Below are 56,371 nucleotides of genomic sequence, written 5' to 3'. Positions count from 1 at the left end.
TGGTCCGGCGTCTGAGCCGGCTCGTTACCTTTGCGCGCGAGAAACAGGTTCCCCTGACTGTGGACGCGGAGGAGATGGATCGCCTCGAACTCTCGCTCGAGATCTTCCGCACCGTCTACGAATCCGAAGCCGCCAAGGGCTGGGGTGAACTGGGTCTCGCGGTACAGGCCTACTCCAAGCCGGCACTGCCGGTGCTGTGCTGGATCGCGGCTCTGGCGCGCCGCCAGGGCGACCGTATTCCCGTGCGCCTGGTCAAGGGCGCCTACTGGGATACCGAGATCAAGCACGCCCAGATGATGGGCGTTGAGACCTATCCGGTCTACACGCGCAAGGAAGGCACGGATGTGTGCTACCTGGCCTGCGCCCGCTTCCTGCTCAGTGACTACGCCCAGGGGTATATCTTCCCGCAGTTCGCCAGCCACAACGCGCACACCGTGGCCTCGGTGCTGAACATGGCTGATGAGAACGGGGCGGAGTACGAATTCCAGCGGCTCCACGGGATGGGCGATGCCCTCTATTCCGTGGTGATGGGTGAGGTTCCCAGGGTGCCGGTGCGCATCTACGCGCCCGTAGGGGCCCACAAGGATCTGCTGCCTTACCTGGTGCGGCGGCTGCTGGAGAATGGCGCCAACTCTTCCTTCGTTCACCGGCTGGTGGACGCCGAGACGCCGATTGAGGATCTCATAGGGCACCCGGCGGACGCCCTGCGGGCCCACAACAGCCTGCCGGACCTGCGGATTCCCCGCCCGCCGGAGATCTACGGCAGCGAGCGGCGTAACTCCCGCGGCCACAACCTGGCGGTGCTGTCCGATCTCAGGCCCTTCCAGCAGGGACTTGAGCGTTGGGCTGAACACCAGTGGAAGGCCGCGCCAATTGTGAACGGCGAACGCTGCGACTCGAATTCCAGGACCCGGGTGACCAACCCCCACAACCGTGACCGGATCGCCGGTGAGATCGCCTGGAGCAGGCAGGACATTGTCGAGAAGGCCCTGAGTACGGCCCATCAGGCTTTTGAGTCCTGGAACCGCACGCCGGCGGAGGAGCGTGCGAAGTGCCTCGAGGCCTATGCGGATCTGCTGGAGGTCAACGAGTACGAGCTGATCGCCCTGTGCAGCCGTGAGGCGGGCAAATCCCTGCCCGATGGTATTGCCGAGGTGCGCGAGGCCGTGGATTTCTGCCGCTATTACGCCATGCAGGCACGGCGGCAGTTCGCGGAGCCCATGGAGATGCCGGGGCCGACGGGGGAGTCCAACGAATACTACCTGGAAGGCCGCGGAGTGTTCCTGTGCATCAGCCCCTGGAACTTCCCGGTGGCCATCTTCACCGGCCAGATCATGGCGGCACTGGCAGCGGGCAACACGGTACTGGCCAAGCCTGCGGAACAGACCAGCCTCATCGGTGGTCGCTGTGCGGAGCTGATGCTGGAAGCCGGCTTCCCGCCGGGCGTGCTCCAGTACCTGCCCGGTGACGGTGCCGGAATCGGTGGCCAGGTGCTCTCCGATCAGCGCCTCGCTGGTGTCACCTTCACCGGGTCTACCGGTGTTGCCCATCACATCAGCCGTACACTGGCTGCCAGAGAAGGGCCGATCATCCCGCTGATCGCGGAAACCGGCGGCCAGAACGCCATGATCGTGGACAGCAGCGCGCTGCCGGAACAGGTGGTCAAGGATGTGATCATGTCCGCCTTCGGCAGTGCCGGCCAGCGCTGCTCGGCGCTGCGGGTGCTGTATCTGCAGGAGGACGTTGCGGATGTGATCGAGGAGACCCTCGCCGGTGCCATGCGGGATCTGCGCATGGGCGATCCCATCCGCGTGGAGACCGACGTGGGGCCGGTGATCGATCAGGAAGCCTACGACGACCTGATGAAGCATGTTGCCGAACTGCGGGAGCGCAACCGCCTGGTTGGCGAAGCACCGCTGCCCGACAAGGCGGAGAAGGGCTATTTCGTGCCTCCGGTGGCCTATGAGATCAACAGCATGAAGGATCTCGGCCGGGAGTTCTTCGGGCCCATCCTTCACGTGGTGCGCTATGATGCCCGCGAGCTGGATTCCGTGATCGATGAGATCAACGGGGCGGGCTATGGCCTCACCCTGGGCATTCACAGTCGCAGTGAATCCGCTGCCGCCTATATCGAGCGGCGGGTGAAGGTCGGCAACACCTATATCAACCGCAACCAGGTTGGTGCTGTAGTCGGCGTCCAGCCCTTTGGTGGACGTGGACTTTCCGGGACCGGCCCCAAGGCCGGAGGCCCCAACTACCTGCCGCGTTTCGCCACGGAGCGCGTCAGGACCAACAACACCACGGCGGCAGGCGGTAATGCGACCCTCCTGTCGCTGGGTGTGGAGGAAATCGGATGAACAACTACAAACGGACATTCCCCTTTGGAGCCGGATCATGATTGAAAACACAGTTGCGGTCACCTGGACCTTTATTCTCTACCTTGCAGTAATGCTGGCGCTGGGTGTCATTGCCTATATGCGCACCCAGAACCTGTCGGACTACATCCTTGGCGGGCGGAACCTGGGGCCGATTCCTTCGGCTCTGAGTGCCGGTGCCTCGGATATGAGCGGCTGGTTGCTGCTGGGGCTGCCCGGGGCGGCCTTTGCCAATGGTGTTGGCGCGAGCTGGATCGCCATCGGGCTGCTGGTGGGGACCTACCTGAACTGGCTGTTTGTGGCCAGGCGCCTGCGGAACTATTCCCAGGCGGCCAAGGACTCGCTGACGATCCCGTCCTTCCTGGAGAACCGGTTCCGCGATGATACGCGGGCGCTGCGGGTTATCGCCGCCTTCTTTATTCTCTTGTTCTTCCTGTTCTACACCAGTTCCGGCCTGGTTGCCGGTGGTAAGCTCTTCGAGACCGTCTTTGGCCTGGAATACCAGTGGGCGGTGATCGTGGGCACACTTGCCGTGGTGTCCTACACGCTGTTCGGCGGCTTCCTGGCGGTGTCCTGGACGGACGTTGTACAGGGGCTGCTGATGTTGGCCGCCCTGATGCTGGTGCCGGTTCTGGCGATCAACAGTGCCGAGGTTGGAGGCTGGGCCGGTATGGAAGCGTCTCTGCTTGAGAAAGGTCAGGGCACGCTTTCACTGTTCTCGAATGCAAGTGGTGAATCGCTCGGGTTCATTGCGATCGTCTCGTCGCTGGCCTGGGGGCTGGGCTATTTCGGGCAGCCCCACGTACTTGCCCGCTTCAAGGCCATCAGTGATGAATCACTCGTGCCCTATGCGCGCCGTGTGGCGGTCTCCTGGACGGCCATCACGCTGATCGGCTCCGTGCTGGTGGGGCTGGCAGCCGTCGGTTACTTCGGGCCCGAGGGGCTGGAGGACCGTGAGACGGCCTTCATGATGCTGGTGGATGCGCTCTTCCATCCGGTGATCGCAGGCATCCTGCTGGCGGCCATCCTTGCCGCAATCATGAGTACGGCTGATTCCCAGCTGCTGGTGTCGTCGTCCGCGCTGGCCGAGGACTTCTACAAGGGCTTCTTCCGCCCCGAGGCTGATTCCGTGGAGCTGGTCCGTATCGGGCGGGTTGCCGTTATCGTGATTGCGGTGATCGCCGGTGTGGTCGCCCTGGATGACGACAGCATGGTTCTGGACCTGGTCTCCTATGCATGGGCCGGCTTTGGCGCCGCCTTTGGCCCGGTCATCCTGTTGTCACTGTACTGGCCCCGCATGAACAAGATGGGCGCCCTTGCGGGTGTGGTTGTCGGCGGCCTGACGGTCGTGGTCTGGAAGCAGCTCTCCGGCGGTCTGTTCGATATGTACGAGATCGTTCCCGGATTCCTGTTTGCTGCCATTGCCGTCGTGATCGGCTCCATGGCAACCGGCGAGCCGGACAAGGAGATTGCCGACGAGTTCCGCAAGGTTAACGGCTGACGTTCTGGGCCGCCCTTCGGGGCGGCCTTGCACCCCTGATCAACCGGGGTCTATGCTTGGCGCTTTTTAGTGGAGCGCTGCCATGGCCCAGGTTGATCTTTCCCCCATCCACGATTTTCTTCCCTGCGCAACACCACAGGCTTGGATTGACGCCGCACTGGCGAACCAGGAGCTGCTGCTCATTGATCACGCCCACTGTGAGAAGAAGGCTGCCTCAACGGCACTTGGCCTGATGTACCGCTATATGGAGGATCCGGACTTGTTGCACCGGATGTCGCGGCTGGCACGCGAGGAGCTGCGTCATTTCGAGCAGGTACTGTCCATACTCCAGAAGCGGGGGATTGAGTACCATTACCTGACGCCGGCGCGTTACGCCCAGGGCCTGCATCAGCATGCCCGCAAGGAGGAACCGGGGCGGCTGGTGGATACCCTGATCATCGGCGGCATCATAGAGGCCCGGTCCTGCGAGCGTTTCTCGGTAGTGGCACCGCTTCTGGATGAGGAGCTGGCGGAATTCTACGATTCGCTCCTCAAGTCCGAAGCCCGTCACTACCAGGATTACCTCAGGCTTGCCGAGAAAGCGGCGGGTGACCAGGTGAAGGAGCGGGTTGAGACACTGCTGACGGTGGAGGCGGAGCTGATCCAGTCACCGGATGACAGCTTCCGCTTTCACAGTGGGGTGCCGGACTGGTTGTGATCAGCCCGTCAGTTGATCGAAGGGAATGCTGAGCAGCTCAGGCGCCGTGCCCTCGCGGGCCTCGATGTACCAGGCCTTCTCGTGCCAGTCGCCGGTCACATAACGCCTGGCGGGAGCGCCGTTGGCTTCCAGCTCATGCACTGCCGGCCTGTGGGTGTGGCCGTGGATGAGCTGCTGCACGCCGTGGCGTTCCATGTCCGCCACCACCTCTTCCGGCGTGACGTCCATGATGGTCTGTTCCTTGCCTCGGTTCTTGGCCTGGCTGATCTCGCGCATCTGGCGCGCCACGGTCTGGCGGTCCGCCAGGGGACGCTGGAGAAACGCCTTCTGCCACTGCGGGTCGCGCATGGTTGCCCGGAATTTCTGGTACTCCTCATCCGCGGTACAGAGGGTGTCGCCGTGCACCAGGAGGGTGGGTTCACCGTGGAGGTTGATCACGGTGGGGTCATCCAGAAGGGTAGCCCCAACGCGATCACAGAAGTCCTGTCCGATGAGGAAATCCCGGTTACCGTGCATCAGGTACAGGGCCGTGCCCGTTGCGGTAATAGCCTGCAGTGCCTCGGCGACGGTTTCCTGCAATGGCGTATGCTCGTCGTCTCCGATCCAGGCCTCGAAGAAGTCCCCGAGAATATAGAGCGCGTCAATATTGTAGGCGTAGTCCGGGAGGAACCCCAGAAAGGCCTCTGTGATGTCCGGACGGCTTTCCTCCAGGTGCAGGTCGGCAATGAAACGCGTGGTCATGCGTCCTCTCCCTCGTCGGTGCGGTAGGCCCTGTGGATGATGACATCTTCCACCGGTACATCACGGTGGCCAGCGCGCGCCGTGGTGGGCTTCTCACGGATCCGGTCGACCACGCCCATGCCTTCCACCACCGCACCGAACACGCAGTAGCCCCAGCCGTCCTGGGTCTTGGCGGTATGATCCAGGAAGCCGTTGTCGTTCACATTGATGAAGAACTGGGAGGAAGCGGTGTGCGGACTCATGGTCCGGGCCATGGCGATGGTACCGCGCCGGTTGCTGAGCCCATTGTCCGCCTCGTTGGGGATCGGTTCGCCGGGTTTCCGGGGTTCCATGTCCGGGCCGAAGCCCCCGGTCTGGATCATGAAGTTGCTGATGACCCGGTGAAAAATGAGGCCGTCGTAGAAACCCGAATCGATGTAGGCGAGGAAGTTCCCGGTGGTGACGGGGGCGTTCTCCGCGTCGGTGGCCAGCAGGATGCGGCCTTCGCTGGTTTCCAGAACGACCATGAGATTATATCCTTTCGCGTCTAAATGGACCGTATTGTAAGGCATCGTTTTCCGCCATGCATGAGATCGTGGTGGTGAGCAGGTACAATGGCTTCCTTCAAATCAACCCGGTGGTGTCACAGCATCCATGAGTTCCGAATCCGCTCCGGCCAGCAACTTCATCCGAACCCTCATCCAGGACGACCTTGCCGAAGGCCGTCATGACCACGTGGTCACCCGGTTCCCACCTGAGCCGAATGGCTACCTGCACATCGGCCATGCCAAGTCGATCGTGGTCAATTTTGGCATGGCCGAGCAGTTCGGCGGCGACTGCACGCTGCGCTTTGACGACACCAACCCAGAGAAGGAAAGCCAGGAGTACATTGAGGCCATCAAGCGCGATGTGACGTGGCTGGGGTATGAATGGAAAGGACCGGTCCGCTACGCCTCGGACTATTTTGACCGCCTCTATGAATACGCCGAAGAACTGATCCGGGGCGGCCACGCCTATGTCTGCAGCCTGGACCCGGAAACCGCGGCCCAGTACCGCGGTACGCTGAAGGAAGCGGGCACGGACAGCCCTTATCGGGACCGCTCCGTTGAGGAAAACCTGGACCTGTTCCGGCGCATGCGTGCGGGGGAGTTCGCCGAGGGCGAGCACGTGCTGCGGGCGAAAATCGACATGGCGTCTCCGAACATGAACATGCGGGATCCGATCCTGTACCGCATCCGCTATCTGACGCATCACCAGACCGGGGACAAATGGTGCATCTACCCGATGTATGACTTCACCCACCCGTTGTCGGATGCGGAAGAGGGCGTGACCCACTCCCTGTGTACCCTGGAATTCGAGGACCATAGGCCGCTCTACGACTGGGTGCTGGAACACGTGACCCCCCCGTGCCGCCCGCGCCAGACGGAGTTCGCGCGCCTGAACGTGAATTACACCATCACGAGCAAGCGCAAGCTGATGCGGCTGGTGGACGAAGGCCACGTGGATGCCTGGAACGATCCGCGTATGCCAACGCTTTCCGGCATGCGCCGGCGCGGCTTTACCCCGGCCTCGCTCCGCCAGTTCTGCGACATGGTGGGCGTGAACAAGACCGGCGGTACGGTAGACCTCGGGATGCTCGAACACGCCATCCGGGACGACCTGAACCGCAACGCGCCCCGCGCCATGTGTGTGCTGCGGCCGGTGAAACTGGTACTGACCAACTACCCGGAAGGCCAGTCTGAGATCCTGAGCACGGCGGTTCACCCCCAGGATGAGTCCATGGGCACCCGGGAGGTCACCTGGACGCGCGAGATGTACATCGATGCCGAGGACTTCGTGGAAGTGCCGCCCAACAAGAAGTGGAAGCGGCTTTCCAAGGGCAACGCCGTGCGTCTGCGCGGCGGGTACGTGATCACCTGCAATGATTTCGTCACCGATGACGACGGCAATGTGACCGAGATCCATGCCGAATACGATCCGGCTACCCTGGGTGTGAATCCGGAGGGCTACAAGCCCAAGGGCGTCATTCACTGGGTTTCAGCGGAAACGGCCGTGGATCTGGAATTGCGCCTTTATGACCGGCTCTTCGGCGTGGAAAACCCGGGTGCCGACAAGAACCGGGATTTTGTCGAGGATCTCAACCCTGACAACCTGGTGGTGATGACCGGCTGCAAGGGGGAGGCGAACCTGGCCTCGCCGCGCACGGACATTCCCTACCAGTTCGAGCGCGAAGGCTATTTTTTCTACGATCCCGAGGCCAGCAGCGAGAACCGGATCGTGATGAACCGCACCGTCACCCTGCGTGACTCCTGGGCCAAGATCAGCGGCCAGTAAACCGAGACCGGAAAGGATGGAGACCCCGTGATCCAGCTCTACAGCACCCTCAGCCGCCGCAAGGAAACCTTCCAGCCCATCACCGAGGGTAAGGTCGGCATCTACGTCTGTGGTATGACGGTCTATGACTACTGTCACCTGGGGCACGCCCGGGTCCTGGTCGCGTTCGACGTGGTGACGCGCTACCTGCGCCATCGGGGTTACGACGTCCACTACGTGCGTAACATCACCGATATCGACGACAAGATCCTGGATCGGGCGCAGGAGAACGGCGAGGACTTTCGGGCCCTCACGGACCGCATGATCGCCGCCATGCACGAGGACGAGGGCGCGCTTGGCGTGCTCAGGCCGAGCGAGGAGCCCCGGGCAACAGAGACCATTGATGGGATGGTCGCCATGATCGGGACCCTGGTCGAGAAGGGCCATGCCTACCAGGGCGATAATGGCGACGTCTATTTTGCGGTGTCCTCCTTCGAGGATTACGGCAAGCTCAGCCGAAAGAAGCTCGAGGACCTGGTCGCCGGTGCCCGTGTGGAAGTGGCCGAGGCCAAGGCCAGTCCGGCGGATTTCGTGCTCTGGAAGGCCGCCAAGCCCGGCGAGGTGAGCTGGCCCTCACCCTGGGGCGATGGCCGGCCCGGTTGGCACATCGAGTGCTCGGCCATGTCCCGCTCGCACCTGGGGCGGACCTTTGACATCCACGGTGGCGGCCCGGACCTGATGTTCCCGCACCACGAGAACGAGATCGCCCAGTCCGAGTGCGCCCATGAGCAGCCGTTCGTTAACTACTGGATGCACGCCGGTGCGGTGCGCGTGAACCACGAAAAGATGTCAAAATCCCTGGGTAACTTCTTCACAATCCGGGATATTCTCCAGGAGCACGATCCGGAAGTGGTGCGCTATTTCCTGATCGCCAGCCATTACCGCAGCCAGATCGACTACACGCCGGACAGCCTCGCGGAGGCCAAGGGCGCGCTGATGAAGTTCTACCAGGCGCTGGATGGTGTGGAGCCGGAAGCGGACCCTGCCGAGACCGAGCATGATCGGCGATTCATCGAGGCGATGGACGACGACTTCAACACCGTCGAGGCCACCGTCGAACTGCATGCCCTGGCCGGCGAGCTGAATCGTGCGCGGCGCAACGGCGATGAGGCAGAGGCGGCGCGACTGGCCGGCGTGCTCAAGCGGCTGGGCGCTGTGCTCGGGGTCCTGGAACGGGCGCCTTCCGACTTCCTACAGGGTGGGACTGGCGATCTGACGCCGGAGCGCATCGAAGCGCTGATCGAGGCGCGGGCCGAGGCGAAGAAAGCGAGGGATTTCGCCGAGGCCGACCGCATCCGGGACGAGCTCCTTGAACAGGGCATAGTGTTGGAAGACAGCCGCGAAGGCACCACCTGGCGCCGGGAGTAGGGCGCCTGTCCTTTTGCGGTGGGTTTGGCTTAGAATACGCACACCCAGAATTCGTGGCCGCCGGGTCATGGCGTTTCAGGCCCGGCGATGCCGTACAAAAAACCGAATCAAAACAGCAATCTGAGGCACAAAGATGACAGAACGCGTGAATGCAGGTGGCCTGCAGGTCGCCCGAATCCTGTACGACTTTGTCAACAACGAAGCCATTCCGGGCACCGGTGTTGATGCCGACCATTTCTGGAATGAGTTCGGCCGTATTGTGGCGGACATGGCGCCGCGCAACCGCGAGCTCCTGAAGGTCCGGGATGAACTCCAGGAGAAGCTGGACAACTGGAACCGTGAACACAGGGAACAGTCCATCGACCTGGACGAGTACAAGACCTTCCTCAAGGACATCGGCTATCTCAAGCCCGAGGGCGACGATTTCACCGCGACCACAGAGAACGTGGACAAGGAGATCGCCCAGGTAGCGGGCCCGCAGCTGGTCGTGCCCATCTCCAACGCGCGTTTTGCCCTGAACGCCGCGAACGCGCGCTGGGGCAGCCTCTATGACGCCGTTTACGGCTCCGACATCATCTCCGAGGAAGGGGGCGCGACCAAGGGACCGGGCTACAATCCGGTGCGCGGTGAGAAGGTTATCGCCTACGCGCGCGCCATGCTGGATGAATCCGCGCCGCTGGAAAGCGCCAGCCACGCTGATGCCACCGGTTACCGGGTTGAGGGTGGTCAGCTGAAGGTCAGCCTGAGCAGTGGAAGCGAGGCCGGCCTGAAGGACCCGGCCCAGTTCGTGGGCTACAAGGGATCCGAGGGCGAGCCGGAAGGCATCCTGCTGGTGCGCAACGGCGTGCACTTCGAGATCCAGATTGACGCCAGCCACCCGATCGGCAAGGACGACGCGGCGCACGTCAAGGATGTGCTGATGGAATCCGCACTGACCACCATCATGGACTGCGAGGACTCCGTGGCGGCCGTGGACGCCGAGGATAAGACCGGCGTCTACCGCAACTGGCTCGGCCTGATGCAGGGGAACCTGGAAGAGAGCTTCGAGAAGGGTGGCAAGACCGTCACCCGGAGCATGAACCCGGATCGCGAGTACCAGGATTCCAAGGGCAAGCCGCTGAGCCTGCATGGCCGCAGCCTGATGCTGGTGCGCAACGTCGGTCACCTGATGACCAACGATGCGATCCTCGATGCCGATGGCAACGAGGTACCGGAAGGCCTCATGGACGGCATGATCACCTCCCTGATCGCCATCCATGACATCAAGGGCAACAACCGGGTGGGCAACAGCCGCACCGGCAGCGTCTACATCGTGAAGCCCAAGATGCACGGCCCGGATGAGGTGGCCTTCACCAACGAACTCTTCGGCCGTGTCGAGGATGCCATTGGCATGAAGCGCAACACCCTCAAAGTGGGCGTTATGGACGAGGAGCGCCGCACCACGGTCAACCTCAAGGAGTGCATCCGCCAGGCCAAGGACCGGATCATCTTCATCAACACAGGTTTCCTCGATCGCACCGGCGACGAGATTCACACCAGCATGGAGGCGGGCCCGGTGATCCGTAAGGGCGAAATGAAGCAGGCGCCCTGGATGACCAGTTACGAGGACTGGAACGTGGACATCGGCCTGGAGACCGGCCTCAAGGGCCGCGCCCAGATCGGCAAGGGTATGTGGCCCATGCCGGACAAGCTGGCGGCGATGATGGACGCCAAGATCAGCCACCCGAAGGCCGGAGCCAACACCGCCTGGGTCCCGTCACCGACGGCGGCCACCCTGCATGCAATCCATTATCACCAGGTGAACGTGATGGCGGTTCAGGAAGAGCTGGGCAAGCGCGAACGTGCCAGCCTGGACAACATCCTGACGGTGCCGCTGATGAAGGATCCGTCCGCGCTCAGCCAGGAAGAGATCAAGCAGGAGCTGGATAACAACGCCCAGGGCATCCTCGGCTACGTGGTGCGCTGGATCGAGCAGGGCGTTGGCTGCTCCAAGGTGCCGGACATCAACGATGTGGGCCTGATGGAGGACCGCGCCACACTGCGGATCGCCTCCCAGCTGCTGTGCAACTGGCTGTACCACGGCATCTGCACGGAAGAGCAGGTGATGGAGACCCTCAAGCGCATGGCGAAGGTTGTGGACCGCCAGAATGAAGGCGACCCGAGTTACATCCCAATGTCGGATGATTTTGAGGGCAACGTGGCCTTCCAGGCGGCATGCGATCTGATCTTCAAGGGCCGTGAGCAGCCGAGTGGCTACACCGAGCCGTTGCTGCACGCCTATCGCCGCAAGGCTAAGGCCAAGTACGGTCAGTGAGACGGAAGTTGAACTGACTGGACTAAAACCCCGCTTCGGCGGGGTTTTTTGTGTGCGGCGGAAGGGGGTGGGTAACCCAGCCCCTTCCTCAGGCGCTTTTCGGGGAGTCAGCCGTGGCGTTCCGCGGCTTCCAGGGTGTTCTGCAGCAGCATGGCGATGGTCATCGGCCCCACGCCACCGGGGACGGGGGTAATCCAGCCCGCGCGCTCGGACGCCGCGGCGAATTCCACGTCGCCGATCAGCTTGCCTTCCTCGTTGCGGTTGATGCCCACATCAATCACCGTGGCGCCTTCCTTGATCCACTCGCCATGGACCAGTCCGGGCTTGCCGGCGGCGGCGATGAGCAGGTCGGCGTCGGCCACGAAGCGGGGCAGGTCGCCGGTGAAGCGGTGGGTGACCGTGACCGTGGCCCCCTTGAGCAGCAACTCCATGGAAAGAGGGCGGCCGACAATGTTGGAGGCCCCCACGATGACCGCATGCTGGCCCTTGTAGGGCGTGCCGATGTGATCGAGGAGGTGGATGATGCCGGCCGGCGTGCAGGGGCGCAGCTCCGGGTGGCGCTGGGTCAGGCGGCCCAGGTTGTAGGGGTGGAAACCGTCCACGTCCTTGTCCGGGCGGATGCGCAGCAGGATCTCGTCCGGGTTCATGTGTTCCGGCAGAGGCAGCTGGACGAGGATACCGTCGATGTTCGGGTCCTCGTTCATCCGATCCACAAGCTGGTTCAGTTCGTCCTGGGTGGTTTCTGCCGGCAGGTGGTGATCCTCGGTATGCAGCCCAGCGGCCTCACAGGCTTCGCGCTTACGCTTCACGTAGAGGTTGGAGGCCGGATCGCTGCCCACCAGTACGACGCCCAGACCCGGCGGGCGCAGGCCCTGGCTGGTCCGCTGACTCACTTTTTCCGCTACGGAGTGGCGGAGATCCAGGGCGATGGCCTTGCCGTCAATGATCTGCGCTGTCATACAGGGGCCTTGTGAGGGTGGTTCGGAAAAGGCGGCATTGTCGCAGTTTTATGCTCAGCCGCCAATCATGTTGACGCTGTTCACAGCCCCCGGTATGATTCGCTCCAACTTCGCTAAGAGCCGGCGTGGGTGAGTTTTTCGGGGTATAGCGCAGTCTGGTAGCGCGCCTGCTTTGGGAGCAGGATGTCGGGAGTTCAAATCTCTCTACCCCGACCAGTTTCAGGCACTCACTGGGCGGGCCGTTGTGGGCGGATGGATGAACGTGCGCTCGTAGCTCAGTTGGATAGAGCAACGGCCTTCTAAGCCGTAGGTCGCAGGTTCAAGTCCTGCCGGGCGCGCCAACCTTCTGGCACGCGGCGTTTGGTGAAGTCCTGCAGGTGCGTTAGAATCGCGCCTCTCAGTGGTGGACGTAGCTCAGTTGGTAGAGCTCAGGATTGTGACTCCTGCGGTCGAGGGTTCGATCCCCTTCGTCCACCCCATTTTCTTCTATTTCCGGCCATCAGGGCTGACCTCTTTTTTATGGGCGAAAGTGGCGGAACTGGTAGACGCGCTGGATTTAGGTTCCAGTGGGGCAACCCGTGAGAGTTCGAGTCTCTCCTTTCGCACCACTTCTTTTCCTTTCCCGGATTTTCCCTCTCGGAGTGCGCGGTCAGAACGTGATAGAATCAGCGCCCCGAAAGCGGCGGCCTTGCCAAGTCGCGTTTACATTTCTATGATCCCCGGCTTTACATTGAATCGGAACGGCAATAACTGAGGATATTCCATGCAAGTCTCCCTTGAATCGACCTCCAACATCGAGCGTCGCATGACCATTGGCGTGCCCGCGGAGGAAGTTGAGCAGCAGGTGGATCAGCGCCTGCGCGAAGCCGCGAAACAGGTCCGCCTCAACGGTTTCCGTCCGGGCAAGGTTCCCATGAAGGTCGTACGCAAGCGTTTTGGCCAGGGCGTACGCCAGGAAGTTCTCGGCGAAGTGATGCGTAATGCCTGGATGGAGGCGATCCAGGAGCAGGACGTGCAGCCCGCGAGCCAGCCGCGGTTTGAGCCCCAGGCCGTGGAGGAAGGCAAGGACTTTGAGTTTGTTGCCGTTTTCGAGGTCATGCCCGAGATCCAGGTGGGCGACCTGAGCCAGATCAGCGTTGAGAAGCCCTGGTCCGAAGTACAGGACAAGGACATCAACAAGATGATCGATAACCTGCGCCGCCAGCAGGCGACCTACAAGGAGGTCAAGCGCAAGGCCAAGAAGAAGGACGTCATGACCATCGACTTCACCGGCACCATTGACGGTGAAGAATTTGAGGGCGGCAGCGGCGAGGACCAGCAGCTGACCCTGGGGGATGGCCAGATGATCCCGGACTTTGAGGACCAGCTGGTGGGTGCCAAGACCGGTGAGGAGCACACCCTTGATGTGACCTTCCCGGAGGATTACCAGAACGAGGAACTGGCGGGTAAGCAGGCGCAGTTCCAGGTAACCATCAAGAAGGTCGAAGAGCCGCAGCTGCCGGCCCTCGAGAAGGAATTTTTCGAACAGTTCGGTGTGGAAGCCGAGACCGAAGAGGAATTCCGCGAGGAAGTGCGCAAGAACATGGAGCGCGAGCTCAAAAACGGCATCCAGAACCGCATCAAGCAGCAGGTCATTGACGGCCTCCTGGAGGTTACCGAGCTGGAAGTGCCCCAGGGCATGGTCGATCAGGAGATCGAGCGCATGAAGCAGGAGGCGGTGCAGCAGTTCGGCGGTCAGATGGATCCGTCACAGCTGCCCTCCGAGCTGTTCCAGGATCAGGCCCAGCGTCGTATCAAGACCGGTCTGCTGTTCCAGCAGCTGGTGCAGGATGCCAACCTTGAGGTGGACAGTGAGCGGGTGGATGAAAAGATCCGCGACATCGCCTCCACCTATCAGGACCCCGATGAGGTTGTTGAGTATTACAACAACAACCAGCAGGAGAAGCAGCAGATTGAATCCTCAGTGCTTGAGGATCAGGTTGTGGATTACGTCCTTGAAAATGCCAAGGTGAAGCAGAAGAAATACAAGTACGAGGACGCTGTGAATCCGCCCCAGCAGGGTGCGTGATGATCCGGGGGTGAAAACCCGGCCAGCTCGTCTACAATTGGGGTTCTGAAACCCGCCATACAGGCAACAACCGGGAGACGACAATACCCATGACACAGCAGATATCCGACGGCGCGAGCGACGTCACCAATTCCGGTCTGATCCCGATGGTGATCGAGCAGACCGCCCGGGGTGAACGGTCCTTCGACATCTTCTCCCGGCTGCTCAAGGAGCGCGTGATCTTTCTGGTGGGCCCAGTGGATGACCATACGGCTAACCTGATTGTCGCGCAGCTGCTGTTCCTGGAGTCCGAGAATCCGGACAAGGACATCCACTTCTACATCAACTCGCCTGGTGGGGCAGTGACCGCTGGCATGGCGATCTATGACACCATGCAGTTCATCAAGTCCGACGTCTCCACGCTCTGCGTGGGCCAGGCGGCGTCCATGGGTGCTCTGCTGCTGGCAGCGGGCACGCAGGGCAAGCGCTACTGCCTGCCCAACTCCAAGGTGATGATCCACCAGCCGCTGGGCGGTTTCCAGGGTCAGGCCTCGGACATCGAGATCCACACCCGCGAGATCCTCAAGACCAAGGAGCGACTGAACAGCATCCTGGCCGAGCATACCGGTCAGAGCTATGAGCAGATCGCCCAGGACACGGACCGGGACAACTTCATGGACGCTGCGGAGTCAGCGGAGTATGGCCTTGTTGATGCCGTACTTGATAAACGCTCGGGGAATACATAATACTGGTATCAATCCCCATTTCTGTCGCTCGACCGTGGCACGCGGTCAACGCAAGGCGGCCGGAACCAGAACAGAGGTAATCCAATGGCAGAGAAAGGTAGCGGCAGGGGCGACGATAACGGCAAGCTGCTGTACTGTTCCTTCTGCGGCAAGAGCCAGCATGAGGTCCGCAAGCTGATCGCGGGCCCGTCGGTGTTCATCTGCGATGAATGCGTGGATCTGTGCAACGACATCATCCGCGAGGAAATTCAAGAGACCACCGAGGAAGAGCCGAGCGACCGTCTGCCCTCTCCCCACGAGATCAAGGAAACGCTGGACGAGTACGTGATCGGCCAGGACCGCGCCAAGGTGGTGCTGTCCGTTGCCGTGTACAACCACTACAAGCGTCTGCGTTTCGGTGAGAAGCGCCCGGAAGTCGAGCTCGGCAAGAGTAACATCCTGCTGATCGGCCCCACGGGCAGCGGCAAGACGCTGCTGGCTGAGACGCTGGCGCGCATGCTGAACGTTCCGTTCACCATTGCCGACGCCACCACGCTGACCGAAGCCGGCTACGTGGGGGAGGACGTCGAGAACATCATCCAGAAGCTGCTCCAGAAGTGCGACTACGACGTGGACAAGGCCCAGCGCGGCATTGTCTACATTGACGAGATCGACAAGGTCTCGCGCAAGTCGGACAACCCCTCCATCACCCGTGACGTCTCGGGTGAGGGTGTGCAGCAGGCGCTACTCAAGCTGATCGAGGGCACGGTTGCGTCAGTACCGCCCCAGGGTGGCCGCAAGCATCCGCAGCAGGAGTTTTTGCAGGTGGATACCGCCGGCATGCTGTTCATCTGTGGCGGTGCCTTCTCGGGCTTGGACAAGGTGATCCGGGAGCGTTCCGAGAAGACCAGTATCGGTTTCGCGGCCCAGGTGGTCGGTCAGTCTGACAGCAAGAGCACGTCCGAGATCCTGAAGCACATTGAGACCCAGGATCTGGTGAGCTACGGCCTGATTCCGGAATTCGTGGGCCGTCTTCCGGTTGTGGCCACGCTCACCGAGCTGGATGAGGATGCCCTGATCGAGATCCTGACCCAGCCCAAGAACGCGCTGACCAAGCAGTATCAGCAGCTGTTCGAGATCGAGGATGTGGAGCTGGATTTCCGGGAGGACGCGCTGCGTGCGGTGGCCCGCAAGGCCATGGAGCGCAATACCGGTGCCCGGGGGCTGCGCTCCATCATGGAGGGCATCCTGCTGGATACCATGTATGAGATCCCCTCCGAGCCGGACGTGTGCAAGGTTGTGATTGATGAAGGTGTGGTGAACGGGGAATCCGACCCGATTAAGATCTACGCCAACAATGAAACCGCCCGCGCGGTTCCGGAGGACTGACTCCGGTATCCTTGTTTTCAGCCCGTCTGTCAGCATCCGGCTGGCAGGCGGGTTGAAGCCGCCCCTCTTAATCCCCATTCTCTAGATAGTCAGCAGCGAAACGGGCCTGTGCCCACTCTCAGGATCCCGGCGTCGCCCACTTCCCCAGTCAGAGGTCAGATCATGACAGAGCAGCCCCAGGGCCATACCCCTTTTGAACTCCCCATGTTGCCCCTGCGTGATGTGGTGGTGTTTCCGCACATGGTGGTTCCGCTCTTTGTCGGGCGGGAGAAGTCCATCAATGCTCTTGAAGCCGCCATGGAGAACGACAAGCAGATCCTGCTCGTCGCCCAGAGGGACGCGGAGACGGATGATCCCGGCCGTAATGACCTCTATGGCATTGGCACCATCGCCACGGTGCTGCAGATGCTTAGGCTGCCCGATGGCACCGTCAAGGTCCTGGTCGAGGGCCATGCGCGGGCGTCCGTGGACGAGCTCGGTGGTGATGACCAGTATGTGACCACCAGCTGCCGGCAGCTTCCCGAGACTGGCGTTGAGGCGCGCGAGGAAGAGGTGTTCGTTCGGACCCTGATGGAGGAGTTCGAGAAATTCGCGCGCATGTCCAAGAAGGTGCCCAACGAAGTCAGCAACTCCCTGCAGGGCATCGAGGAACTGGACCGCCTGGCGGATACCATGGCCTCCCATCTGGAGCTCAAGGTGGCCGAGAAGCAGGAGCTGCTCGAGACCCTGGATCTGCGCCAGCGCATTGAACAACTGCTGGGCAAGCTCGACAGCGAGATTGACCTGATCGAGGTGGAAAAGCGCATCCGCGGCCGCGTCAAGAAACAGATGGAGCGCAGCCAGCGTGAGTACTACCTGAACGAACAGATGAAGGCCATCCAGAAGGAGATGGGGCAGCTCGGCGACGGCAGTGGCCAGGATTTTGAGGAGCTCGAGCAGAAGATCGAGTCTTCCGGCATGCCCAAGGAGGCCCGGGAGAAAGCCGAGCAGGAGCTCAACAAGCTCAAGATGATGTCGCCCATGTCCGCGGAAGCGACCGTCATCAGGGGCTTCATTGACTGGATGCTGGCGATTCCGTGGAAGAAGCGCAGCCGTGTGCGTCACGACATCGACCGTGCCCGTCGCATCCTGGACGAGGACCACTACGGTCTGGAGGAGGTCAAGGAGCGCATTCTCGAGTACCTGGCGGTCCAGAGCCGGGTGCGCAAGGTGAAGGGGCCGGTACTGTGCCTGGTCGGGCCCCCCGGCGTGGGCAAGACCTCACTGGGGCAGTCCATCGCGCGCGCCACCAATCGCAAGTACACCCGCATGGCGCTCGGCGGTGTGCGGGACGAGGCCGAGATCCGTGGTCATCGGCGCACCTACATTGGAGCGCTGCCGGGCAAGATCATCCAGCGCCTGTCCAAGGTGGGCGTGAAGAATCCGCTCTTCCTGCTGGACGAGGTGGACAAGATGGGTATGGATCACCGCGGGGATCCGTCCTCGGCGCTACTGGAGGTCCTCGACCCGGAACAGAACCATACCTTCAGCGACCATTACCTGGAGCTCGAATACGACCTCTCGGACATCATGTTCGTGTGCACGTCGAACTCCATGAACATCCCGGATGCGCTGCTGGACCGGATGGAGATCATCCGTATTCCCGGCTACACCGAGGATGAGAAGGTCAATATCGCCCGTCGCTACCTGTTGCCCAAGCAGCTCAAGGCCAACGGCCTGAAGGAAGAGGAACTGACCCTGCCCGACGAGACGCTGCAGGCCATCATCCGGTATTACACCCGGGAGGCGGGTGTGCGGAACCTCGAACGCGAGATCGCCAAGATCTGCCGCAAGGTGGTGCGTGAGCACGTGGAAGCCGGCGAACGCCATGCGGTGGAGGTCACGCCCGAGACACTGGAGCATTATGCCGGGGTGCGGCGCCACAAATACGGACTGGCCGAGGAAGAGAACCAGATCGGCCAGGTTACCGGTCTGGCCTGGACCCAGGTGGGCGGTGAGCTGCTCACGCTTGAGTGTGCTGTGACGCCGGGCAAGGGCAAGGTGGTCAAGACCGGCTCGCTGGGCGATGTCATGCAGGAATCCATACAGGCGGCCCTGACGGTGGTCCGGAGTCGTGCCCCCGGACTGGGGCTGTCCTCGGATTTCCAGGAGAAGCAGGACCTGCATATCCATGTGCCGGAAGGCGCGACCCCTAAGGATGGACCGAGTGCGGGCATTGGCATGTGCACCTCGCTGATTTCCGCGCTGACCCGAATTCCGGTGCGCGCGGATGTGGCGATGACCGGTGAGATCACGCTCCGTGGCCGCGTTCTGATGATTGGCGGCCTCAAGGAGAAGCTGCTGGCGGCGCACCGGGGCGGTATCAAGACAGTGGTGATTCCTGAAGAGAACGTCCGCGATCTGAAGGAAATTCCGGACAACATTAAGGAATCGCTTGATATCCGGCCGGTGGAATGGATCGACCAGGTGCTTGATATCGCGCTGACCCGTCAGCCTGAACCGCTGCCCGCGGATGCGCCGGCGCATGCGAGCAGCCGTGATGAGGATACTGACGGTAACGAACGGGTGAACACCCACTGACAGGTGGAGTCATTGACACTGTTTAAAGGCCGTTGGTATAACGTATTTCGCCTCTCAGCGGAGCCATGGGCCACCCTGTCAGGGCTCGCAGGGTGAGGAATGTCCCGGCCTGCGGCCATGGAATTCTCCGATGGCGTGTGCCATAGTCTGTGGCGCCGAAAAAGAAACACAACGTCCAACATGGAACCAGATAGAAAAAGGGGTTTAGTGTGAACAAGTCCGAATTGATCGACGCTATCGCAGATTCTGCTGATATTTCCAAGGCCGCAGCAGGTCGTGCACTGGACGCGATGGTTGATTCCATCACCGGTTCTCTCAAGAAGGGTGACCCGGTCACTCTGGTTGGCTTCGGAACCTTCTCTGTTAAGGAGCGGGCAGCGCGCACCGGCCGCAACCCGCAGACCGGTGAGGAGATCAAGATTGCCGCTTCCAAGGTACCCAGCTTCAAGGCCGGCAAAGCCCTGAAGGACGCCGTCCAGTAACGGCGGTTTCCGCCATTCTGTATCAACGGAGCGGTAGTTCAGCTGGTTAGAATGCCGGCCTGTCACGCCGGAGGTCGCGGGTTCGAGTCCCGTCCGCTCCGCCAGACTGTGGGCGCATGCCGTAAGGGATGCGCCCTTTTACGTTAAACACAGGTCACCCGTGGAAGTGCGGGCACACAGGGGAGCGCGGAATGCTTCAGAACATCCGGGAGAACGCCCAGGGAATGATCGCCAAGACCATCATCGTGGTCCTGATCCTGTCCCTGTCCATCTGGGGTCTGGACTCCATCGTGGGCGGCAGCGGCGAGAACGAGATCGCCACGGTCAACGGCGAAGCCATCACCGAGCAGGAATTCGAGCGTGCGGTCCAGATCCGGCGTCAGCAGCGGCTGCAGGAAATGGATAACCCGGACTCATCCCGGATTGATATGGACGCACTGAATGAAGAGGTCATGGACTCACTCATCCGGGACGAACTGATTGGTCAGGACATCCAGTCCCGGGGGCTTCAGGTTTCGGCAGCCGACCTGGACCGCATGATCACCGGCGCCGAGCAGTTCCGCGTTAACGGTGAGTTCAGCCAGGAACGCTTCATACAGGCGGTGCGCAATCAGGGTATGACGGTGGACCAGTTCCGCACCATGCTGGAGCAGGATCACCTGAGCCGCGTCATCCAGGCGGTGATCCAGGGCAGTGCCTTCAGTGCGCCCTCCGAAACCGAACGGGTGGCCTCACTCCTGAGCCAGACCCGGGATTTCTCCGTTTTACAGGTTCCGGTTGGCGAGCGCGCAGAGTCGGTGGAGGTGTCTGACGAGGAACTCAGAAGCTTCTACGAGGACAACAAGGAACGCTTTGTGCAGAGCGAGTCCGTGGACGCGGCCTGGATCACCCTGGATCGTTCCGAGCTGGTTGATCCCGCCGACATTGAAGAAGAGGCGGTGCGGGACCGTTACCGTGAACGTGTTGAGTCCATGCAGGCCGACCAGCAGCGCAATGCGGCGCACATCCTGATCCGCGAGGATCGGGAGGACGCCGAAGCCGCTGTTGAAGCGGTGCAGGAGGGGCTGGAGGAAGGCCGCTCCTTCGCGGAGCTGGCGGCGGAATACTCCGATGACGGCGCCACCGCGGAAGACGGCGGCAAGCTGGGCTTCTCCTCGCGGGATGACTTTGACGAATCCTTTTCGGAGGCCCTGTTCGGTATCGAGGAGACCGGCGAGGTGGTCGGCCCCATCACTACCTCCTTCGGCCAGCATTTCATCAAGCTGCTTGATACCCGGTCAGAGGAACCGCCCAGCTTCGAGAGCATGGAGGCGTCCCTGCGCGAGACCATTGCCAAAGAGAAGGCGGAGCGTCGCTATGTAGAGCTGAGCGAGGAATTGGCGGACATGGCCTATTCCGAGTATGACCTTGAGGCGCCGGCCGAGCTCATTGATGCCTCCATCCAGACCCGCGATGGCGTGCGCCCCAGTCAGGGGCAGGCCCCGTTTGACCATGAAGGATTGCGTGAGCAGTTGTTCACGGAAGAGGTGCGCGAGGAAGGGTTCAACACCGAGGTGGTTGAAACCGGTGATGGTGTCTCGGTGGTGGCCCGTGTGCGTGAGTACTACCCGCGTAAACAGCAGTCCTTTGAAGATGTGCGCGATGAAGTCGCACAGCTGGTGCGCCAGAAGAAGGCCCGTGAGGCCCTGGGGGAATCCCTGGAAAGCATGACAGCAGACATGCAGGCGGATTCCGGGCTTCCAGAGCCGGATCTGGAAACCAGTGCGGAATGGGAGACCTTTGAAGACGTCAACCGGCGTTCGCTGCAGGCACGGGCCGTTGTCCGGGATGCCGCGTTCGAGATGCCGGCGCCACAGGGCGACAATGCCAGTACGCGGATCGTGGATCTGCCCAGTGCGGTCGCGCTCATCCGTCTTGATGCGGTCAATCCGCCGGATTCCGCCACGGTCAGCATGATGGCCTCCAATCTCGGGACCTCGTTGGGTCAGCGTCATGGCCAGATGGCCTATCGCGCCTACATCGAGTCACTCAGAGCTGAGGCGGACATCAACCGCGACTGATCCACCCCTTCCGGAGCCGGGTCGTCAAACCCGGCTCCATTGCCTTTCCACCTGTGTCACAAAATTGATTCCCGCCCGGGAATGGTCCGAATTCCAACGGTTTAAGACGCCGAGAATTGAGGACCAGTTATCTTTAAGCCTCCCCTAAATTCGCTATTGTCCCTTCCGACACCGTCTTCCGTCGGGTTTTTAAGGGACAGGCGTTCATGCTTTTCGTTCTGGCCGGATCACTGCTGACTTTCTCCATGACGCAGGAAGTCGTCGAGGTGGAACCCCATCCAAGGGGGGCCTTCATCTATGAGCAGCACTACAACGAGGGTCCGGACTCCCTTCTGCACCGCTATCAGGTGGAACCGCTCAAGGCCCAGAAGTTCCGCAACGTGGTGCGTCAGCAGTATGACTACAGCTGCGGCGCGGCTTCGCTTACCACGATTCTGCGCCATTACGTCGGCCAGAACCTCAATGAGCGCCAGGTTATGGAAGGGCTGCTGCAGTACGGGGAGAGCGAGCGCATTGTCGAGCGTCGCGCCTTTTCGCTTCTGGACATGAAGCGCCTGGTCACTGAGCTCGGCTTCCCCTCCGGCGGCTTCCGGGCCGAGATTTCGGATCTGGCCGAGCTCGACCATCCGGCAATCGTCCCCATTAACCATGCCGGTTTCGAGCATTTCGTGGTGGTGCGTGACATCCGCGAGGGGCGCGTTTTCATAGCGGATCCGGCCGTCGGGAACCTGTCATTCACGCTGCATGAATTCAAGGAGACGTGGGCGGAGAACGTTCTGTTCATTGTTTTTCCGGGCGAGGAACCCCCTCTGAACAACCTGGCCCTGAAGGAAGAGGACATGCGGTTTGTGGATGATCAGACAATGACCCTGCAGGTACGCCAGGAGTTCCCGGCATTCCACGAATCGCTCATGTGGGATATCCAGAATGAACTCGAGCGTCTCAAGAACAACCCGGACGGCAGCGTGGAGAACACGCGCAAACAGCTCTATTTCCGTGATCGATAAGGATCATGGCTGACAGGTGATTGGTGGTTTTATGCATCGAACTGGATACAGGGAACCCGCTATGACGCGCTCTGTGCTTTGGCTTCAGGTCGGTCTCGTGCTGCTGTCGGTACTGGCAGTGCCAGCCGCTGCCCAGCAGCAGGAAGATAGTGCCACTGTGGACGATGCCCGGGAGGCACTGTCCCAGCAGGAAGGGGATGAGGATTCCACGGAACAGCTGGAGGAAGTCTTTCAGGCTGCTGAGAAGAACTATTCGCTGTTGCAGGCGGGGCGCCAGTCACTGAACTACTCCTTTGACTATTCCTATTCCGGGACACAGAACCTGGACCTGGAGGTCGTCAACAGCCAGGTCCGCAATCTCGATGTGACGCCGGAAGCCACCCACAATTTCACCAATGCCTTCTCCTATGACTACGGGTTCTACGACAACCTGACGCTGGGCACCCGGATTCCCCTGACGACCAAGTTTGATACCCAGGAGGATCTGAACGTTAACGACGTGGGGGATATCTCCTTTACGGCACGCTGGCAGCCCAACCCGCATGTGCCGGGCACCATGTCCACCACGCTGTTCGGTACGCTGAGCTCCAAGACCGGTGTTAGCCCCTACGAGATCGACGTTAACCGCCAGCTCTCCACGGGCAGCGGCTATTACTCCATAGGTGGGGGGGCCAGCGTTTCCAAGGTGTTGGATCCGGTGGTTCTGTTCGGATCGGGCAGTCTTCGCTACAACCACAAGGTGGAGGATCTCAAGCAGGTGCGGGGTGCCCGGCTTCTGCGGGAGCTTGATCCCGGCTTCACGCTGTCCGGCTCCGGTGGCTTCTCCTATTCGCTGTCCTACGACATATCGCTGAGTCTGTCGGTCCAGCTCACCTACAACGATGAGACCGTCCTGAGCTTCAGCGACGGCACCGAAGCAACGGCCAGTTCCCAGATGGCCGGCATCATCAATATGTCACTGGGTACGCGGATCAGCGATCAGACCATCGTCAACACCAGTGTTGGCTTCGGCATGACGCGGGGAGCGCCGGATTTCACCATTGGCTTCTCCATGCCCATCAATATTTCCGGGCTGTCTGAATCATCCTGATGCGTGGATCAAGGGCGATAAGGAGCAGGAAGTAATGCGAGCGAATGGCGTCGGCACACGCGTATTCGGCGCACTGGCGCTGGCGGCCGTGTCCGTGGGGGCACAGGCCCAGTTCAGCCATCAGCTGCTGGTGCATCCGAAGGCCGCCGCGCTCGGGAACGCGGTTACCGCGGATCCGCCCGGGATCATGGCTATCCGCCGCAATCCAGCCGGGCTGAGCCGCCTTGAGGGGCGCCAGTGGGAACTCGGCGGCGCCATGCCCATGACACAGTTTGATGCGACGTTCACGGTGCCGGAAGAGGGCTGTGACGTCTTCGGCATTGAGTGCGCGGAAAATGATCCGGTTGCCAACAGCAAAAGCAGTACCGACGTGGGCGCCAACTACATTCCCGGCATCGGGCTGATGGAAAGCGCGGCGCCTGTGGCGCCGTTCAACGCCGGCTTCAGTGTCCAGCCCCCGGGCTCGAAGCTGACGTTCGGCAATGCCGCGTTCATCGAGAACTCCGGTGGCTTCTCCCGGGAGGAGGACGACCCGGGCCGCTATCAGCCGACCCAGGCCGCAATCCAGCGCATCACCTATCTTTCGCCCACGGTCTCCTACGAGGTCAATGATGAATGGACCGTCGGTGCCGGCATTCACTTCTCGCACCAGGGGATCGAGGTGAACCAGCTGACGCGGGCCCCGAACATGCTTGTGGGGGTAGGGGCCACCCTCCAGGATGCCTTTGGCTGTGACGAGGAAGCCCAGGAGCCCCTGGCGCCCTGGCTGGCCCTGTGTGGCGGCAAGATCGGGCCCTTCCAGGACATCGGCAATGTCAACTTCCGGGCCGAGGAAAGCCTCTCCACCAGTTACAAGGTGGGCGTTCTCTGGGAGCCCACTGACTGGTTCACCTGGGGGGCCCAGTACAGCTCCGGCGATGACATGAACCTCAAGGGTGACTTCCAGATCGATTACACTGAGGACTGGGCAGCATTCTGGCAGAGCGTGAACAGTTCGGTGCTCGGTGCCATCGGCGCCGCCATCCTGAGCCTGCCTTCGGGGGTGCCGAAGGAGGAGGGCCATGTCTCCATCAAGGAGAGCTATCCGCAGCATTTCTCCACCGGGGTCAGCATGCGGGTGCTGCCCTTCCTGACCCTGAACGCGGATATGGACTATGTGGACCTGTCCTCCCAGAAGTATCTGGAGCTCAAGTTCGACCGTGAGCTGGAGTTCCTCAACGCGGCCCGCATCCTGTCTCCGGAAAAGGCGACGCCCACCAGCCTGAAGATTGGCCGCGAGTTCACGGATGTGTGGAACCTCGGCTATGGCGCGACGCTGCATGTGAACGACCGGCTCGATCTCAGGGCGGGCGCCCAGCACCGAAGCACCGTGATCCCCCAAGGAGCGGAAAGTCTTTTCTCGCCGATCGGGGATGGCACAATGTATGGGGTCGGACTCGGGTACAGGTGGTCAAAAGATACCCAGATCGATATGAGTCTGAGCCGAATGAAAAGTACCCAGAACATCCCGGCGGACTCGAGCTGTAACATCAACTGCACGAACATCACCAACATTGTGTACAACCCCTACGCAGGCCTGGATGTCAGAACCGAAACCACCCTCACTTTTGCCAACCTCACCATCCGCAGCCGTTTCTGACCGGCTGGCCCTGGCGCTGCTGGTTCTTGTGGTGCTGGTCACCGCCGGTTGTGCCAGTGGCACCGCGGATGGGTCCAAGGGTGGCATGCGCGCCTGGGCGGATGAGCGGGGTCAGGTCCGCTACACGACGGCCTCCAGAGAATCCTCTGACGCCTCCGGAGAGGCTGGAGGGAAGGAGGAATCTGCTACGTCGAAGGTGAGCCGGGCAGGGGAGCCGTCCCACCCGGAATTCAACCTGGAGCAGTATCCGGACGCCGGGGATCAGGACAGCAGCAGGGAAACCGAGGAGCTTTTCTACAGCTGGCGGGATGCCCAGGGTCGCGTGCACAACACCCCCTACCTTTACGGGGAAGAGGCCCTGGGGCGGGTAATGCGCGAACCGGAAGCGGCCAAGGTGTCCGAGGCCCGGGTCACGACCTCCGGGGCTTCAGCCGCGCCCGGGTTCCGTCAGGATTCCGAGGCCGCCGCCATCCTGGGTGTGGGCGAGGGATCAGGAACCCGTCTGGATGTTTTCTCGCAGCAGTGCTGCGGCGATCTGCCGCGTCTGGACTACCAGCAGCTGGAGCGCGAGCGAACCCTGCCTGTCAGTCTGGGAGACGGGGCCGACGTGTTCCGTTTCAACACTGGAGCAAGCCGTTTTGCCCTGGTGCGCCTGCCGCCGGAGCCTGAACAGTCGCTGCTGCGTATCCGCAGTTTCATCCGCGATGGCGGGTTCTTCCTGCCGAATGCTGTGTTCCTTGATGGCGGCTTCCGTCCTGTACGGATGGTGACTGATATCGTGATGGAATACAGTGCCGAAACCTGGCGACGCTATGGGCATATGGAAGCAAGGCTGGCCATCAAGCCGGATTCCGGCGAGCGCTGGTTGGTGCTTTTCACCCGTTCGGAAGACCTGGAATCCGCTACCAGGGTAGGCCAGGAAGGGCAGCGACTGAGACTGACCCACGAGCCCGTGGGCAGCCTGTCACTGCGGCTGGTGGACTAGCCTCAGCCTTCCGGTGCTTCCGGATTGAACCAGGGCTGGGAAAGCCAGTAGAAGCGGCCATTGCCTGCCGGATAGGTGCAGTTGTAGCGTGAACGGCGCGCTTCAATGGGGTTCTGGGCGCGGGCCTGAATACGCACACCGTTGGCGACGGTCTCCGACTCCAGTTCCATCATGCCCTCACCGGAGGCAAAGCAGCTCAGCCGGCCGCTGTCCCATCCTTCAGGCACCGTCATGTCCAGAAGGGGTGGGTTGTCGTTGTTGATCACCGGGTCCGGAAGGTTGGTCCTGTCAACCGGGAAATTGCGGGCCTGCAGCTTGTCCCCGAGGGTATCGATGCCGCCATAGGCGTCCGCCACGGCGAAGCGTGGCATGGCACCGGGATGGGAGTGTTCACCGATGACCCCTGAATGCTGCGCGAACCCGTACCAGCCGCGCTCTTCCAGTGCCTGGAGTACCGGCTCGGAGAACTCACCATAGGGGTGGGCATAGAGCTCGGTTTCCACGCCAATCTTCTCTTCGATGCGCTCGGCGCCCCTGTCCAGTTCCAGGGCGATGCGCTGGGCGTGCTCTTCCGCGCTCTCATCCGGGCGCTGCAGCATGGTGCCGTGATCCAGGCTGTGGTTGCCGATGGTCACCAGGTCGTGCTCCGCCATCTCACGCAGCTCGTCCCAGGTCATATAGCCGTTGTCGCCGACAGAGCCGCTGAGTACGAACACCGTCACTGGGATGCCCTTTTCCTTCAGTAGCGGCCAGGCTTCGGTGTAGACGCTCTCGTAGGCATCATCAAAAGTCAGTGCGACGCGCTGGCTCTCCGCATACCCGCCGTCCAGGGTTTTCTGGACGCGTTCCGGTGTGAGCGACAGCGGCTCAACGCCCAGCTCCTCGATCAGTGCCAGCTGGTCCCGGAACAGCGACGGAGACGTCGTGGTGGAGGGCGGTGTTTCCGTGGACACATGATGGTAGGCCAGCGTGGCAACGCCGGCATGGACGCTGGAAGCCACGCCCAGGCCCATGGCTGTTGTGGCTGCGATACGGGTCAGGGTGTTCACTCGCGTCATGGGTGTCCTCTGAAATGGTGTCTTAGGGTAGCCATGGCCCGGTTCAGGGCCTGGAGCTGCTCGTTGGAGCCACCCCGATCTGGGTGATGACGCATGGCAAGGCGCCGGAACGCCTGCCGTGCCGTCGCCAGATCCGGAGGTGGCGTGTCGATCGCCAGCGTATGGCAGGCCTGGGCGAGTTCATCATCCGCTGGGCGCGTGATGCCCTGCCAGAAGTCATCGAGCATGCGGTTGATGGTGCTCTCGCCCAGGTCATGGTTCGACAAGTCCCGGTAGAAGGCGTGCAGCGCATCGTGATGGCCCGCTTCCTGCTGCCCGGCGCTTTGCGTCGCGCGGATGCGGATGTTCAGGGCGTTGATGTCGATGGTTTCCCCACTCTCGGTGGCCAGCCGCTCGCGCTGCCGGTAGAGGCTGTGGAAGAGGAGAAAGTGCACCGGGTAGAGTGCGGCCGGGCTGCTGAAATCGATGGTTCCAAAAAGGTACCAGGGCTCTCCCTGAAGGGTGCGCAGCATCACCAGCTCGCTCATGCCTTCGGGGTGGGTGCGCAGCAGTGCCTCGCAGGCGTCCATGATGCGCCCGACAAGGGCTTCCAGGGCGCTGTCTTCGGCCTCTCCAGTGCGGTTCAGTGGGGCAGTGGAATCCATCATAGCCAGACTATGCGTTGCCAGAGCAGGCAATGCAAATCCCGGTTGGTGGCAGCCCATGGCTCTCCGGTATAATCCGCAACCAAACAGTCTGACCGGGGCCAATCAATGCTGGACAAGACCTCCACCGATCCGCGCGACGAAAGCAAACGCCTGCAGAAGAAGCTGCAGCGCGAGACCGGGCGCGCCATCGCGGATTTCGACATGATCGAGGAAGGCGACCGTATTCTGGTCTGTCTCAGTGGTGGCAAGGATTCCTACACCATGCTCGACATGTTGATGGTCCTGCGCCACCGGGCACCGGTGAACTTCGAGCTCATGGCGGTGAACCTGGACCAGAAACAGCCGGGCTTCCCCGAGCATGTGCTGCCGGATTACATGGCACAGCTCGAGGTGCCGTTCCAGGTGCTGGAGAAGGACACCTACAGCATCGTGAAGGAGAAGATTCCCGAGGGTAAAACGTTCTGTGGCCTCTGCTCACGCCTGCGGCGCGGCATTCTCTACAACTTTGCGGAAGAGCAGGGCTGCACCAAGATCGCCCTGGGCCACCATCGTGATGACATCCTCGAGACCATGATGCTCAACATGTTCCACGGCGGGACGCTCAAGGCCATGCCGCCCAAGCTGTTCAGCGATGACGGCCGCAACACCGTGATCCGGCCGCTGGCCTACTGCCGTGAGAAGGACATTGCCCGCTTCGCCGAGCTGCGGGAATACCCCATCATCCCGTGCAACCTCTGTGGTTCCCAGGAGAACCTGCAGCGGGAGATGGTCAAGGACATGCTCAACGACTGGGACCATCGTTTCCCGGGGCGGATCGAGAACATGTTCCGGGCCCTGCAGAACGTGACGCCGTCACACCTGGCGGATCCGCAGCTGTTTGACTTCTCCGGCAGGGGTGAGGGGCAGGCATTGGTTCCCGAGCCCCAGCGTGCGGAGCCGGGAACCGAATACGGCCAGGTCCAGGTGCTCAATATCTGAGCGCCCGCTCAGATGATCCGTGAGTAGCGCCCGGCCTGCGCCTGCTGGGCGCCCGCATCGAACAGCTGGCAGATGGCCCGGATCAGAAGCCGGCCCGGTGTGCGTACCGTCAGCCGCTCGGCATCCTCCTCGATCAGGCCGTCTTCCACCATGGTCCGGCGTGCCGGCAGGGTATCGGCAAATACCTGATCAAACGCCTCTCCCCATTCGGCCGCGAAGGCCTGCTTGTCCAGCGAGAAGTGGCAGATCAGCTCCATGATCACGGCGCGGCGCATGCGGTCATCGTCACTGAGCTCATAGCCCTTTTTCAGCGGCGTGCGGCCGAAATCGAGCTCCAGGTTCCAGGCGCCTTCATCATGATGGTTCTGGAAGTAGCTGTCCGCGGCCTGGCTGATGGCGGACACGCCCATGCCGATCAGGTCGCATTCCCCGTGAGTGGTGTAGCCCTGGAAATTGCGGTGCAGTTTGCCGTTGCGCTGGGCGATGGCCAGTGTGTCATCCGGCTTGGCGAAATGGTCCATGCCGATGTACACGTAGCCGGCCTGAAGCAGCCGGTTGATGGTGTCCTCAAGAATCCGGAGCTTTTCCGCCGGGGAGGGCAGGTCCTCCTCGCGGATGCGCTGCTGGGGCATGAAACGGTCCGGCAGGTGCGCGTAGTTGAACACCGACAGCCGGTCGGGCTCCAGCTCCAGCACCTGGTCCAGGGTTTCGTGGAACGTCTCCCGGGTCTGGTGGGGCAGCCCGTAGATGAGATCCATGTTGATGGACCGGAAACCGAGATTCCGCGCGGTGACAATGCGGTTGGCTACCATTTCCCGTGGCTGGATCCGGTTCACCGCTTTCTGGACGGTCGGGTTGAAGTCCTGGACGCCCAGGCTGATGCGGTTGAAACCGATGGAGCGCAGGACTTCCAGGGTTTCGGGGCCGCACTCGCGGGGGTCAATCTCAATGGAGTGGTCGCCGCTGTCGTCGTCCGCCAGATGGAAGTGCTGGCGCAGCACACCCATCAGCTCGCGCATTTCATCGTGGTTGATGAAGGTGGGCGTGCCGCCGCCCCAGTGGAGCTGGGTGGCTGGGCGTTCCTGGCCCCCGAACTGCCGGGAGCGCATTGCGATTTCCCGGTGCAGCCTTTCCAGGTAGGGAGCAGCGCGGTCCCGCTTGCGGGTCACGATCTTGTTGCAGGCGCAGTAGTAGCACAGGTGCGCACAGAACGGGATGTGCAGATAGAGCGACAGCGGTGCGCCCGAGGCACGGCTGCGTTCAAGGGTCCGCTCGTAGGCCTCGCCGTTGAAGTCCTCGCTGAAGGCCAGGGCCGTCGGATAGGACGTATAACGGGGGCCTGACAGATCGTAGCGTGCGATCAGGTCCGGGTCCCAGAGGAGGTTGATGCGTTCCGAAGCCATGGTGTCCTCCAACGGCGGGTGCTGTGCTACACATAGCCTAACCCAGCCAGAGGGCGGACCTGTTGATATCGGTCAAACCCCGGTTCAGTGGGGGAGGATCAGGTGACGGATCAAGGGGATGGTCCAGAGCCCGAAAACGATCAGGGCCAGGCCTGTCACCCGGCGGAAGGCGGTGGACTGGCGCAGGCGTGTAATGCGGCTGGCCAGCAGTCCTGTGGCCACCATCGCCGGAACCGTGCCCAACCCGAAGCTGAACATCAGCAGGCCGGAGAGCACTGCGTCACCCTGGGTCAGGGCCCAGGCCAGGGTACTGTAGACCAGACCGCAGGGCAGCCAGCCCCAGAGCAGCCCCAGCGGGAGGGCACGGCTCAGGCGGTCGACGGGCATGAAACGCTGGGTCAGGGGGGATAGGCGCTGCCAAAGGGGTGCGCCAATGCGTTCCAGGCTCATGATGCCCTGCCACCATTGGCCCACGGCCAGACCCAGCAGGATCAGCACCACACCGGCCAGGGTGCGCAGCACCATGCCGGCACCGGGGACGCCTTCGGTCAGGAGGGCGCCGGGGAGGCCGGCGATCAGCCCGATCAGGCTGTAGCTCAGGATCCGTCCGAGATTGTACCCGGCAAGCAGTGACAGCTGGCGGCGCCGGTAGCCTGGGCCCACGGGCAGTGCAAGGCTGAGTGAACTGGCGATGCCGCCGCACATGCCCAGGCAGTGGGTACTTCCCAGGAATCCGATCAGGAAGGCCGAGCCCAGGGTGGTAATGAGGGCGTCAGTCATTCTGGTTCATCCCTGTCACGCTCGCGGCTCTCCTTTTCGTTGTGCTGGCGGGCTTCCGGGGGAATACGGTCCTCGTCGTCATCGAAAAGGATCTGGTGGGCCGGCCCTTCCAGGTCATCGAACTGGTCGTTGCGCACCGCCCATATGAGCACTCGGACGGCGATCGCCAGCAGAATCAGGGAGAGTGGAATCAGTATGTAGAGTATTGCCATCGGGCTTCATTCCTCCCAGACGCAGCGCATTCATCACCACAGCCACCGAGCTGGCGGACATGCCCGCGGCCGCGATCCATGGGATGACCAGCCCCGCCATTGCCAAAGGCAGGATGGCGGCATTGTACAGCAGCGACAGGGTCAGGTTCTGGCGGATGACCCGGCGGGCCATGGGCGCAACCCTGAGTGCTTCCATCAGCGGCCAGAGCCGCTCCCCCAGCACCACGGCGTCCGCCTGCAGGCGGGCAATGTCGCTGCTGCCGGCCATGGCCACGGAAAGCCGGGCTCCCGCCAGGCCGGGCAGGTCGTTGAGCCCGTCGCCCACCATCATGATCCTGTGCCCCTGGGTCTCCAGGGCACGGATGCGTTCCAGTTTGGCCTCCGGTGACAGACGGCCTTCGTACTGGTTGATGCCGAGGGCTCCCGCGACCCTGGCCACCTGCCCGGAATGGTCGCCGCTGAGAAGCACGCAGTGCCAGCCCCTGGCGCGCAGTGTCGCCAGCGCCGGTTGCGCATCCTCGCGCAGCGTATCATCCAGGGTGATCCGTCCCAGCCAACCCGTCTCGCTGGCCAGGTGGATCGCCAGGGCGGCATCGTCCCCGGCCTCAGGGGGAGGGCTCAGACCGAGTTCAGTGGCCACGAAGTCCGCCCGGCCCAGGGCCAGCTTACGACCTTCGCTGACGCCGGTTACGCCGCCCCCGGGATGGTTCTCACAGTTGGTAATGGGCGCTGCCGGTTCGGCCTGGAAGGCCCTGGCGATGGGATGCTCGGAGCCGCGTTCCAGCCCTGCGGCAAGCGCCCGGCAATGGGCTTCGGAAACGCCGGATGACGGGGTCACAGAGGCAATACTGAGCTGGCCCCGGGTAAGGGTGCCGGTCTTGTCGAACACCAGGGTGTCCACCGTGTTGAGCGTCTCCAGGGTTGAACCTCTCGTGGGAACGAAGCCGGCCCGGCGTAGCCTGTTGGTGGCCACCGTCAGCGCCGTCGGGGTGGCCAGTGACAGGGCGCAGGGGCAGGTGGCGACCAGCACGGCCAGGGTTATCGGAAAAGCCCGCCCGGGATCCAGGAACCACCAGACCAGCCAGGTGGCAGTGGCCGCAACCAGTACTGCGGTGACAAAAATGCGAGCAACGCGGTCCGCGAGCTGCTGGGTCCGGGGTTTCTCGGCCTGGGCCCGGTCCAGGAGGCGGGTGATGGCGGACAGCCGGGTGTTGTCCCCGGCCTGGTCAACAATCACCTCCAGGGGGTGTTCGGTGTTCACGGTGCCCGCCGAGACCGGCTCACCTGGCCCCCGGGCGACCGGCAGTGACTCCCCGGTCAGCATGGATTCATCCAGTGAGGATTGGCCATTGGCCACATGGCCATCCGCCGCCAGGGTATCGCCCGGGCGTATGCGGATGCGGTCGCCGGCTTTCAGGTCCCGGGCGCGCACCACGGTCTCGTCGTCTCCATCAATGCGCAGCGCCGTGCCCGGCATGGCATTGATCAGCGACAGGTTCTCCAGGCCCGCCCGGTAGCGGGCACGGCCCTCCAGAAACCGCCCCAGGCCAAGGAAGAAGGTGAACATCGAGATGGATTCGAAATAGACGTGCTCGCCGCCAAACAGGGTCACATGGACGCTCGCCAGGTAGCCTGCAAGGATGGCGATGGACACGGGCACATCCATCCCAGGGTGACGGTGCCGGAGATCCCTCACCGCTGCCTGGAAGAAGGGAACGGCGCTGTAGAGCACTACCGGTGTGGCGATGACGAAACTGGCCCAGCGGAACAGCTGGACCATGCCCGGGTCGGATGCGGTACTGAGTCCGAACTGCAGCGGGTAGGCCAGCATCATGGTCTGGAGGGCTGCAATGCCCGCAATCCCGATCCGGATCATGGCCTGTTTCTGCTGGCTGCGTATCCGCTCTTCCCATTCGCCGGGGCGGAAAGGGGAGGCCTGGAATCCGAGCTCACGGATGCCCAGAATGAGGTTACCCAAGCCAGTGGCCTGCGGATGCCAGACCAGGTGGGCGCGCTGGGTACTGTGATTGATGCGGATGGACTCAAGCCCCTCAAAGCCCGCCAGGTGGTGCTCGATGAGCCAGATGCAGGCGGCACAGCTGAGCCCGTCAATCATCAGCCAGGTCTCGTGGAGCCCGTCATCCCGGAAATGCACGACCTCGTCGAGGAGCTGACGGTCGTTGTAGTGAAGGCACTCGGCACGGACCCGATCGTCCACCGGGTCCGGCGTGGTGATGGGGCCGTCGATCTGCTGGTAGAAGCGGTCGAGCCCTTCGTTGCGGATGATGCGCGAGACCGCGAGACAGCCCTCGCAGCAGAACGCCTCGGTGTTTCCGGCGATGTCGCCGGTGACCGGGGGTGTGTCCGGTAGGGGGTCCTGACAGTGGAAGCAGGCGCCGCCAGTCGCCGTCATTGCTGCTGGGCTTCCCGGATGGGCTTCAGTGTGAGTGGTTCCTCCAGCGGGGTTTTCAGCGCGCCACGCAGCCGCCAGTCATTGCCGGTGTTGCGGATGTCAATGTACCAGCGGCCATCGCTGAGCGGCTGGACACGGGCACGATAGCGACCTTCACCGACACGCTCGGCAATGGTGGTCTGGTCACGGTCGCCGAGAGTGGCATGGGTGATTTCCACCTGCAGCCGCTCCCAGTTCCGGCGTTCCGGGGATTCGAGGAGGATATCCAGGCGTTCCCCGTCGGTAAAGCTTACGCGCCCGCTCAACCCGAGGTTGGCAGCCTCAATATCCCGCGACAGCTCACGGTTGATGCCCATGCCCTCGTCGTAATAGTCATCCTCCACCATCGAGACGTGTTGTTCCATGGAGAACAGGAACAGAAAGATGCTCCAGAGGATGGTAATGCCTGGAATCGCGATCAGGACCCAGGGCCAGGGCTCGCGGTACCAGGGGCGATTGGTGTCGTCGTCTGTCATGGTGTTTCCGGTGTTCAGGGTCTGGGGCCGATGAAAGCGGTTTCTGCGCTGTTACGCGCATCTGAGCCCTCGGCGATGACTTCAAAGGTGACGGGCGTACTCATTCCCTCAAGCTCACGCTGTGGGATTCTTACCACGGCCGGGAGAGAGCGTGAGCCCAGCGGGCCCAGCTCCATTCCAATAGGCTCAAGCAGGTGGGTACCCTCTGGCCCGGAAACCTGCACGCTGAGCTCGCGCGATTCATTGACGCGGTTGCTCAGCTTGAGGCTGTACGAGTTCTCAATGGTGGCATCCGGTCCAGTCTGATACAGGCCGCCCCGGTCACGGGTCACCTCAATGTCCAGTGTATCGCGTTGCATGAGCAGTGTCGCCATGGTTGCCAGCAGCAGGGCCATGCCGACCCCGTAACCCAGCGTCCGTGGCTGGAAGCGGCGTTTCGGTGCTCCTTCAACCTCGCGCTCGGTGGCGTAGCGGATCAGCCCCCGCTCATAACCCATCCGGTCCATGACCTGGTTACAGGCATCCACGCAGAGTCCGCAGTCCAGGCACTCGTACTGCATCCCGTTGCGGATATCAATGCCGGTCGGACAGACCTGTACGCAGATATTGCAGTCAATGCAGTCCCCCAATCCGAGCAAGGAACGATCAGCATCCTTTTTTCGGGGACCGCGTGGTTCACCCCTGTTGGCGTCATAAGTGACCGTGCGAGTGTCAGGGGAAAACATGACACTCTGAAAGCGCGCGTAAGGGCACACGTAAAGGCAGACTTTTTCCCGCATCCACCCAGCATTGAGGTAGGTTGCCACCGAAAAAAAGCCAATCCAGAACACCGCCCAGCCGGTGCTCACGCTGAACGTGAACAGGTCCGGTACGAGCTCGCGGATGGGGTAGAAGTAGCCAACGAAGGTTACCCCGGTCCAGAACCCGACGCCCAGCCAGAGGCCGTGCTTGATGATCTTGCGCGGCAGCCACTGGCTCAGGGAACCCTTACGGTCGAGTTTCATGCGCTGGTTGCGGCTGCCCTCAACCTTTTCCTCGATCCACATGAAGATGAAGGTCCAGGCGGTCTGGGGGCAGGTGAATCCGCACCAGATGCGGCCAAAAAGAGTGGTGAGGAAAAACAGTCCGAACGCGGCGATGATCAGCAGCAGCGTCAGGATGAAGAAGTCCTGGGGCCAGAAGGTGGCCCCCAGGAGATGGAACTGGCGTTCCGGCAGATCGAAGTGAACCAGGGGCCGGCCGTTGATATGAATCCAGCAGGCAATGAAGTAGAGACCCATCAGTGTCCAGAGAGTGACGGTCCGCAGCTTCTGGTAGAAGCCAGTGGTGCTGCGGACGTAGATCCGGTCCGGGTTGGGACCGGCGTCAACCTGCCTGACGGGTATCTCGTTCATTCCGCCCCTTCATCACGGTGCTGACCTGACAGCCGATAGACATAGGCAGTCAGAAGGTGGATCTGATCCTCGGAGAGCTGGTTCTGCGCTGGCATGTGACCATTACGGCCATACTGCAGGGTTTCCATGATGGTGTCGCGATCCCCGCCGTAGAGCCATGTATCGTTCGTCAGGTTGGGGGCGCCCATGCTCTGGTTACCTTTGCCATCCTTGCCGTGACAGGTCGTGCAGGCCTGTGCAAAAAGCTCCTCACCCTGTTCCGCGGCCGCCTTATCCACACCGCTGCGGTCATTGAGCGACAGCACATATTCGGTAATGTCACCGAGCTGGTCATTGCTCAGGTTCGGGTTGATGCCGCGTGCCGGCATGTTCGCCTGGCGGCCATTGGTCAGGGTGTGTTTGATGGCATCAACACTGCCGCCCCAGATCCAGTTGTCATCAGTGAGGTTGGGGAAGCCGTAGCCGCCGCGCCCGGCGGAGCCGTGGCAGGTGGCGCAGTTGTTGGAGAACAGGCGCTGGGCGGCCTGCATGGCCTCGCCATTGCGTGCCAGCTCGGGAACATCCGTCTCGGCGTACTGGGCGAAAAGTGGACCATACTTCTCACGGGCACGTTCCATCTCCTGCTCCCAGGCTTTGGTCTGACTCCAGCCCAGCAGCCCCTGGTAATTACCAAGCCCGGGGTAGAGTGCCAGATAGAGCAGTGAGAACAGGATCAGGCCGATAAACATCCAGTACCACCACTTGGGCAGCGGGTTGTCCAGCTCCTCAATGCCGTCTACCTCATGACCAACACTCCGGTTTTCAACCTTGTCCGTTGGTTGGTTACGGCGCACGATCCAGAGGAGCCACCAGCACCCAAAGACCACAATCAGGATCAGCGCGCTGATCCAGATGCTCCAGAAACTACTCATCGTGGTTGTCTCTCCGTTGCTGTTCGATGGTGCGCGCTTCCATGTCTTCGTCTTCGAATACCAGATGCGCGGCCTTTTCGTTTTCCCGCTGCCGGGATGGGCTGAACGCCCAGATGCAGATGCCGACAAAGAGGGCGATCATCAATAACGTGTGAAGCCCCTTGAACTGACTGAGCAGTGTCTCCCAAGCCATACCGTTACCTCTGTTCCGGAATCGCTGTGCCAAGCTGCTGCAGATAGGCGATCAGCGCCTGGATCTCGAAAGTGCCCCGCACGTTCTCCTCGGCGTTCTTGATCTGCTCATCCGTGTAGGGGACGCCCAGTGTGCGCAGGGCGCGCATCTTACGCGCGGTCTGGGTTGGGTCCACCTTCTGTTCAAACAGCCATGGATAGGCCGGCATGTTGGACTCCGGAACCACCATTCGCGGATCGTAGAGGTGCAGGCGGTGCCAGGCATCCGAGTAGCGTCCACCTACCCGGGCCAGATCGGGGCCGGTGCGTTTGGAACCCCACAGGAAGGGGTGCTCATACACCTGTTCCCCGGCTACGGAGTAATGGCCATAGCGCTCGGTTTCGGCGCGGAAGGGGCGGACCTTCTGCGTGTGACACACATGGCAGCCCTCGCGGATATAGATATCACGGCCTTCCAGCTCCACGGCGCTGAGTGGTTCCAGGCCTTCCACGGGTTCGTTGACCTGTTTGTCGAAGAACAGGGGCACAATTTCCGCCAGTCCGCCGAGGCTGACCACAACAATGATCAGCCCGATCAGTAGACCCAGGTGCTTTTCAACTTTCTCGTGACTCATGCGTTGGCTCCCTGCACTGCGTCAGTGGAATCATCAAGTGCGCCAGTCTCACTCTGACCAACAGTGCGCCATACGTTGTAGGCCATCACCAGAACGCCGCCGAGGAAGAAGGCGCCGCCGATGAAGCGCACCACATAGCCCGGGTAACTGGCTTCAAGGGCTTCAACGAAGCTGTAGGTGAGCGTGCCGTCATCATTCACGGCGCGCCACATCAGACCCTGGAGCAGGCCGTTGATCCACATGGAAACGGTGTAGAGCACCACACCGATGGTCGCGAGCCAGAAGTGGAGGTTGATCAACGGAATGCTGAACATTGACTTAAGACCGTAGAGACGCGGGAACAGGTGATAGAGCGCGCCAAAGCTGATCATGGCAACCCAGCCCAGGGCACCCGAGTGCACGTGGCCTACTGTCCAGTCCGTGCTGTGGGACAGCGCGTTCACGGTACGGATGGACATCAGCGGTCCTTCGAAGGTGGCCATGCCATAGAAGGAAACGGCGACAATCAGGAAACGCAGGATCGGATCCGTGCGCAGCTTATACCAGGCACCGGACAGGGTCATGATGCCGTTGATCATACCGCCCCAGCTCGGCGCCAGCAGGATCAGGGACATGATCATGGACGCAGTCTGTGCCCACTCCGGCAACGGGGTGTAGTGAAGATGGTGGCCGCCGGCCCAGACATAGGTCGCGATCAGTGCCCAGAAGTGCACGATTGACAGCCGATAGGAGTAGATCGGCCGGTTGGCCTGCTTGGGCACGAAGTAGTACATCATGCCCAGGAAACCCGCGGTCAGATAGAAGCCCACGGCATTATGTCCGTACCACCACTGAACCATGGCGTCGATCGTACCGGGGAAAATGGAGTAGGACTCGAACCAGCCCACCGGAATCGCCAGGTTGTTCACCACATGCAGGATGGCAATGGTGATGATGAAGGCGCCGTAGAACCAGTTGGCCACATAGATGTGCTTGACCCTCCGGCGGGCGATGGTGCCGAAGAACACGTAGGCGTAGGTCAGCCAGACGATGGCGATCAGGATGTTGATCGGCCACTCCGGTTCAGCGTACTCCTTGGTCGTGGTATAGCCCAGCGGCAGCGTGATGGCGACCAAAACGATTACCGCCTGCCATCCCCAGAACGTGAAGGCGGCAGCCTCGTCCGAGATCAGCCTCGACTGCGAGGTGCGCTGTACCACGTAGTACGAGGTGGCGAACAGGGCACTACCGGCAAAGGCGAAGATGACCGCATTGGTATGCAACGGGCGCAGGCGCCCGAAGCTGGTCCAGGGCAGGTCAAAGTTCAGTTGGGGAAGGAACATCTGGGCCGCGATGAACACGCCCAGACCCATTCCGACGATACCCCATACCAGCGAGGCTATGGCAAACTGCCTGACCACCCGGTAGTTGTAGGTTTCCGCGGATGTCTGTGTTTCCATGTTCGGCTCTTCCGGGACTGTTTGGAGGGTATGCGCAGCGTAGGCAACGCAGCGCCGATGCTCAATGATATATGTCAAAAACGTAATGCGGTAGTCGTTTTGGATATACTCTGTAATGGTGATCAGGGGCCGGTTCTGGTTCTCGCTCATGGATCCGGCGCGCCTGCGGACTCTGTGCCCATGGAGCGGCTCGCCACCGCGCTCGCCACGGCAGGCTTCCGTGTCCGGCGGTTCGAGTTTCCGTTTATGGCGCAGCGCCGTACCACAGGCAGGCGCCGTCCACCGGATCGCCCTCAGGTCCTGCTCCGGAACTGGCGCGAGGCCATTGATGAAATCGCACACCGGGAAGCGGACGCGGACCGCCTCTGGCTTGGTGGCCGCTCGCTTGGTGGCCGCATGGCCTCCATGCTGCTGACACCGGACCAGTGCCCGGAACAAGTGGCGGGAGCACTGGTGTTTGGCTATCCCTTCCATCCACCGCGCAGGCCGGAACAGTGGCGGACGGATCACTTTGCGGAGCTGGCGCGACCCCTATGGATAGCGCAGGGCGAGCGGGATCCTTTCGGAAAGCGCGGCGAACTGGAGGAACGTATGCCATTCGCCGGGCTGGTACGCCTGGAGTGGGTGACCGATGGCGACCATGAGCTGATGCCCACGCGCCGCAGCGGCCTTGATCCGGATCGTATCCTGGCGATAGCCGCGGAACAGGCGCGGGCGTTTGTAGGGGCAACAGAGACGGGCAACGAATGAGTGAAATGGGTGTGATCCGGGCCCTGTGCCGGCCCGGCTTTGAGTCGGATGCCGGGCAGGAGTTGGTGAGCCGCGCGGCGGAAGTCGGGGGTTATGGTTTCTTTGTTCCGGAAGCTCCCGGCTGGATACGGTTTGAGCTGCCTGGCCAGGCTGCGGGAGAGGTCATGCAGGCGTTGCCGTTGAGCGACCTGGTCTTTGTGCGGGACTGGTACGCCGGCATCGGTGTCGTGGATCCGCTCCCCGGCGAGGACCGTGTCGGTGCCGTGCTCGAGGGGCTGCGTGATGCCGCAGAGACCGGGCCTTTTGGGCGTGTGGATGTGCATGTGCCTTTGGGGGAGACGGAAGAGGCGCTGCCGCGCTTTGCCCGCAAATGGACCAGCCCGCTGGCGAAGGCGCTGCGCGGCGCGGGTATTCTGCATGGGAATCCCGAGGCGGAGCCCGGTGCACCGGGGCTGGAGATCCTGCTCCCTGATTTCAGCCGCGCGCTGCTTGCCCGCCGCGATCCGGCCCTGTCCTCTGCCTTTCATGAAGGGGTTCCCCGGCTGCGGATGCCCGGCACGGCCCCCAGCCGCTCAACCTTGAAACTGGAAGAGGCCCTGCACCGGTTTTTCACCACGGATGAGCGCGAGCGCCTGCTGCGCCATGGCATGACGGCGGTGGATCTCGGTGCCGCGCCAGGTGGCTGGACCTGGCAGCTGGTGCAGCGCGGTCTGGCTGTGACCGCCGTAGACAACGGCCCCATGGATGAAGCGTTGATGGCTTCGGGGTTGGTGACCCACAGGACCGAGGATGCCTTCAACTGGCGGCCCTCGCATCCCGTAGACTGGCTGGTCTGCGATATTGTGGACCGCCCCGGCCGGGTAGTGGAGTTGATGGCGGAGTGGCTCGCGAACAGGCTGTGCCGGATGGCCGTGTTCAACCTGAAACTACCCATGAAGCAGCGCTGGGCCTGCTGGCAGGATTACCGGGCGCGCCTGGAGGAAATCATTGCTGCCAGCGGTGTTGACCTGACAGTTCGGGCCGCTCACCTGTATCACGACCGGGAGGAGATCACCTGCTGTGTGGCGCCGCTCACACGTTCCCGGTAGGTACCGCGTATTCCAGAACCGTGATGCGCTCATCGGATTCCAGCAGCGGCCGGATACGGTTGATCTTCTCCCGCCGCTCGGTGGAATCGTACCAGCGGTACCAGTCCGCAGCTGAACGCCAGGTTGAGAGAATCACCCGGTGACGGGGATTGTACTCATCCTTGAGGGATTCGCCGGATATGAACCCGGGAATCTCAACGGCATTGCGCAGGGCCTGGCGGGCCTGGGCGTCATAGGTGCTTTCCATGGCTTCGGCGATATAGCGCTCGATGATGACACGGATCATGGTTGGTCTCTCCCCGAGGGCTCCTTGTTACTCATACGATTACCCCTGAATGTGGTATCCTTCTACCAATTCTGGCAGAAAATTCTGGAAGCGCGTGTACGGAGGTTCCGCCATTGACCCGGGAATACGATGCAACGCTTGATGCCACCGGCCTGGTCTGCCCAGAGCCGGTCATGATGCTTCACAACCGCATTGCGGATGTGCCGGTCAACGGGGTGCTGCGCGTGATCGCAACCGATCCGTCCACCCAACGGGACATCCCGCGCTTCTGCCAGTTCCTCGGCCACCGTCTGGTCGAGGAGGAAGCCAGCGACGAGCAGTACACCTACTGGATCGAGCGCACGGTCTGAACGACGTCATCGACGCATGTTCAGCAGCCCCGCGCCGACAATGAAGAGGCAGCCGATGGCCTGGTGGAGGGTGAACGGCTCGGACCAGACCAGCCAGCCCAGAAGCGCGGCAAACACCACCGACGAATAGGTGAACTGACCGATACGGCCCGCCGGCGCAATGCGGTAGGCGGTGGTGATCAGCATCTGGGCCGCCGTGGCGCAGGCGGCAATGGAAACCAGCCCAAGCCATTGCCAGAAGGTGGGCCACTGCCAGTTCAGTATGGCGGCCGGTGCCGAGACCGTGGTTGCCACGATGCCGAAGTAGACCACGATGCGCGCGCTGGGCTCGCGTGTACCCATGCGGCGGATCGCGACCTTGGCGGTGCCACCCAGCACCGCTCCCGAGACCCCGGCCATCACAAAGAGTACGTCCTGCATGCCGGCATGACCGGGCTGCAGCAGGACCACCACCCCGCAGAACCCTAGCACAATGGTCATCAGGGCCCAGAGTGAGGTGCGCTCCCCCAGCCATAGGAAGGCGATCAGCGGAATGAAGAAGGGCGAGGTGAGCTTGAGCAGCACCGCCTCGGTCAGAGCCAGTCCGCCCAGGCTGAAGAAATAGCAGTACATGGCGGAGACGCCCACCACACCCCGGACCACATGGAAGCGCAGGTTGCTGGTGCGCAGACAGTCCGGCCCCTGGCGCCACAGCATGATCGGCAGGATGATCGCCAGTCCCAGCGCATTGCGGGCAAACACCAGCATGGTGTTGTCCAGCTCCGGTGCCAGTGCCTTGACCTGGGCGCCCATCAGGGCGAGCAGGAGTTCACCGGCAAGAACACAGGCCGCCCCCCGGTGCAGGGGGGAGTTCAGGCTGAAACCGGCCACGCTCAGACGTCGGTCCGTTGGCGGACACGTTCAAGATGCTCGAGAAACTCATCCTGGTCCATTTCGCCAAGGATGCGCGCCTGCTTGAGCTCTTCTCCCTGGCCGTTGAAGAACAGCACGGTGGGCGGGCCGAAGAGGTTGAAACGGTCGAGCAGTGCCTGGTCGGCGGCGGTGTTGTCCGTTACATCCACCTGCAGGCGCTCAAAGTCCGCCATGGCTTCGAGTACCGGCTCAGTATCGAACACCTGGCGTTCCATTATCTTGCAGCTGATGCACCAGTCCGCATAGAAATCGAGAATCACGGGCTTGCCGGCTTCGGACGCCTGTTCCAGGTGAGCCTCGATGCGCCCGGCGTCGGATATCCGTTCAAAGGGTTCTTCCGGCAAGTCGGAACCGCCAACCCCGGAGGAGGCGGCATGGAAGGGGGCCAGTGGTCGCAGCGGGTCACTGGCCCCGGCCATGGCTCCGGCGAGCAGCATGGCGGCTACAAGGACCAGCACCACGCCGATGCCCTTGCGGGTACGCGGCCAGCCTTCGCCCAGGGGTTCAAGGGCGCCCAGCTGGACCCCGGTGACCGCCAGCAGCAGGGCCCAGAGCACCAGTGCCGCCGGGCCCGGGATCACCCGCTCCAGAAGCCAGATGGCCACGGCCAGCATCAGAATGCCGAATGCCGCCTTGATGCGGTTCATCCAGGGGCCGGGTTGGGGCATGAAGCGCCGCCCCCCGGTCCCCACAAGGATCAGCGGCGTGCCCATGCCCAGCGCCAGGGCAAAGAGCGCCAGGCCGCCCATGGCCGCGTTCTGGGTGGCGCTCAGGTAGACCAGGGCCGCAGCAAGTGGTGCCGTTACGCAGGGCGAGACAATCAGGGCTGAGAGAGCCCCTATGCCCGCGACGCCGGCGACATTGCCACCGCTGAGGCGTTCACTCTGGCGCGTAAGGCGGTTCATGACGCGCTCCGGAAGGCGGATCTCGAAAACACCAAACATGGCCAGGGCCAGCAGAGTGAAGAGCCCGGCAAAGAGCGCCAGCACCCAGGGCGCCTGAAGATGGGCCTGGATGTTGAACGAGGCGCCAAGCAGACCCACAAGCACGCCGGCCGCGGCATAGGTCAGCGCCATGCCCAGGACGTAGGCCAGGGACAGGTAAAAGGCCTGCAGGGTGTTGAGCTGGCGCTGGCCGGCCACTACCGCCGAGACGATCGGGATCATGGGCAGTACACAGGGCGTGAAGGTCAACCCCAGCCCCAGGCCGTAGAACACCAGCATGGCCCAGAGCAGGGAGTCGCTGCTCAGCAGGGTCTCCAGACTCCCGCCGCGCCACCGGCCGTCATCGCTGGAGGAGGATGGGGCAGCGCCGCCCGCTGAGGGTGACGAGGTGGTCTCCTGTTCCGGCGCGGGGTACATTACGCTGCCGTCCGCCGGGTCGTAACGCAGTGTCTCCGTCTGGGGCGTGTAGCACAGGCCCGCTTCGGCGCACCCCTGCCATTCGATGGTGACCCGGATGGGCTCGTCGCCATGGCCCCCGGCCGGGCTCAGCCTGGCACTCACCGGCTCGTAGAAGACCGGAGTTTCCCCAAAATAGGGGTCGTCCTTGATCTCACTGTCGATGCTGAACTGCGGGGGCAGGTCAAGGGCATCCGCCGGTTCGGTCGTGATGCTGATGCGGTTCTCGTAGAGGTAGTACTCCGGCGTCACGTCCCAGTTCAGGACGAGCTCACCGTCCTCCACCCAGGTACTGAACGGAAAGGCCTCCTCGACCGGCGGGAAGTCGCCACCATTGCCGTCGGAGAACGGTGACTGGGCGGCGGCCGGGCCGACGAGAGCGAACAGCAGGATCAGCAGACGCGTCAGGATGATGGTGACTCCTATGGCTCGGAAGTGGGCTGAGCGCGCCTATTATAACGAACGCTTGAAGGTTGCGGCACAATCCCTAGACTGGCGCCATGATATCAGGTGAACCTCTTCCGGATTCCTACGCGGATGTCGTACGGCTGTTCAATGGCCTTTTCCAGCCCACCCAGGCCACCATATTGGTACCAGGCGGGGAGGAACCCGAGTACCTGCCGGCCGATGGCGAGTGCCGGTGGAATCGGATAGTATTTGCCCATGGCTTCTACGCCAGTGCCCTGCATGAGGTCAGCCACTGGTGCATTGCCGGCCAGCGCCGGCGCCAGCTCTACGATTACGGTTACTGGTATGAACCGGATGGCCGGGATGCGGATCGCCAGGCCATGTTTGAGCAGGTCGAGGCCAGGCCTCAGGCGCTGGAATGGCTGTTCACGGTGGCCGCGGGTCGCCGTTTCCACCTGAGTATGGACAACCTGGCCGGTGAGGTCCCCGGGCAGAGGGAACGCTTTGCCGAAAGGGTGCATGACGAGGTACGACGCTGCCTGGATGAGGCCATGCCACCCAGGGCCGCCCGGTTTCTGGAAGCACTGCAAGCCTGGTACGGCACCCGGCGCTATTTCCAGGGCTACGCCTTCACCCGGGCGAAACTGATCGGATCAGAGGAGGTGCAATGAACGACCAGGCCGAAAGACCGGCGGAATCAGAGTCAGCGGAGCAGGGCCAGGCAACGGAACAGCAGCAGGAGCAGAAAGAGCAACAGCCCCGGTTCCGGGACTTCCAGCTGGACGAACGGCTTCAGCGCGCCATCGATGACCTGGGGTTCGAGCAATGCACCGGCATCCAGGGCGAGGCGCTGCCCAAGACGCTGAAAGGCCTCGACCTGATCGGCCAGGCCCAGACCGGGACCGGCAAGACGGCCGCCTTCCTGATCAGCGCCATCCAGCGCATGCTGGAGAACCCGATTCCCTTCGAGGAACGCTATGCCAGTGAACCCCGGGTCCTGGCCCTTGCGCCCACCCGTGAACTGGCGATGCAGATCGCGCGGGACGCGGAGGCACTGACGCGCCACAGTGGCCATAACGTGGTGACCACCGTGGGCGGCATGAACTACGACCGCCAGCGCAAACAGATCCGCAACGAAGCCATTGATATCCTGGTCGCTACCCCGGGCCGACTGCTGGATTTCCTGGGCAGCAAAGATGTCTTCCTGGACCAGCTGGACCTGCTGATCCTGGACGAGGCCGACCGGATGCTCGACATGGGCTTCATTCCGGACGTCAAGAAAATCATCCGCCACTGCACGCCCAGGGCCAAGCGCCAGACCGTGCTGTTCAGTGCGACCTTCAACCAGGATGTCCTCAACCTGGCGTCCATGTGGAGCGAGAACGCGGAATTCATCGAGATCGAACCGGAAAGCAAGGCCGCCGAGCGGGTGGAACAGATCTTTTTCACCGTCAGCGACGCCCACAAGGCCATGGTGCTGATCAACTACCTCAAGCGGGACGAAGTCAGCCGGGCCATCGTGTTCGCGAACCGGCGGGACCAGACCCGGGAGCTGGAGGAGAAACTGCGCAGCCACGGTGTGCGTTCAGCGCTTCTCTCCGGGGAGATCCCACAGAACAAGCGAATCAGTACCCTCAACCGCTTCAAGGAAGGGGATATTCGGGTGCTGGTGGCCACGGATGTGGCGGCCCGCGGCATCCATGTGGAAGACGTCTCCCATGTGTTCAACTTCAACCTGCCGGACAATCCCGAGGATTACGTGCACCGGATTGGGCGCACCGGAAGGGCGGGCGCTTCCGGCACGTCGGTTACGCTGGCCGGTGAGGATGACAGCTTTGTGCTCCCGGATCTGGAGAACTATCTGAATCAGTCACTGACCTTTGTACGTCCGCCTGACCCGCTGATGGTGCCGCTGCCGGAACCGGAGACCCTCCGGGAAACGAAACAGGAGGACGCCGGAGACGGCAGGCCGGGGCGCCAGCGCAAGCGCAACCAGCGCCGGGGAGAAGACAGTTCGGGATGAGCAGCCTGCGCATCCTGGCGGACGAGAATATCCCCGCGCTGGAGGCCTGTTTCGGTGGTTCCGGTGAGGTTCGCACCCTGCCGGGGCGGTCCATCCGCAAAGCCGACCTGCTGGATGTGGACGTTCTCCTGGTACGCTCCGTTACCCGTGTCGACGCGGACCTGCTCGCGGGAACGCCGGTACGCTGGGTGGGCACCGCCACCATTGGCACCGACCATCTGGATACCCACTTCCTGGAGCAGCACGGCATTGCTTGGGCCTCGGCGCCGGGCTGCAATGCCGAGGCTGTCGCCGATTACGTGCTGGCCGTTATGGCACTGGCCGCCATTGAGCGGGGGCAGGCTCTGACAGATGGCTCAGTGGGGATTGTCGGTTTTGGCAATGTGGGCAGCCGCGTTCACCGGCGACTGCAGGCACTCGGTATTGAGACCCACGTAACCGATCCCCCGTTGGCGGAACAGGGTGTCTCCGGCCTCACCGGACTGGATGAGGTGCTGGCCTGTGACCGGATTGCACTGCATGCGCCACTGATCCGGGACGGCCGCTGGCCGACGGAGCACCTGTTGGACGCCGTGCGTGTCCAGGCCCTGAGGCCCGATCAGGTACTGATAAGCGCGGGTCGCGGCGCTGTCGTGGACAACGCCGCGCTGCGTGAACGGCTCGAGGCTGGAGGCCCCTGGACGGCACTGGATGTCTGGGAGGGAGAGCCGCTGGTTGACCCGCAGCTTGCGCGGAATGTCCGCGTCGCCACACCCCACATCGCCGGCTACAGCGTGGAAGGCAAGCTGCGGGGAACCGTGATGCTGGCGCAGGCCCTGAATCGCTGGCAGGGTGTGGATTCACACCCTGCTCTTGAAGCCCTGGTGCCCGGGCCGGCAAAGCTGGAGGCGCTTCCCGCCACCCTGGAGGAGGCACTGCTGGCCGCCTACGACCCGCGCCGGGATTCCCGCCAGCTCCGCGAGACAGTCGCCGGTTCCCGGGCCGAGCGCGCCAGCGCGTTTGACCGTCTGCGCAAGGAATACCCGGTGCGCCGGGAGTTCGGCTTCCATCGTCTCCAGGGCAGCGGTGATCCGGTCGTGAACCGGCAGCTGGAGGCCGCCGGCTTCACCCTCGTTTACTGATGGGTGCGGTTGCGCAGCGCGTCGATGCGCTCATCCAGCGGCGGGTGGCTGGCGAACAGTTTCTGTATTCCTGAACGCACGCCGCTGGTGATGCCGAAGGCCTGCATGCTGTCGGGCATTTCATCAGGGACGCCGGCCTCGCGCTTGAGCCGCTGCAGGGCGGAGATCATGCCCTCATTGCTGCCCCAGCGGGCCCCGGCGGCGTCCGCCCGGAATTCGCGCCGGCGTGAGAACCAGAACACGATGGTGCTGGCCAGGATGCCCAGAACAATCTCGGCCACGATGGTCACCATGATGAACCCGAGGCCGTGACCGCCCTCGTTCTTGAAGACCGCGCGGTCGACGAACGAGCCCACCACCCGGGCCAGGAAGATCACGAAGGTGTTCACAACCCCCTGGATCAGGGTCAGCGTCACCATGTCCCCGCTGGCGACGTGCCCCATCTCATGGGCCAGCACGGCACGGATCTCATCCTTGTTGAAGCGCTGCAGCATGCCCTCGCTGATGGCCACCAGGGCGGCGTTGCGGTTCCAGCCGGTGGCGAAGGCGTTGGACTGCTGTGCCGGGAATATGGCGACTTCCGGGGTTTCCACGCCGGCCTCGCGGGCAATCTGCTGGACGGTTTCCACCAGCCACTGTTCCGCCGGATTGGATGGGCTCTCGATGACTCGCGCCCGGGTGGCCTTCTTGGCCATCCACTTGGAGAGGAACAGCGACACAAAGGAGCCGCCGAAACCGATAACGGCCGCGAAGATCAGCAGGGCGGTGAAGTTCAGCCCCTGACCCTCGAAATAGCTGTCGAAGCCCAGCAGGCGCAGCGTGACGCTGGCCAGGATGATGACCGCCAGGTTGGTGGCGAGCAGAAGCAGTATTCTCATCGATCGTTGTCTCCCGGATAAGGGCCTGTATCCAGCGGATATAATGGGGATTCCAGCGCGGTATTCAAGCACGGAAAGCGAGTATTACGGAACGATCAGGCGCGCGCAGGCGGGTCAAAGAGAAAAAGGTGGACTGTCTCTGAAAGCTCGGTGGAAGTGCCATTGGCCATGCAGTCACGGATGCGGTTGACCGCCAGCCCCGCTTCGCGGGTCAGGCCGCTGCCACCGGCAGCTTCGCCTTGGGGGTACTGGGTGGAGAGTCGGTTGAAGCACTCAGCCGTAAGCACGGCCTGGTCAATGGCATCCTGGCCGATCAGGGACTCATAGCGCAGGAGTCCTTCCTCGGCCAGCCAGAGCATGGTGCCGAAGCACGCCATGTGGCGGTTGCTGTGCAGGCCAAATTCGTCGGGCTCGTCGTCGCCAGCGATGTCCTCCACAAAGACCGCGCCCTTGCGCGGAAAGCGGTTGTAGAGGTGGATCAGGATCGCGGCCGTGTCCCGGTAGAAATCCTCAATGTGGAGATCGGCCATGGCGCCTCCGTCAGTCCTGCTGGTAGTGCTCGAGGAACCGACCCAGGCGGCCGATGGCGTCCTCCAGCATATCCACCCTGGGCAGGAAGACCACACGGAAGTGCTGGGTGTCCGGCAGGTTGAAGGCCGAGCCGTGCACCAGGAGCATCTGCTCCTGCCGCAGCAGGTCGTAGACCATCTGTTCATCGCTGTGGATGGGGTAGACCTCCGGGTCCAGGCGCGGGAACAGATACAGCGCGCCCGCCGGTTTCACACAGCTCACTCCGGGGATGTCATTCAGCATCTTCCACGCCAGGTCCCGCTGCTCACAGAGGCGCCCGCCGGAGACCACCAGATCGTTGATGGACTGGTAGCCCCCAAGAGATGTCTGGATAGCGGTCTGGGCCGGCACATTGGCGCACAGGCGCATTGAGGCTAGCATGTTGATGCCTTCGATCAGGCCCTCGGCGCGGTGCTTGGCGCCGCTGATGATCATCCAGCCAGCGCGGTAGCCGGCGGCGCGGTAGTTCTTCGAAAGGCCGCCGAAGGTCAGGAACAGGATGTCGTCCGCCAGCGAGGCTGCCGGTATGTGCCGGTTGCCGTCGTACAGGATCTTGTCGTAGATCTCGTCGGCCAGAACCACCAGGTCGTGCTCGCGCGCGAGCCGGATCACCTGTTCCAGCAGGTCGGCGGAGTACACAGCACCCGTGGGATTGTTCGGGTTGATCAGAACAATGGCCCGGGTGCGCGTGGTGATCTTGGCGCGGATATCGTCAATGTCCGGGTACCAGTTCTGCTTCTCATCGCAGTGGTAGTGCACCGGCCGGCCACTGGAGAGGGTGGTGGCGGCGGTCCACAACGGGTAGTCCGGCGCGGGGATTAGCACCTCATCACCGGTGTTCAGCAGGGCCTGGGTGGCCATCACGATCAGCTCGCTGACCCCGTTGCCGATGAAGACATCGTCAATGTCCACATCCGGAATACCGAGCTGCTGGCTGTACTGCATAACCGCCTTGCGCGCGGAGAACAGCCCCTTGGAGTCGCAGTAACCCTGGGCGGCCGGCAGGTTGTGGACCACGTCCTGCTGGATCTCTTCCGGGATATCCAGGCCGAATGCGCCGGGGTTGCCGATGTTGAGCTTGAGGATCCGGTGACCTTCTTCCTCGAGGCGGTGGGCTTCCTGCTGGACGGGGCCACGGATGTCGTAGCAGACGTTCTCGAGCTTGGCGGATTTTTCAAATTGCTGCATGATGTTGTAAACCCCTGAGTTGGCGCAAAGGTATTGTAGCGGAGGCCTGCGAGATGACGAAAGTAAACCAGTCGGATCAGGAATGGCTTGAACGGCTGTCCCCGGAGAGCTACCGGGTCACCCGGGAGGGTGGCACGGAAAGACCGTTCAGCGGCGAATACAACGATTGCAAGCAGGACGGCGTCTACTGTTGCGTCTGCTGTGGCGAGCCGCTTTTTGATGCCCGGCACAAGTTCGATTCAGGCTCCGGCTGGCCCAGCTACTGGCAGCCGGCCGGCGAGGGGGCGGTTACCGAGCGCGTCGACCGCAGCCACGGGATGGTCCGCACCGAGGCACTCTGCGCCCAGTGTGATGCCCATCTCGGGCACGTGTTCCCGGACGGGCCCGAGCCCACGGGGCTGCGCTACTGCATCAATTCGGCGGCACTTCAACTTCATCCCCGGGAGGACTGAACTCCCGCCGCCGCGCCCCAGCGCTCCAGAACCTCGCGCATGGCCTCGATGCTGTAGGGTTTGGTGAGGTAATCGTCCATGCCGGCGCTGAGGCATTGTTCACGGTCGCCTTCCATGGCGTTGGCGGTAACCGCGATTACCGGCACATGGGCCATCCCTTCCGTGCCCCGTATCTGGCGGGTGGCTTCGAAACCATCCATGACCGGCATCTGACAGTCCATCAGGATTAGGTCACAGGTGTTGCTGCGCAGATATTCCAGGGCCAGTTCCCCGTTTTCCCGGATCACGACCCGGTGCCCGAGTTTGCGGAGCATGCCGCTGGCTACCATCTGGTTGACCTGGTTGTCCTCCACCAGGAGTACATCGAGAGTCGTGGATGAGCGCGGCGCTGCCCGGTGCGACGGGGAATCCATGGCAGTGAGTCCGATGGCGACGCGCAGGGTATTGACCAGTTGACGGCGCACCAGGGGCAGGTGGATGATCCCGGAATGGTCAGCCCCATCCCCATCCGTACCGAGGTGGACAACGGGTGGGCATCGTTCGGCCTGATCCACCAGTGGCCGCCATCCGGGCGCATGGCCGTCGATGATGATCAGATCCTGACCCTCGACCTCCAGGGTGGTCGGCGTTTCCGGTACCGTCACCTGGTGGCGGATGTGGGCGCCCCAGTAGCGCAGGTGGTCCTGCAGGGGCGGGGCATGGGGGTTGTCGCGATTGGTGAGCAGCAGGGCCCGCATGCCGTCGAAGTCGTTTTCGCCGCTGCGTGATGGCGCGTCCGGGTCAACATCCAGCGGCAGGTGGACCCTGACGCGGGTGCCTTCCCGTTCCTTCGATTGGACCTCGATGGTGCCGCCCATCCGATCCACCAGCTGCCGGCACAGGGTCAGACCGAGTCCGGTTCCGCCAAAACGTCGTGCGGTATCCGCCTGTCCCTGGGAGAACGCTGAGAACACCGTCTTCTGGGCCTCCCTGGACATACCAATGCCTGTATCCGCCACGACCAGCTCAATACCATCATGTTCGGGGTCGAGGCTTAGAGTGATCTGTCCCTGCGGGGTGAACTTGATGGCGTTGCCCATCAGGTTGTTGATGATCTGGCGCAGACGGGTGGGGTCCCCAAGGTAGGCGGGCTCAATGTCCGGGGCGATGCGCGTGACGATGGCCACATCGGCGGCGCGCACGCTCTGCTGGGCGAACAGGGTCGCGCACTCCTCGGCGAGAACCCCGGGGTCCAGGCTGATACGCTCAAGGGTGAGCTTGCCCGCCTCGACCTTGGAGATGTCCAGGATGTCATTGACCAGGGCCACCAGGTTCTCGCCGGCGCTCAGTGCCAGCTCCATGCGTTCCCTCTGGGTGGCGCTCAGCCGGTTCTCAAGCGCCAGGCGCAGCATGCCGAGGAGCCCGTTCAGCGGCGTCCGGATCTCATGGCTCATGCTGGCGAGAAAATCCGCACGGGCCCGTGCGGTTTCCAGGGCTTCCTCACGGGCATCGATCAGGGCCCGGTTGGAGCGCTGGAGGGCTTCATTCTTGTCCCGGATCTCGGAGGTCCGGGCCTCAACGATCTGGGCCAGCTTCTCATTGTAGTCCTTCAGCCGGCCCTCCGCTTCACGCTGCTTCTGGAGGCCGTTGTCGATGGTGTCCAGGTGCTCATTGGTGATGTGCACCAGCAGCCCGATCTCATCATTCTCATGGCGCCGGGGTGTCGGCAGGCGCGCTTTTTCGGCGTTATCCGAGTCCACATCCTGGAGGCCGCTGACCACCCGCAACAGCGGTTTGGTGATCATCATGTAGAAGATCACCAGCAGCAGCCCCGCCAGGGCCAGGCTCATGAGGAAGCCGCTGAGCAGGGTGTAACCGGCGCGCTGGAGAAAGGTGCTGCCGAAAGGGTAAGTGTCGATGGAAACGTGGAGGTGACCAAGCTCCATTTCCTGCAGCTGGGAGACGTGCAGCTGTTCCCTGTAGTCCCGGCGGGGCTGGAACAGCGAATCACTCAGCCAGCGGTAGGGGCCATCGGAAGTGGGGCGTTCGCGCTCCGCGAGAATGCGCCCCTGGGGATCCTCAATGCGTGCATTCACGATGGCCGGATGGCGCAGCAGTCCGTCCAGCAGCTCTTCGGCAAGTCGCGTGTCGATGTTATAGGCGATCTGGGAGGCTGGACTGTGGCTGATTTCCATCAGCGCCCGGATTTCGCTGTTCATGTTGGAGCGGGCGTTGAAGTAGTCCAGCGTGACCACGCCCAGGTTCAACAGGACGCCTAGGGTCAGTGCTGACAGCACGACATTGCGGGTCAGGCGGAACGATAAACGCTGTGTAAGCCTTGAATCCACACCGGTCTGTCCCTTTCAGTGGAGGCCGGACCTCCGAAGGTGGTTCCAGGAGCCCCTGATGGAGGCCTCAGCTGTCGTAATCCGCTTTCTTCTTCCAGGCCTCTTCCTCGTGAATGAATTCTTCCCATTCACGGTTCACGCTGTTGGGCATAACCGCTTCCGTGCGCTCGGCCTCGGGATCCTGGCCTTCAGCCAGGCGGTTGAGCTCCTTGATGCGTTCACGGTAACGCGTAACCAGCTCGGCCGCATGCGTATGGTCCTTGGATTTCTCCAGCTCGCTTGCTGCCAGGTGATAGCAGTGGATGGCCTTGCGGTAGCGTTTGGCCTGCTCGTGTTCCTGTGCCTGGAAGACCATCAGCTCGGCATAGACCCGATGCACCAGGAAAAGGATGTTGACCATGTGCTGACGCGCCGCGTCCGCGGACACCCGGCCCGCCTTCTTCTGGCGTTCCACGAAGCGGAAAAGCATCTGCAGCAGACTGCGGACCTCCTTGACCCGCTCCTGATCGTTCATCGGGAATTCGCCCGGGCCCTGGACCTGTCCGGACTCCAGCGCCGAAAGCGCGGCCTGGTCCGCGTCCTCAAGCGCCTTCGGGTTACCCGGGGCATTGAGCTCGCGCAGCTGACCCGCCAGCTCCAATGCCCGCTGCAGTATGAGGCGCCGAAGGGCCTTGTCTAGGAAGGAATTGGGTAGTTCGTCCACGAACCGGCGCAGGAGGCTGTGGCCGTCCTCCAGAGCTTTGATGCGGCGCATGCGCTCCACGCGCGCCTTCTCACGCATCTGGCTGACAACGATCAGCACCAGGCCGATGATCAGCAACAGCGCCAGAACAGCGATGATGGCGATAGTGGTCATAGTCAGTACACGCTGTGGTATCCGGAATGGTTCCAGTATAGACCAGATGCCTGATAACTGCATGAATGGAGGCACAAAGCGGCCCGGGCTGGTCTGGCCCGCCGCTGTAACGGCATAATAGCTGCTCTTCTTCCCCTGGAGATGTCATGGATCTGTCCCGGATCGATCTCAACCTTCTGGTGTACCTGGATGTGCTGCTGCGCGAGAAGAGCGTCACGCGCGCGGCCAGTTACCTGGGCCTGACACAGCCGGCCATGAGCAACGGGCTGCGCCGGCTCCGGGAGCTGTTCGATGATCCGCTGCTGGTGCGCACAAGCGAGGGCATGAGCCCGACCGAGCGGGCGCTGGAGCTCCAGCCACGGGTGCGCGAGATCCTGGCCCAGGTGGAGCAGACGGTCCAGAAGACCGGGTCCTTCGATGCCGGGGCCAGTGAGCGGGTTTTTCGCATTATGGCCAGCGACTATGCGGAATCCACCCTCATGCCCCGGGTACTGCGGCTGATCCGCAGCCTGGCACCGCACGTGACCCTGGACGTGCTGACACCCTCGGATGTGAGTTTCCTGGACGTGGAGCAGGGGCGGGTGGATATGGCCATCAACCGTTTTGACACCATCCCGCAGTCGTTCCACCAGCGCACCCTCTGGACCGACTGGTTCGCCTGCCTGATGAGCAACGAGAACCCGGTGCTGCGTGAGCCGTTCACTCTGGACACTTACCTTCAGGCGAACCATATCTGGGTCAGCAAGACCGGCTTCGGTGTGGGTGTGGGGGTAAACCCGCGCGACGTGCAGCGCCTGGGATGGGTGGATGAAGCCCTGGGGAAGCTGGGGCGCAAGCGCCGGATCTCGGTTTTTACCCGCCATTACCAGGTGGCGACCCTGCTGGCGGAGCAGCACGATGTGATGGCGACCCTGCCATGCCGTGCGGCCTGGCTGCAGAAGGACAATCCGGCGCTGGTGGTGAAGGCGCCGCCGTTCCCGATCCCGCCGATCGAGCTGAAAATGGCCTGGAGCCCCCTGCTGCAGCACAACCCGGATCACCAGTGGCTGCGCCAGCGGATTGTAGAGGGGGCAGAGGAACTGAACGAGGCCTTTGAGCCCTTTGCGGCGGATTTCATCCCGGCCGGGCCGGAACCGGCCCATCCCTCGGAGCGCTGAGTCTCAGAGGGGCAGGTCGCGCAGTTCCACGGAGCTGCGGCCGTATTCCCAGGCGCGCTCAAATTCCTCGGCGAAGGGGCGCACCCGGCGCGGTGCCGAGGCGTTGGCAAAGCCCTCTGCCGTATCGAAATCATGCCGGCTGATGACCCCGCTGTCGTCCACCAGGATCACCGGGCGGCTGGGGTGGGGGTAGCTGGTGTTCACCAGCCTGAGGCCCATGCGGCTTGGCAGTCGGCGCATCAGCTCCACCAGGCTGTGCCGGCGCTTCACCAGTGGGGTATCGTCATGGATGAGAAAGCGGATGTCGCTGTGGCGGCTGCGTCGGGCCAGCTGTGACACCGCCTGTTCCAGCACGCTGTCGTCATAGAGGGCGTGGCTGAGGGAGTTGTCGTGGATCCAGAGTCGGCGGGTCGCCTGTTCCGCCATGGCCAGGAGCGCTTCCAGCTGATCGCCGTTGGCATTGAGCTGCCAACTGGTGGTGTCCGAGGCCAGCAGGAATGGGCAGCGGGTTTCCGCCTGCTGGCGGAGCACCAGCGAGGGTGCAGTGCAGTTCATGCGCCGGTGGGGGATCCCGGCATCCATGTACCTTTCCGAGACCACATAGAAGCCCAGCCGCCGGTAGAAATCGACCGCCGCCTCCTGGGCACCAAGCGTGAAGCGGTTCCAGGTGGCGAGCCCATCCTGGAGCATCCGCGCCAACAGGTGTGTTCCCAGGTCCTGACCACGTGCACTGGTGGCGACCGCCATACGGCCGATCGCTCCCCAGCCGCTCTGTTCCTCGTAGAGGCGGGCCGTTGCAACGGGCTCTCCAGTGTCGTCATGGACAAGGTAATGCACCGCGCTGGCGTCGGTGTCATCCCATTCCAGCTCCTCGGGCACCTGCTGTTCAACAGTGAACACCTGGCGTCGCAGTGCGATGGCGGCTTCCGGCAACTGGCCGGCGGGGTGCGCCTCGATCCTCATTCCCCGTCGTCCTCTTCCTCATCATCGCCTTCCGGGTACAGGCTGCCCTGATTGATCAGGGAGACCACCAGGTCAGCGAGCGCGGGTTCCTGGATATAGCCGGCGAGGGCGGTCATATCCGGATGCCGTCCGGCGCAGAGAACCCCTGCAATGCCGGTGGCGTTGCCGGTCAGGCGGAAGCGCTGGCCGTCCACGAACAGCAGCCGGCCGCCATCGTCCGGGAGGTCGTAGAAGCTGAAGCGGCTGCCTTCGTTCCAGATAAGAGAGACGCCTTCGCCGACCAGCTCCTGGAGGGTGGTGGAATCCATCGGGTCTTCCGGGGGTTCCACAATGCCCTCGTGACAAGGTTCGGTCATGGCCTGGCCGAACCAGCTGGCGATGGCGTCCGGGGTCTGGAGTGCGTTCTCAAGAATTGACCGTAATTCATTGATCTGGGAGTGGCTTATGCGCCCCGGGTTATCCTGGAGCGCGGGCGCCGGATCCTCCAGCTGGCGGTCCAGGGCCGGGCTGTCGGCCACTGAGTCCGCGACCCCGGTCACCACGTCCGCGTGGCTGGGCGTGCGGAACCCGATGGACAGGGTCATGCAGTCGTTCTCGGCAATGCCCCAGTGAGCCACGCCGGGTGGCAGATAGAGCATGTCCCCAGGGTTGAGTACGGCTTCCTCCTCGGTTTCAAAGTCCGCCAGGATGTGCAGTGGTGTGCCTTCGACCCGCAGTGAGCTGTTGTCGTGAACGCCGCCGATCTTCCAGCGCCGCTGGCCGATGGTCTGGAGCA

Annotated in this window: 50 protein-coding genes and 5 tRNA genes (2 of these 55 cut by a window edge); 30 read left to right on the top strand and 25 right to left on the bottom strand. The window is 62.5% G+C overall.

What is annotated here, in order from left to right; translation table 11 throughout:
• The 3 genes from putA to H4I92_RS16060 all read left to right on the top strand — a co-directional run.
• Positions 1 to 2,357: the 3' portion of a bifunctional proline dehydrogenase/L-glutamate gamma-semialdehyde dehydrogenase PutA gene (gene putA, locus H4I92_RS16070; RefSeq protein WP_077531526.1), read on the top strand. It extends 829 nt beyond the left edge of the window; the window shows 2,357 of its 3,186 coding nt (coding positions 830–3,186); its start codon lies beyond the left edge, outside the window; it ends in the stop codon at positions 2,355 to 2,357.
• Between the two features lie 37 nt (positions 2,358 to 2,394).
• Positions 2,395 to 3,876: a sodium/proline symporter PutP gene (gene putP, locus H4I92_RS16065; protein ID WP_077531525.1), complete on the top strand. Its 1,482-nt coding sequence runs from the start codon at positions 2,395 to 2,397 to the stop codon at positions 3,874 to 3,876.
• A gap of 82 nt (positions 3,877 to 3,958) precedes the next feature.
• Positions 3,959 to 4,573 carry a MiaE family protein gene (locus H4I92_RS16060; RefSeq protein WP_077531524.1) on the top strand — a complete coding sequence of 205 codons (615 nt, stop codon included), beginning with the start codon at positions 3,959 to 3,961 and terminating at the stop codon, positions 4,571 to 4,573.
• On the opposite strand, the gene H4I92_RS16055 is transcribed toward H4I92_RS16060, so the two are convergent.
• Entirely contained in the window at positions 4,574 to 5,314 is a 741-nt protein-coding gene (locus tag H4I92_RS16055; protein ID WP_077531523.1) for a UDP-2,3-diacylglucosamine diphosphatase, read from the bottom strand.
• A complete protein-coding gene (locus tag H4I92_RS16050) occupies positions 5,311 to 5,820 on the bottom strand; it encodes a peptidylprolyl isomerase (RefSeq protein ID WP_077531522.1) in 510 nt (169 codons plus the stop codon). Before H4I92_RS16050 ends, H4I92_RS16055 begins: the two co-directional genes overlap by 4 nt.
• Positions 5,821 to 5,947: 127 nt before the next feature.
• On the opposite strand from H4I92_RS16050, the gene H4I92_RS16045 reads away from it, so the two are divergent.
• The 3 genes from H4I92_RS16045 (at position 5,948) to H4I92_RS16035 (ending at position 11,348) form a co-directional block, all read left to right on the top strand.
• On the top strand, positions 5,948 to 7,627 hold the full coding sequence (locus tag H4I92_RS16045; protein ID WP_077531521.1) for a glutamine--tRNA ligase/YqeY domain fusion protein: 1,680 nt from the start codon (positions 5,948 to 5,950) through the stop codon (positions 7,625 to 7,627).
• A 30-nt stretch (positions 7,628 to 7,657) separates the two neighbouring features.
• Positions 7,658 to 9,034 carry a cysteine--tRNA ligase gene (gene cysS, locus H4I92_RS16040; protein WP_218668301.1) on the top strand — a complete coding sequence of 459 codons (1,377 nt, stop codon included), beginning with the start codon at positions 7,658 to 7,660 and terminating at the stop codon, positions 9,032 to 9,034.
• Between the two features lie 133 nt (positions 9,035 to 9,167).
• Positions 9,168 to 11,348 (top strand): malate synthase G, encoded by a 2,181-nt coding sequence (locus H4I92_RS16035; RefSeq protein ID WP_077531519.1) that lies wholly within the window; start codon positions 9,168 to 9,170, stop codon positions 11,346 to 11,348.
• A 107-nt stretch (positions 11,349 to 11,455) separates the two neighbouring features.
• On the opposite strand, the gene folD is transcribed toward H4I92_RS16035, so the two are convergent.
• A complete protein-coding gene (gene folD / locus H4I92_RS16030) occupies positions 11,456 to 12,307 on the bottom strand; it encodes a bifunctional methylenetetrahydrofolate dehydrogenase/methenyltetrahydrofolate cyclohydrolase FolD (RefSeq protein WP_077531518.1) in 852 nt (283 codons plus the stop codon).
• A 139-nt stretch (positions 12,308 to 12,446) separates the two neighbouring features.
• Here folD and H4I92_RS16025 point away from each other — a divergent pair.
• From H4I92_RS16025 to H4I92_RS15955, 15 genes are all read left to right on the top strand, one after another.
• Positions 12,447 to 12,523, top strand: a tRNA-Pro gene (locus H4I92_RS16025).
• A 48-nt stretch (positions 12,524 to 12,571) separates the two neighbouring features.
• A tRNA-Arg gene (locus H4I92_RS16020) sits at positions 12,572 to 12,648 on the top strand.
• Between the two features lie 62 nt (positions 12,649 to 12,710).
• A tRNA-His gene (locus H4I92_RS16015) sits at positions 12,711 to 12,786 on the top strand.
• Positions 12,787 to 12,830: 44 nt separating this feature from the next.
• Positions 12,831 to 12,915: transfer RNA gene (locus H4I92_RS16010), tRNA-Leu, on the top strand.
• A gap of 155 nt (positions 12,916 to 13,070) precedes the next feature.
• A complete protein-coding gene (gene tig, locus H4I92_RS16005) occupies positions 13,071 to 14,375 on the top strand; it encodes a trigger factor (RefSeq protein ID WP_077531517.1) in 1,305 nt (434 codons plus the stop codon).
• A gap of 89 nt (positions 14,376 to 14,464) precedes the next feature.
• Positions 14,465 to 15,100: an ATP-dependent Clp endopeptidase proteolytic subunit ClpP gene (gene clpP, locus H4I92_RS16000; RefSeq protein WP_077531516.1), complete on the top strand. Its 636-nt coding sequence runs from the start codon at positions 14,465 to 14,467 to the stop codon at positions 15,098 to 15,100.
• 84 nt (positions 15,101 to 15,184) lie between these two features.
• The gene (clpX, locus tag H4I92_RS15995) at positions 15,185 to 16,468 is read left to right on the top strand and encodes an ATP-dependent Clp protease ATP-binding subunit ClpX (RefSeq protein WP_077531515.1); all 1,284 of its coding nucleotides are present in this window, start codon (positions 15,185 to 15,187) and stop codon (positions 16,466 to 16,468) included.
• Between the two features lie 162 nt (positions 16,469 to 16,630).
• On the top strand, positions 16,631 to 19,048 hold the full coding sequence (gene lon / locus H4I92_RS15990) for an endopeptidase La (RefSeq protein ID WP_077531514.1): 2,418 nt from the start codon (positions 16,631 to 16,633) through the stop codon (positions 19,046 to 19,048).
• Positions 19,049 to 19,257: 209 nt separating this feature from the next.
• Complete coding sequence (hupB, locus tag H4I92_RS15985; protein WP_077531513.1) at positions 19,258 to 19,530, top strand: nucleoid-associated protein HU-beta; 273 nt, start codon at positions 19,258 to 19,260, stop codon at positions 19,528 to 19,530.
• Positions 19,531 to 19,557: 27 nt separating this feature from the next.
• Positions 19,558 to 19,634, top strand: a tRNA-Asp gene (locus H4I92_RS15980).
• Between the two features lie 87 nt (positions 19,635 to 19,721).
• The gene (locus H4I92_RS15975) at positions 19,722 to 21,590 is read left to right on the top strand and encodes a SurA N-terminal domain-containing protein (RefSeq protein ID WP_179105745.1); all 1,869 of its coding nucleotides are present in this window, start codon (positions 19,722 to 19,724) and stop codon (positions 21,588 to 21,590) included.
• Between the two features lie 206 nt (positions 21,591 to 21,796).
• Positions 21,797 to 22,597: a C39 family peptidase gene (locus H4I92_RS15970; protein ID WP_077531511.1), complete on the top strand. Its 801-nt coding sequence runs from the start codon at positions 21,797 to 21,799 to the stop codon at positions 22,595 to 22,597.
• A 61-nt stretch (positions 22,598 to 22,658) separates the two neighbouring features.
• Entirely contained in the window at positions 22,659 to 23,687 is a 1,029-nt protein-coding gene (locus H4I92_RS15965) for a flagellar protein FilC (RefSeq protein WP_077531510.1), read from the top strand.
• Positions 23,688 to 23,721: 34 nt separating this feature from the next.
• The gene (locus H4I92_RS15960) at positions 23,722 to 25,326 is read left to right on the top strand and encodes an OmpP1/FadL family transporter (RefSeq protein ID WP_077531509.1); all 1,605 of its coding nucleotides are present in this window, start codon (positions 23,722 to 23,724) and stop codon (positions 25,324 to 25,326) included.
• The gene (locus tag H4I92_RS15955) at positions 25,268 to 26,311 is read left to right on the top strand and encodes a MalM family protein (RefSeq protein WP_077531508.1); all 1,044 of its coding nucleotides are present in this window, start codon (positions 25,268 to 25,270) and stop codon (positions 26,309 to 26,311) included. Before H4I92_RS15960 ends, H4I92_RS15955 begins: the two co-directional genes overlap by 59 nt.
• Before the next feature lie 2 nt (positions 26,312 to 26,313).
• Here H4I92_RS15955 and H4I92_RS15950 read toward each other — a convergent pair whose 3' ends face one another.
• Both H4I92_RS15950 and H4I92_RS15945 read right to left on the bottom strand, forming a co-directional pair.
• Positions 26,314 to 27,369: a polysaccharide deacetylase family protein gene (locus H4I92_RS15950; protein ID WP_077531507.1), complete on the bottom strand. Its 1,056-nt coding sequence runs from the start codon at positions 27,367 to 27,369 to the stop codon at positions 26,314 to 26,316.
• A complete protein-coding gene (locus H4I92_RS15945; RefSeq protein WP_179105744.1) occupies positions 27,366 to 28,016 on the bottom strand; it encodes a DNA-J related domain-containing protein in 651 nt (216 codons plus the stop codon). The genes H4I92_RS15950 and H4I92_RS15945 overlap by 4 nt, the downstream gene beginning before the upstream one ends.
• Positions 28,017 to 28,121: 105 nt before the next feature.
• Between H4I92_RS15945 and ttcA the strand changes: the two genes are divergently transcribed.
• The gene (ttcA, locus tag H4I92_RS15940; protein ID WP_077531505.1) at positions 28,122 to 28,994 is read left to right on the top strand and encodes a tRNA 2-thiocytidine(32) synthetase TtcA; all 873 of its coding nucleotides are present in this window, start codon (positions 28,122 to 28,124) and stop codon (positions 28,992 to 28,994) included.
• An 8-nt stretch (positions 28,995 to 29,002) separates the two neighbouring features.
• Here the strand turns inward: ttcA and hemN are convergent, their stop codons facing one another.
• The 10 genes from hemN to ccoN all read right to left on the bottom strand — a co-directional run bounded on the left by hemN (position 29,003) and on the right by ccoN (position 38,867).
• Positions 29,003 to 30,397 carry an oxygen-independent coproporphyrinogen III oxidase gene (hemN, locus tag H4I92_RS15935; protein WP_077531504.1) on the bottom strand — a complete coding sequence of 465 codons (1,395 nt, stop codon included), beginning with the start codon at positions 30,395 to 30,397 and terminating at the stop codon, positions 29,003 to 29,005.
• An 84-nt stretch (positions 30,398 to 30,481) separates the two neighbouring features.
• Positions 30,482 to 31,177 carry a sulfite exporter TauE/SafE family protein gene (locus H4I92_RS15930; protein WP_077531503.1) on the bottom strand — a complete coding sequence of 232 codons (696 nt, stop codon included), beginning with the start codon at positions 31,175 to 31,177 and terminating at the stop codon, positions 30,482 to 30,484.
• Positions 31,174 to 31,329: a cbb3-type cytochrome oxidase assembly protein CcoS gene (gene ccoS, locus H4I92_RS15925; RefSeq protein WP_338072771.1), complete on the bottom strand. Its 156-nt coding sequence runs from the start codon at positions 31,327 to 31,329 to the stop codon at positions 31,174 to 31,176. The genes H4I92_RS15930 and ccoS overlap by 4 nt, the downstream gene beginning before the upstream one ends.
• Entirely contained in the window at positions 31,292 to 33,802 is a 2,511-nt protein-coding gene (locus tag H4I92_RS15920) for a heavy metal translocating P-type ATPase (protein ID WP_077531502.1), read from the bottom strand. The genes ccoS and H4I92_RS15920 overlap by 38 nt, the downstream gene beginning before the upstream one ends.
• Positions 33,799 to 34,317 carry a FixH family protein gene (locus H4I92_RS15915; protein WP_077531501.1) on the bottom strand — a complete coding sequence of 173 codons (519 nt, stop codon included), beginning with the start codon at positions 34,315 to 34,317 and terminating at the stop codon, positions 33,799 to 33,801. The genes H4I92_RS15920 and H4I92_RS15915 overlap by 4 nt, the downstream gene beginning before the upstream one ends.
• 14 nt (positions 34,318 to 34,331) lie before the next feature.
• Positions 34,332 to 35,711 (bottom strand): cytochrome c oxidase accessory protein CcoG, encoded by a 1,380-nt coding sequence (gene ccoG / locus H4I92_RS15910; RefSeq protein ID WP_077531500.1) that lies wholly within the window; start codon positions 35,709 to 35,711, stop codon positions 34,332 to 34,334.
• Positions 35,708 to 36,622 carry a cytochrome-c oxidase, cbb3-type subunit III gene (ccoP, locus tag H4I92_RS15905; protein ID WP_077531499.1) on the bottom strand — a complete coding sequence of 305 codons (915 nt, stop codon included), beginning with the start codon at positions 36,620 to 36,622 and terminating at the stop codon, positions 35,708 to 35,710. The genes ccoG and ccoP overlap by 4 nt, the downstream gene beginning before the upstream one ends.
• Positions 36,615 to 36,815 (bottom strand): cbb3-type cytochrome oxidase subunit 3, encoded by a 201-nt coding sequence (locus tag H4I92_RS15900; protein WP_077531498.1) that lies wholly within the window; start codon positions 36,813 to 36,815, stop codon positions 36,615 to 36,617. Before H4I92_RS15900 ends, ccoP begins: the two co-directional genes overlap by 8 nt.
• A gap of 4 nt (positions 36,816 to 36,819) precedes the next feature.
• Positions 36,820 to 37,428, bottom strand: coding sequence for a cytochrome-c oxidase, cbb3-type subunit II (gene ccoO, locus H4I92_RS15895; protein WP_077531497.1), 609 nt, complete (start codon positions 37,426 to 37,428; stop codon positions 36,820 to 36,822).
• Positions 37,425 to 38,867, bottom strand: a complete 1,443-nt coding sequence (gene ccoN, locus H4I92_RS15890; protein WP_077531812.1) for a cytochrome-c oxidase, cbb3-type subunit I — start codon at positions 38,865 to 38,867, stop codon at positions 37,425 to 37,427. The genes ccoO and ccoN overlap by 4 nt, the downstream gene beginning before the upstream one ends.
• Positions 38,868 to 38,897: 30 nt before the next feature.
• On the opposite strand from ccoN, the gene H4I92_RS15885 reads away from it, so the two are divergent.
• A complete protein-coding gene (locus tag H4I92_RS15885; RefSeq protein WP_338072770.1) occupies positions 38,898 to 39,617 on the top strand; it encodes an alpha/beta family hydrolase in 720 nt (239 codons plus the stop codon).
• A complete protein-coding gene (gene rlmM, locus H4I92_RS15880; protein WP_218668240.1) occupies positions 39,614 to 40,705 on the top strand; it encodes a 23S rRNA (cytidine(2498)-2'-O)-methyltransferase RlmM in 1,092 nt (363 codons plus the stop codon). Before H4I92_RS15885 ends, rlmM begins: the two co-directional genes overlap by 4 nt.
• Here rlmM and H4I92_RS15875 read toward each other — a convergent pair.
• Complete coding sequence (locus H4I92_RS15875) at positions 40,689 to 40,991, bottom strand: antibiotic biosynthesis monooxygenase family protein (RefSeq protein ID WP_077531495.1); 303 nt, start codon at positions 40,989 to 40,991, stop codon at positions 40,689 to 40,691. The genes rlmM and H4I92_RS15875 overlap by 17 nt on opposite strands.
• A 113-nt stretch (positions 40,992 to 41,104) precedes the next feature.
• Between H4I92_RS15875 and tusA the strand changes: the two genes are divergently transcribed.
• Complete coding sequence (gene tusA / locus H4I92_RS15870; RefSeq protein WP_077531494.1) at positions 41,105 to 41,341, top strand: sulfurtransferase TusA; 237 nt, start codon at positions 41,105 to 41,107, stop codon at positions 41,339 to 41,341.
• Positions 41,342 to 41,347: 6 nt separating this feature from the next.
• On the opposite strand, the gene H4I92_RS15865 is transcribed toward tusA, so the two are convergent.
• Positions 41,348 to 42,211 carry a DMT family transporter gene (locus H4I92_RS15865; protein ID WP_218668239.1) on the bottom strand — a complete coding sequence of 288 codons (864 nt, stop codon included), beginning with the start codon at positions 42,209 to 42,211 and terminating at the stop codon, positions 41,348 to 41,350.
• Positions 42,212 to 42,213: 2 nt separating this feature from the next.
• The gene (gene dsbD, locus H4I92_RS15860) at positions 42,214 to 44,046 is read right to left on the bottom strand and encodes a protein-disulfide reductase DsbD (protein ID WP_281247524.1); all 1,833 of its coding nucleotides are present in this window, start codon (positions 44,044 to 44,046) and stop codon (positions 42,214 to 42,216) included.
• A gap of 107 nt (positions 44,047 to 44,153) precedes the next feature.
• Here dsbD and H4I92_RS15855 point away from each other — a divergent pair, with 107 nt between their 5' ends.
• From H4I92_RS15855 to H4I92_RS15845, 3 genes are read left to right on the top strand one after another with little or no spacing between them, the layout of a single operon-like run.
• Positions 44,154 to 44,732: an elongation factor P hydroxylase gene (locus H4I92_RS15855; RefSeq protein ID WP_077531492.1), complete on the top strand. Its 579-nt coding sequence runs from the start codon at positions 44,154 to 44,156 to the stop codon at positions 44,730 to 44,732.
• Complete coding sequence (locus H4I92_RS15850; RefSeq protein WP_077531491.1) at positions 44,729 to 46,084, top strand: DEAD/DEAH box helicase; 1,356 nt, start codon at positions 44,729 to 44,731, stop codon at positions 46,082 to 46,084. Before H4I92_RS15855 ends, H4I92_RS15850 begins: the two co-directional genes overlap by 4 nt.
• On the top strand, positions 46,081 to 47,205 hold the full coding sequence (locus H4I92_RS15845) for a 4-phosphoerythronate dehydrogenase (RefSeq protein ID WP_143512742.1): 1,125 nt from the start codon (positions 46,081 to 46,083) through the stop codon (positions 47,203 to 47,205). The genes H4I92_RS15850 and H4I92_RS15845 overlap by 4 nt, the downstream gene beginning before the upstream one ends.
• On the opposite strand, the gene htpX is transcribed toward H4I92_RS15845, so the two are convergent.
• The 3 genes from htpX to H4I92_RS15830 form a co-directional block, all read right to left on the bottom strand.
• On the bottom strand, positions 47,199 to 48,083 hold the full coding sequence (gene htpX / locus H4I92_RS15840; RefSeq protein WP_077531490.1) for a protease HtpX: 885 nt from the start codon (positions 48,081 to 48,083) through the stop codon (positions 47,199 to 47,201). The two genes, H4I92_RS15845 and htpX, sit on opposite strands and share 7 nt — an antisense overlap.
• Before the next feature lie 95 nt (positions 48,084 to 48,178).
• A complete protein-coding gene (locus tag H4I92_RS15835; RefSeq protein WP_077531489.1) occupies positions 48,179 to 48,613 on the bottom strand; it encodes a hypothetical protein in 435 nt (144 codons plus the stop codon).
• A 10-nt stretch (positions 48,614 to 48,623) separates the two neighbouring features.
• A complete protein-coding gene (locus tag H4I92_RS15830) occupies positions 48,624 to 49,841 on the bottom strand; it encodes a pyridoxal phosphate-dependent aminotransferase (RefSeq protein ID WP_077531488.1) in 1,218 nt (405 codons plus the stop codon).
• 53 nt (positions 49,842 to 49,894) lie between these two features.
• On the opposite strand from H4I92_RS15830, the gene msrB reads away from it, so the two are divergent.
• Positions 49,895 to 50,293, top strand: coding sequence for a peptide-methionine (R)-S-oxide reductase MsrB (gene msrB / locus H4I92_RS15825; RefSeq protein ID WP_077531487.1), 399 nt, complete (start codon positions 49,895 to 49,897; stop codon positions 50,291 to 50,293).
• Here msrB and H4I92_RS15820 read toward each other — a convergent pair.
• Positions 50,275 to 52,620, bottom strand: coding sequence for an ATP-binding protein (locus tag H4I92_RS15820; protein WP_077531486.1), 2,346 nt, complete (start codon positions 52,618 to 52,620; stop codon positions 50,275 to 50,277). The genes msrB and H4I92_RS15820 overlap by 19 nt on opposite strands.
• Before the next feature lie 67 nt (positions 52,621 to 52,687).
• Positions 52,688 to 53,476 carry a hypothetical protein gene (locus H4I92_RS15815; protein ID WP_077531485.1) on the bottom strand — a complete coding sequence of 263 codons (789 nt, stop codon included), beginning with the start codon at positions 53,474 to 53,476 and terminating at the stop codon, positions 52,688 to 52,690.
• Between the two features lie 146 nt (positions 53,477 to 53,622).
• Between H4I92_RS15815 and H4I92_RS15810 the strand changes: the two genes are divergently transcribed.
• Complete coding sequence (locus H4I92_RS15810) at positions 53,623 to 54,633, top strand: LysR family transcriptional regulator (RefSeq protein ID WP_077531484.1); 1,011 nt, start codon at positions 53,623 to 53,625, stop codon at positions 54,631 to 54,633.
• A 3-nt stretch (positions 54,634 to 54,636) separates the two neighbouring features.
• On the opposite strand, the gene H4I92_RS15805 is transcribed toward H4I92_RS15810, so the two are convergent.
• The gene (locus tag H4I92_RS15805; RefSeq protein ID WP_077531483.1) at positions 54,637 to 55,596 is read right to left on the bottom strand and encodes a GNAT family N-acetyltransferase; all 960 of its coding nucleotides are present in this window, start codon (positions 55,594 to 55,596) and stop codon (positions 54,637 to 54,639) included.
• Positions 55,593 to 56,371: the 3' portion of a cupin domain-containing protein gene (locus tag H4I92_RS15800; RefSeq protein WP_077531482.1), read on the bottom strand. It continues 409 nt past the right edge of the window; the window shows 779 of its 1,188 coding nt (coding positions 410–1,188); its start codon lies beyond the right edge, outside the window — the gene reads right to left on this strand; it ends in the stop codon at positions 55,593 to 55,595. Before H4I92_RS15800 ends, H4I92_RS15805 begins: the two co-directional genes overlap by 4 nt.

It is taken from the genome of Vreelandella halophila (assembly GCF_019903425.1).
GTDB lineage: Bacteria > Pseudomonadota > Gammaproteobacteria > Pseudomonadales > Oleiphilaceae > Halospina > Halospina halophila.
Note: the sequence above shows the minus strand (reverse complement) of the source record. Positions and strands in the feature narration are given on the sequence as shown.

Excerpts from the sequence above, each read along its gene's own strand:
- H4I92_RS15955 (WP_077531508.1), top strand. The coding sequence starts at position 25,268 with ATGTCAGAACCGAAACCACCCTCACTTTTGCCAACCTCACCATCCGCA.
- H4I92_RS15950 (WP_077531507.1), bottom strand. The coding sequence starts at position 27,369 with ATGACGCGAGTGAACACCCTGACCCGTATCGCAGCCACAACAGCCATG.
- H4I92_RS15855 (WP_077531492.1), top strand. The coding sequence starts at position 44,154 with ATGATATCAGGTGAACCTCTTCCGGATTCCTACGCGGATGTCGTACGG.
- H4I92_RS15810 (WP_077531484.1), top strand. The coding sequence starts at position 53,623 with ATGGATCTGTCCCGGATCGATCTCAACCTTCTGGTGTACCTGGATGTG.
- ccoO (WP_077531497.1), bottom strand. The coding sequence starts at position 37,428 with ATGAGTCACGAGAAAGTTGAAAAGCACCTGGGTCTACTGATCGGGCTG.
- tig (WP_077531517.1), top strand. The coding sequence starts at position 13,071 with ATGCAAGTCTCCCTTGAATCGACCTCCAACATCGAGCGTCGCATGACC.
- rlmM (WP_218668240.1), top strand. The coding sequence starts at position 39,614 with ATGAGTGAAATGGGTGTGATCCGGGCCCTGTGCCGGCCCGGCTTTGAG.
- clpX (WP_077531515.1), top strand. The coding sequence starts at position 15,185 with ATGGCAGAGAAAGGTAGCGGCAGGGGCGACGATAACGGCAAGCTGCTG.
- H4I92_RS15845 (WP_143512742.1), top strand. The coding sequence starts at position 46,081 with ATGAGCAGCCTGCGCATCCTGGCGGACGAGAATATCCCCGCGCTGGAG.
- ccoG (WP_077531500.1), bottom strand. The coding sequence starts at position 35,711 with ATGAACGAGATACCCGTCAGGCAGGTTGACGCCGGTCCCAACCCGGAC.
- msrB (WP_077531487.1), top strand. The coding sequence starts at position 49,895 with ATGACGAAAGTAAACCAGTCGGATCAGGAATGGCTTGAACGGCTGTCC.
- H4I92_RS15830 (WP_077531488.1), bottom strand. The coding sequence starts at position 49,841 with ATGCAGCAATTTGAAAAATCCGCCAAGCTCGAGAACGTCTGCTACGAC.
- ccoP (WP_077531499.1), bottom strand. The coding sequence starts at position 36,622 with ATGAGTAGTTTCTGGAGCATCTGGATCAGCGCGCTGATCCTGATTGTG.
- ttcA (WP_077531505.1), top strand. The coding sequence starts at position 28,122 with ATGCTGGACAAGACCTCCACCGATCCGCGCGACGAAAGCAAACGCCTG.
- H4I92_RS15930 (WP_077531503.1), bottom strand. The coding sequence starts at position 31,177 with ATGACTGACGCCCTCATTACCACCCTGGGCTCGGCCTTCCTGATCGGA.
- H4I92_RS15815 (WP_077531485.1), bottom strand. The coding sequence starts at position 53,476 with ATGACCACTATCGCCATCATCGCTGTTCTGGCGCTGTTGCTGATCATC.
- H4I92_RS16050 (WP_077531522.1), bottom strand. The coding sequence starts at position 5,820 with ATGGTCGTTCTGGAAACCAGCGAAGGCCGCATCCTGCTGGCCACCGAC.
- H4I92_RS15805 (WP_077531483.1), bottom strand. The coding sequence starts at position 55,596 with ATGAGGATCGAGGCGCACCCCGCCGGCCAGTTGCCGGAAGCCGCCATC.
- H4I92_RS15960 (WP_077531509.1), top strand. The coding sequence starts at position 23,722 with ATGCGAGCGAATGGCGTCGGCACACGCGTATTCGGCGCACTGGCGCTG.
- hemN (WP_077531504.1), bottom strand. The coding sequence starts at position 30,397 with ATGGCTTCGGAACGCATCAACCTCCTCTGGGACCCGGACCTGATCGCA.
- H4I92_RS15875 (WP_077531495.1), bottom strand. The coding sequence starts at position 40,991 with ATGATCCGTGTCATCATCGAGCGCTATATCGCCGAAGCCATGGAAAGC.
- H4I92_RS15970 (WP_077531511.1), top strand. The coding sequence starts at position 21,797 with ATGCTTTTCGTTCTGGCCGGATCACTGCTGACTTTCTCCATGACGCAG.
- H4I92_RS15920 (WP_077531502.1), bottom strand. The coding sequence starts at position 33,802 with ATGACGGCGACTGGCGGCGCCTGCTTCCACTGTCAGGACCCCCTACCG.
- putP (WP_077531525.1), top strand. The coding sequence starts at position 2,395 with ATGATTGAAAACACAGTTGCGGTCACCTGGACCTTTATTCTCTACCTT.
- folD (WP_077531518.1), bottom strand. The coding sequence starts at position 12,307 with ATGACAGCGCAGATCATTGACGGCAAGGCCATCGCCCTGGATCTCCGC.
- H4I92_RS15885 (WP_338072770.1), top strand. The coding sequence starts at position 38,898 with ATGCGCAGCGTAGGCAACGCAGCGCCGATGCTCAATGATATATGTCAA.
- H4I92_RS15850 (WP_077531491.1), top strand. The coding sequence starts at position 44,729 with ATGAACGACCAGGCCGAAAGACCGGCGGAATCAGAGTCAGCGGAGCAG.
- clpP (WP_077531516.1), top strand. The coding sequence starts at position 14,465 with ATGACACAGCAGATATCCGACGGCGCGAGCGACGTCACCAATTCCGGT.
- H4I92_RS16045 (WP_077531521.1), top strand. The coding sequence starts at position 5,948 with ATGAGTTCCGAATCCGCTCCGGCCAGCAACTTCATCCGAACCCTCATC.
- H4I92_RS16035 (WP_077531519.1), top strand. The coding sequence starts at position 9,168 with ATGACAGAACGCGTGAATGCAGGTGGCCTGCAGGTCGCCCGAATCCTG.
- ccoN (WP_077531812.1), bottom strand. The coding sequence starts at position 38,867 with ATGGAAACACAGACATCCGCGGAAACCTACAACTACCGGGTGGTCAGG.
- H4I92_RS15975 (WP_179105745.1), top strand. The coding sequence starts at position 19,722 with ATGCTTCAGAACATCCGGGAGAACGCCCAGGGAATGATCGCCAAGACC.
- H4I92_RS16060 (WP_077531524.1), top strand. The coding sequence starts at position 3,959 with ATGGCCCAGGTTGATCTTTCCCCCATCCACGATTTTCTTCCCTGCGCA.
- lon (WP_077531514.1), top strand. The coding sequence starts at position 16,631 with ATGACAGAGCAGCCCCAGGGCCATACCCCTTTTGAACTCCCCATGTTG.
- H4I92_RS15945 (WP_179105744.1), bottom strand. The coding sequence starts at position 28,016 with ATGATGGATTCCACTGCCCCACTGAACCGCACTGGAGAGGCCGAAGAC.
- H4I92_RS15900 (WP_077531498.1), bottom strand. The coding sequence starts at position 36,815 with ATGGCTTGGGAGACACTGCTCAGTCAGTTCAAGGGGCTTCACACGTTA.
- htpX (WP_077531490.1), bottom strand. The coding sequence starts at position 48,083 with ATGAGAATACTGCTTCTGCTCGCCACCAACCTGGCGGTCATCATCCTG.
- H4I92_RS16055 (WP_077531523.1), bottom strand. The coding sequence starts at position 5,314 with ATGACCACGCGTTTCATTGCCGACCTGCACCTGGAGGAAAGCCGTCCG.
- H4I92_RS15965 (WP_077531510.1), top strand. The coding sequence starts at position 22,659 with ATGACGCGCTCTGTGCTTTGGCTTCAGGTCGGTCTCGTGCTGCTGTCG.
- H4I92_RS15915 (WP_077531501.1), bottom strand. The coding sequence starts at position 34,317 with ATGACAGACGACGACACCAATCGCCCCTGGTACCGCGAGCCCTGGCCC.
- H4I92_RS15835 (WP_077531489.1), bottom strand. The coding sequence starts at position 48,613 with ATGGCCGATCTCCACATTGAGGATTTCTACCGGGACACGGCCGCGATC.